The following is a 57,671-nucleotide window of genomic DNA, read 5'->3' as shown; positions in this document are numbered from 1 at the left end:
TGCGGGATGTGCGCGTTGATGGGCAGCTCGACCCGGGTCTCGATCTCCTCGACCGCGTCCGGATCGCCCTTGAGCTCGGCCACGGCCTCGCCCACCATGCGCACGTACAGGTCGAAGCCCACGCCCGCGATGGTGCCGGACTGCTCCGCGCCCAGGATGTTGCCCGCGCCCCGGATCTCCAGGTCCTTCATGGCCACGTACATGCCCGCGCCCATCTCGGTGTGCTGGGCGACCGTGGCCAGGCGCTCGTAGGCGGTCTCGGACAGCGGTTTCTCCGGCGGGTACAGGAAGTACGCGTAGGCGCGCTCGCGCCCGCGGCCCACCCGGCCGCGGAGCTGGTGCAGCTGCGAGAGCCCGTAGGTGTCGGCGCGGTCGATGATGAGGGTGTTGGCGTTGGGCACGTCCAGGCCGGACTCGACGATGGTCGTGGAGACCAGCACGTCGAAGTTCTTCTCCCAGAAGTCGACCATGACCTTCTCGAGCTGCTGCTCGTTCATCTGACCGTGCGCGTAGGCCACCCGGGCCTCCGGCACCAGGCGCTTGATGCTCGCCGCGACCTTGTCGATGGAGGCCACGCGGTTGTGCACGAAGAACACCTGGCCCTCGCGCATCAGCTCGCGGCGGATCGCGGCGGTGATCTGCTTGTCCTCGTAGGGGCCCACGAAGGTGAGCACCGGGTGGCGCTCCTCCGGCGGGGTGAGGATCGTGGTCATCTCGCGGATGCCGGTCAGGCCCATCTCCAGGGTGCGCGGGATCGGCGTCGCCGACATCGCCAGCACGTCGACCTGGGTGCGCAGCCGTTTGAGGGCCTCCTTGTGCTCCACGCCGAAGCGCTGCTCCTCGTCGATGATGACCAGGCCCAGGTCCTTGAAGCGGGTCTCCGACGACAGCAGGCGGTGCGTGCCGATGACGACGTCCACCTCGCCGCTGCGCAGCCCCTCGCGGGTCACCTCGACCTCGCCGTCGGTCTGGAACCGCGACATCGGTTTGACGGTGACCGGGAACGACGCGTACCGCTCGGTGAACGTGGACATGTGCTGCTGCACCAGCAGCGTGGTGGGCACCAGCAGAGCCACCTGCTTGCCGTCCTGGACCGCCTTGAACGCGGCGCGCACCGCGACCTCGGTCTTGCCGTAGCCGACGTCGCCGCAGATCAACCGGTCCATGGGGACGGACCGGGACATGTCCTTCTTGACCTCGTCGATGGCCGCGAGCTGGTCGGGCGTCTCCACGTACGGGAAGGCGTCCTCGAGTTCCCGCTGCCACGGGGTGTCCGGACCGAACGCGTGGCCCGGGGAGGCCTGGCGGGCCGAGTACAGGCGGATGAGGTCGCCGGCGATCTCGCGGACGACCTTGCGGGCGCGGCTCTTGGCCTTGCTCCACTCGGCGCCGCCCATCTTGGACAGGGTGGGGGCCTCGCCGCCCACGTACCGGGTGACCTCGCCGAGCTGCTCGGTGGGGACGAAGAGGCGGTCGCCCGGCTGGCCGCGCTTGGAGGGCGCGTACTCGATGAGCAGGTACTCGCGGGTGGCCCCCTGGATCTGGCGGCTGACCATCTCCAGGTAGCGGCCCACGCCGTGCTGCTCGTGGACGACGTAGTCGCCCGGTTTGAGCTGGAGCGGGTCCACGGTGCCGCGCCGCCTGCTCGGCATCCTGCGCATGTCGCGGGTGGAGGACTTCTGTCCGGCCAGGTCGGTCTCGGTGAGCACCACCGTGTGGACCGTCCGCAGCAGGAACCCGTGGTCGACCAGCCCGGTGGTGACGGTGGCGACGGCGGGCGGGGGAGGGTCGGCCAGGTCGGAGGCGAGGGCGGCGCCCAGGCCGGCGTCGCGCAGCATCGCGACCAGCCGCTCGGCGGGGCCGTGGCCCTGGGTGACCAGGACGACGCTCCAGTTGTCGTGCAGCCAGCCCTTGATGTCGGCCAGGGCGCGCTCGGTGTCCCCGCGGTAGGACTCGGCGGGTGCGGCGCCGACGACGACGGCGTCGTCCTCCTCGGAGGCGCCCCCCTCGTCGCCCGCGCTGAAGGGCGTGAGGCCCCACCAGGGCAGGTCGCGCCCGGCCGCGGCGGCGCGCAGCTCGGCGACGGACATGTAGGCGGACGCGCCCAGGTCGATGGGGGCCTCGCCGCCGGAGGCGGCGTTGATCCACGAGGCGTCGAGGAACTCGGCGCTGGTGGCCTCCAGCTCCACCGCGCGGGTGCGGATGCGCTCGGGGTCGCAGCCCACCACCATCGCGCCCTCGGGCAGGTAGGTGAAGAAGGGCTCCATGCGTTCGGCGAGCACGGGCGCGAACGCCTCCATGCCCTCGACGGAGACGCCGTCGGCGATCTTGTGCAGGATCTCGGCGAGGGAGGGGTGCTCCTCGGCCAGGGCCCGTGCGCGGTCGCGCACGGTGTCGGTGAGCAGGAGTTCGCGGCACGGCGGTGCGAACAGCCCGGAGGCGGCGCCGGCGCGCGAGCCCTCGTCGCCCTCGCGCGGGGCGATGGACCGCTGGTCCGCCACCTGGAAGTAGCGGATGTCCTCGACGGTGTCGCCCCAGAACTCCAGCCGCAGAGGGTGCTCCTCGGTGGGCGGGAACACGTCCAGGATGCCGCCGCGCACGGCCATGTCGCCGCGCTTCTCGACCAGGTCGACCCGGGCGTAGCCGGTGTCGGCCAGGGCCGTGACCACGTCCTCCAGGGACGCCTCGTCGCCGGGGCGGATGCGGACCGGCTCCAGGTCGCCCAGTCCGGCCACGAGCGGTTGCAGGACGCTGCGCACGGGGGCGACGACCACCCGCAGCGGGGTGGTGAGCGGGTCGGCGGGGTCGGGGTGCGCCAGGCGGCGCAGGACGGCGAGACGCTGTCCGACCGTGTCCGAGCGGGGGGAGAGCCGCTCGTGCGGGAGCGTCTCCCAGGCGGGGAAGAGCGCGACGGAGTCGTCGGGCAGCAGCGAGCACAGGGCGTCGGTCAGGTCCGAGGCCTCGCGCTCGGTGGCGGTGACGGCGAGGACGGGCCGACCCGCGCCCACGGGGGCGTCGGCGGCCAGCGCGCCCACCATGAAGGGGCGCAGCGCGGCCGGCGCGACGAGGTCGAGGTGGGGATCGAGGCCGCGTCGGGCGGCCTCGATCGCGCTGTGCAGTGCCGGGTCCCTGGAGACGTCGGCGAGAAGTCCAATAAGGCTCATAGCACCAGAAACTGAAAGTGGAAGTGGGTCCGGATCAGGCGGTGGTCGCGGCCTGCACGATGAGAAGGCGGCTGCGGGAGTGGACGCCCGGCACCCCTCAGACTATCGAGTCCGGAGGTTTCGCGCGGGCGGGGTGTGGACGAAGGCCCCGCAGGCTCGCCCGTGCCGCCCCCGGCGGCAACCGGCGCCGGAGGGGCGGTGCACAGTCGGTGGAACCGCCGGTGGGGTGCTTCTATTCCGGCTCCCCCGCCGTCCGCGCCGCGCTCCGTGCGACGCGGGCGGGGCGGCCGGGGGCGTCGGGCATACGCTAGAGGCGATTCCCGGAACACCGTAGGAGAGGAACCTCGTGGTGAGTGCGATCAGGCGTGGGAGCGCGCCGGAGGGCGGCGGCGGACGGTCGGGCGCCCCGGTCTTCGTCCCGGGTCCGGACGGCCTCGCCCACCTGGAGCTGATCCTCAACGGCGCCTACCCGCTGCCCGGCTTCATGACGCGGGACGAGGCCGCGTCGGTGGAGCGCTCCGGGCGGCTGCCCGACGGCCGCCCCTGGCCGGTTCCGGTCACCCTGGAGGTGCCGGAGGCGCTGGCGGGGGCCGCGGCGCTGACCCTCGCCGACCCCGAGGGCGCGCCGCTGGCCGAGCTGACCGTCACCGAGCACTGGGAGGCGGAGGGCGTCCACCGCCTGGCGGGGGACGTGGCGCTGCTGCGGCCGCCCATGTACGGGGTGCTGCGCAAGCTGCGGTCCTCGCCCGCGGAGGTGCGGGGCCAGCGCGAGCTCGAACCCTCCTCGTGCGGGTCGCTGCTCGCGGTGGTCACCGACCGGCCCCTGCACCACCGGGTCCTGCACCAGATCCGCGCGGAGGCCGACGCCCTCGGGGAGGCGGCGGGCGGCGCCCGCGCCGAGGTGCTGGTGATCGTCGAGACGGGCCTGGAGGACGAGGGCATGGCGACGGCGGTCCTGGCCGCCGAACCGCTGCTGCCGGGGCGCACCGCGTTCGTCGTGTGCACCCTGCCGAGGGGCGCCGCGCGGACCGAGGGCGCGCTCGGCGGCAGCTGGGGCGTGCGCGACGTGGCGCTGGCCGCGCACGTGGCCGCCGCCTACGGCGCCACCCACATGCTGGCGGTGACCGGCGGGAGCGGACCGGACGTCGAGCGGGTGATGGCCCGGCGCCCGCCGCTCACGGTCCTGGAGCCGGAGCCGTGGCGCTACGACTCGTCCGAGGGGCTGTGGCAGCCCCTGACCCGCGTGGACCCCGCGCACGCCGTCCCGGAGCCGACGGACGAGGAGGTCGAGGCCGAGCTGGCGCACGGGCGCGAGCTTCCCGCCTGGTTCACCCCGGCCCGCGTGGGCGCCGAACTGGCGCGGTTGCGCCCGGCGCGGACCAAGCGGGGGGTCGCGATCCTGTTCACCGGCCTGTCGGGTTCGGGCAAGTCCACGATCGCGCGCGGGGTGTGCGACGGCATCCGCAGGTCGGGGCGCACGGTGACCCTGCTGGACGGGGACGTGGTCCGGCGCATGCTCTCCAGCGGGCTGACGTTCTCGCGGGAGGACCGGGAGCTCAACATCCGCCGCATCGGCTATGTCGCCGCGGAGATCACCCGGCACGGCGGGGTGGCCGTGTGCGCGCCGATCGCCCCGTACGCGGCGGGCCGGGCCGAGGTGCGGGCGATGGTGGAGGAGTTCGGGGACTTCTTCCTCGTGCACGTGGCGACGCCCCTGGAGGTGTGCGAGGCCCGTGACCGCAAGGGGCTCTACGCCAAGGCGCGCGCGGGGGAGATCGCTGAGTTCACGGGGATCTCCGACCCCTACGAGGAGCCCGGGGACGCCGACCTGGTGCTGGACACCGGCGGCGACCCGGCGGAGTCCGTGGCCGAGGTGATGGCGGCCCTGCGCGAGGGCGGATGGCTGCCCGGCTAGGGTGCGGGCGCGCAGGACGAGCAGTGGCAGGATCCCGACAGCTAAGGACCGAGATGACCGACCCCCAGCCGACCGGGCACCGAGTACTGCGCCTGGTGGAGGTGATGGACACCCTGCGCAGGGAGTGTCCCTGGGACAGCTCCCAGACCCACGAGTCGCTGGCCAAGTACCTGATCCAGGAGGCCTACGAGACCCTGGAGACCATCGAGGAGGGCGACCTGGCCTCGCTCCGCGAGGAGCTGGGCGACGTGCTGCTCCAGGTGGTGTTCCACGCGGCCGTCGCCGCCGAGCGCCCCGAGGGCGACCCGGCGCGCTTCACGGTGGACGACGTCGCGGACGCGATCATCGACAAGATGACCCGCCGTCACCCGCACGTGTTCGGCGGGGCCGAGGTGGCGGGCGTCGACGAGGTGTGGGCCGACTGGGAGGCCATCAAGGCGGCCGAGCGCGCGGCCAAGGCGGAGGCGGGCGGGAACGGCGCGAAGCCCTCCGTCCTGGACGGGGTGCCGTTCGCGCAGCCCGCCGTGCTGCTGGCCCACGAGCTCCAGAGGAGGGCGGTCCGCAACGGCTTCCCCGCCGAGCTGGTGGGCGACGACGGGGCCGAGGGCGGCGGGCTGTTCGCCGCCGTGGCGGCGGAGGGCGCCCGGGGCCGGGACGCGGAGACGGACCTCAGGGCGGCGTCCCGCAGGTTCGACGCGCGCGTGCGCGCCGCCGAGGAGGCGGCCCGCGCCGACGGCAGGGAGCCCCGCGACCTGTCCGCGGCGGAGTGGCGCTCCTACTGGGACGCGGCCGGCGTCTAGCGCCCCCGCGTCACCCCGGGCGGGCCTCCGGGGGAGGGGGCGGCAGGGCGCGCGTGCGGACGGCCTCCGTGGCGGGGTCGCGCTCCGCGCCGCCCGCCCGGGGCCGGCGCGCCGTCTCGCTGATGGTCAGCCAGAGGCCGACGATCACCCAGTTGGCCATCAGCGCCGACCCCCCGGCCGACAGGAACGGCGCGGTCATACCGGTCAGGGGGATGAGGAGGGTCGCCCCGCCGAGCACGATGAACACGTCGAACGCGGTGAGGAAGGCGTATCCGAGGGCCGTCAGCTTCAGGAACCAGTCCCGGGAGCCCAGAGCGATGCGGAACCCCCGCTCGGCCAGGACCAGGAGCAGGAGGAGGACGGCCATCAGGCCGGTGAGCCCCAGCTTCTCGCCCACCGAGACCAGGACCAGGTCGCTGTCGGCGGCGAAGACCTCCTGGACGGCCCCGCCTCCGAAGCCCGTCCCGGTCAGGCCGCCCTCGGCGAGCGCGAACACGCCCTCGACGATCTGGTAGCTGCCTCCGGGGCGGCTGTACACCTCCTCGTCGAAGGGGTCGAGCCAGATGTCCACGCGGTTGCGCACGTGCCCGAACATCAGGTACGCCGCGTACGCGCCCGCCGAGAAGGCCATCAGACCGATGAGCACCCACGACTTGCGGGCGGTGGCGGCGTAGAGCACCGCCAGGAACGTCCCGAACAGCAGGAGCGACGTCCCCAGGTCCCTGGTGCCCACGAGCAGGAGGATCGCCAGGCCCCAGCCCACGGCCATGGGCGCCAGGTCGCGTGCGCGGGGCACGCTGAACACCTTGAGGCGGCCGACCCTGACGGTGCGGGTGACCAGCGCCATCACCTCGCGGCGCCGGCCCAGGTACGAGGCGAGGAAGAGGACGAGGAGCACCTTGGCGAACTCCGAGGGCTGCATCGTGAACGGGCCCAGGCCGATCCACCGCCGGGCGCCCAGCACCTCGTGGCCCAGAGGGGACAGCGGCAGCAGGAGCAGGAGCAGGGCGGCGCCCGCGATCACGTACGTGTACATGGTGAGCCGCTGCGGGCGTCGCACGGCCACCACCGCGGCGGCGCACAGGGCCATGCCCACGACGGTCCACACCACCTGCCGGTCGGCGTCCCCGTGCTCCCCGGCGGTCGCGGCCCGGGTCGTCTGGATCACCCAGATCATGGTGACGCCCAGTCCGTTCAGGACGGTGGCGACCGGCATGACGACCGGGTCGGCGTAGGGCGCGACCCGGCGCAGCAGGAGGTGGAGGGAGAGGGCCCCGGCGCACAGGACGGCCAGGTAGAGGCCGAGGACGGGTTCGGCGCCGCCGGTGACGGACAGGGACGCCGTCAGGAGGGTCGCCGCGACCGTCACGAGCCCGGCCGCGAGCAGGACGAGCTCGGACCCCCGGCGGGGCACCGGGGGGAGGGCTCCGTCGGCGGACACCGGTCCGGTCTCGGGGTCGCCCACTGTCGTTCCGCCGTCCACCTCGGGGCACGGGCGCCCGGGCCGGGCTCCCCGGCCCGGCCGGGTACTCCGCCCCTGCACTATAGGCGGGGGAGCCGTCCCGGCCCCCGAGGCGTGCCGTCCGGGCGGGACGCGCCCGGACGGCACGGGCGGGTCAGCCCGGCGCGGGCGCGGGTGCGTCCAGCTCCAGGGCCTCGGCCGCCGTCGAGAGCTTGGAGTCGAAGCCCCCGACCCGGGACAGCAGCGGGGCGGCGCGCACCAGCGCGTTGCGCACGGCGATGCCCGTCCGGGTCCGCGGGGCCAGGAACCCCAGGCCCGCGTCGGCGATCGCCTGGTTGGCGGCCACGAAGGGCCGCATCCGGGCCTCGTAGGCGGCCAGCGCCGCGGCGGGGGCGTCGTGCCGGGCCAGTTCGCCGGCGAGCACGTGGGCGCCGACCAGGGCGAGGCTGCTGCCCTGGCCCGACGCGGGGGAGGGGCAGTGGGCGGCGTCGCCGAGCAGGACCACCCGGCCGGCGGACCAGCTGCGGGCCCGGATCTGGGTGACGGAGTCGAAGTAGAAGTCCGGGGCCGCCCCCGTCTCCGACAGGAGGCGACCCGCCTCCCACCCCGCCCCGGCGAACGCCTCGCGCAGGAACCGCCTCTGCTCCCCGGCCGGCCGGCGGTCGATCCCGGTCTCCGAACGCGTGGACACCAGGAACATCGCCTTCGCCCCCTCGGCCCGGGGCGTGTGGTAAAGCGCGATCGCCCGCCCGGGGAGGTTGTGCAGCAGGACCTCCCGGTCCAGGCCGAGGTGGTTGGGCACGGTGCAGATGCTGATGTAGGCGTTCAGGAACCTCCGGAACGGGCCCTCGGGGCCGAAGGCGAGGGCACGGGTGGTGGAGTGGAGGCCGTCGGCCCCCACCACCAGGTCGAACATGCGTGGCGCGGCGTGCGCGAAGGACACGTGCACGCCCTCGGGGGCCTGCTCCAGCGCGGTGACCGTGTCGTCGTACAGGTACTCGGTGTACGCGGTGGTGGGTTCGTGCAGGAGCCGGACCAGGTCGCCGCGCAGGAGTTCGCGGGACCGCCCCTCGGAGGCCGTGCGGGCCTGGGAGGGGGTGAAGTCGGCGATGCGGCGCCCGCGCGCGTCGACGAACGACGCGGACGCCATGCCGGTGCCGTGCTCCGCGATGCCGTCGAGCACGCCCATGCGCTCGGCGACGTCCAGGGCGACGCCGCGCACGTCGACGGCATAGCCGCCGGAACGGGGCGCGGGGGCGCGTTCGACGACGGTCGGCGCGATGCCGTACCGGTGGAGCCAGTGGGCGAGGGCGGGTCCGGCGATGCCGGCGCCGGAGATCAGGACGTTCTGTACGGCTGTCACGGGGGTTCACGCTCCTTCGGATGCCTTGCGGGACACGTTAGGCAGCTACTTACCGTGCGTCAAGTAACTTACCGGTCGGAAGGTACGGGTTAGACTCGGCGGACCAGGCGGCGAGTGAACGGGAGTGAAACGGGTGCCCAGAGCGCAGAGCGACACCAAGGCCGAGATCCAGGCCGCGGCACTGGACCTGTTCGCCCGCAAGGGGTTCGAGAAGACGAGCCTCCGCGAGATCGCGGAGCGCCTCGGCATCACCAAGGCGGCGCTGTACTACCACTTCCCGTCCAAGAACGACCTGCTCAGGTCGCTGGTCGAGCCCCTGGAGCAGGACATGGGCGACCTCTTCGCCGAGTACGGGGACGAGCGGGGGGAGGCCACGGAGGGGATGTCCGACCGCGCCCGCGAGCTCCTCGGCGACTACTTCGACATCTGTGTGCGCCACAGCACCCTGCTGGTCGCCGTCCTCAACGACGTCGGCTCCCTGGCCGACATCGGGCTCATCGACGCCGTCGTGGCCTGGCGGCGCCGGCTCGACCGCCTCCTGGTCGGACCCGGGCACGGGACCCCCGCCAGGATGGGCGCGGTCATCGCCCTCGGGGGGATCCAGGACATCTCCGTCATGCTCTCCGCGGAGGAGGCCCTCGCGTACCGGGAGAGGGCCCTCGACATCGCCCTGGCGGCCCTGGTGGCAGGGATCTCCTCTAAGGACTAGACCAATTCGGCCGGGTGCCCTCACCCGGCGGCGGTCGGTGTCGCTAGTCTCGTGTCGGGTCCTGAACCAGTGGTCCGAGAAACCCCAAGAGACGGAGAGAGACCGTGGCGTCCATCGAGGCAGTACAGGCGCGAGAGATCCTTGACTCGCGGGGCAACCCGACGGTCGAGGTCGAGGTTCTGCTCGACGACGGAACCATCGCGCGCGCGGGAGTCCCCAGCGGCGCGTCCACCGGCCAGTTCGAGGCAGTCGAACTGCGTGACGGCGGAGACCGCTACGGCGGCAAGGGCGTGACCAAGGCCGTGACGGCCGTCAACGACGAGATCGCCGACGAGCTCCTCGGCCACGCGCCCGACGAGCAGCGCATCATCGACCGCGCGCTCATCGACCTGGACGGCACCCCGGACAAGTCCCGGATCGGCGCCAACGCCATCCTGGGCGCCTCCCTGGCGGTGGCCAGGGCAGCCGCCCAGGAGGCCGGGCTGCCGCTGTTCCGCTACATCGGCGGTCCCAACGCGCACGTGCTTCCCGTGCCGATGATGAACATCCTCAACGGCGGCGCGCACGCCGACAGCAACGTCGACATCCAGGAGTTCATGGTCGCCCCGATCGGCGCGCCCACGTTCTCCGAGGCGCTGCGCTGGGGGACCGAGGTCTACCACTCCCTCAAGTCGGTCCTGAAGGCCCACGGCCTGGGCACCGGCGTGGGGGACGAGGGCGGCTTCGCCCCCAACCTGGACAGCAACCGCGCGGCCCTCGACCTGATCGTCGAGGCCATCGAGAAGGCCGGCTACACCCCCGGCACCGACATCGCGCTCGCCCTGGACGTGGCCGCCACCGAGCTGTTCAACGACGGCGTCTACACCTTCGAGGGCAAGGCCCGCACCTCCGCGGACATGGCCGCGTACTACGCGGAGCTGGTCGACGCCTACCCGCTCGTCTCGATCGAGGACCCCCTCGACGAGGAGGACTGGGAGGGCTGGAAGACCCTCACCGCCGAGCTCGGCGACAAGGTCCAGCTGGTCGGCGACGACCTGTTCGTCACCAACCCCGAGCGGCTCCAGCGCGGCATCCTCGCCGACACCGCCAACTCGCTGCTGGTCAAGGTCAACCAGATCGGCACCCTGACCGAGACCCTGGACGCGGTCGCCATGGCCCAGCGCAGCGGCTACACGGCGATGATCAGCCACCGCTCCGGCGAGACCGAGGACACCACGATCGCCGACATCGCGGTGGCCACCAACGCCGGCCAGATCAAGACCGGCGCCCCGGCCCGCAGCGAGCGCGTCGCCAAGTACAACCAGCTCCTGCGCATCGAGGAGGAACTGGACGACGCCGCCGTCTACGCGGGCGTGTCGGCCTTCCCGCGCTTCGCCAAGCGCGGCTAGTCTGCCCCAGTGTCCCGCGAATCCAAGCAGCCGCCCCCAAAGGCCGGGAAGGCGTCCAAAGCCGACAGGCCGGCGGGCAGGGCTGCCCGGAGGAGGACGGGGCGGAAGAGCGCCGTAACCGGCTCCGCCAAGGGCAGGGGGGCCGGGAAGGGCACGGGCCGCACCACCGGCGGGGTGCGGCCCATGCTCACCAGCCGTGCGGCGATCCTGGCCCTCGTGGTGTGCGTGATCGCACTGAGCCTGGCCTACCCGCTGCGCGAGTACGTCGCGCAGCGGGCGCAGATCGCCCAGCTCCAGGAGGACCGCGCGCGCATGGAGGAGAGCGTGCTCGACCTGCGCGAGCGCGAGCGGGAGCTCACCCAGGACGAATACGTCGAACGGGAGGCCCGCGCGCGGCTCCACTACCAGTACCCCGGCGAGACCGCCTACATCGTCATCCCGCCGGACTCCGAGGACGACGACGAGGCCGAGACCGGTCCCAGCGAGCCGTGGTTCACCACGCTGTGGCGCTCGGTCGAGGAGGCGGACAGCCCGCCGCCCGACGACGGGCTCTGACCCGCCCCGGGGCGCGTGGCGGGTCCCGGCCGGGGCCCGCCCCCCGCGGGCGGCAGGGGTGCGGGGGCGGCCCTATGCTGGGTTCGCCATGACTTCCGCTGATCAGCCCGTGCCCGGGCGCGCCGCCGGACCGGCGGGCGCCCCTCCCGAGGGGCACTCCGAGAACCCGGTCGCCGCACGCGACATCGCCGCCATCGAACTCCAGCTGGGCCGCACCCCGCGCGGGGTGCGCGGGGTCGCGCACCGCTGCCCGTGCGGGCTCCCCGACGTGGTGCGCACCGCGCCCCGCCTGGAGGACGGCACCCCCTTCCCGACGCTGTACTACCTGACGTGCCCGCGCGCGGCGTCGGCCATCGGCCGGATGGAGAACTCCGGCCGCATGCGCGAGATGCAGGACCGGCTCGCGACGGACCCGGGGCTCGCCGAGGCCTACACCAGGGCCCACGAGTCCTACATCGAGGAGCGGGCCGAGCAGGCGCGCCTGGACGGGGTCGAGCCGCTCCCCGAGGGGATGCAGAGCACCGGCGGCATGCCCACCCGGGTCAAGTGCCTGCACGCGCTGGTCGGCCATGAGCTCGCCGCGCCGGGAACCAACCCCTTCGGCGCCGAGGCGCTGGAGGAACTCCCGCAGTGGTGGGACAGGGGACCGTGCGTGTGCGTCGACGAGGACGCCCGAGAGGGCAGTGAGGGGAACGGGTCATGAGCGGTGTCGCGGCCATCGACTGCGGAACCAATTCCATCAGGATGCTGATCGCCGACGTGGTCCACATCGACGGCGACGAGGTCCAGGTGGTCGACGTCGACCGGCGCATGGAGATCGTGCGGCTGGGCGAGGGCGTCGACCGGACCGGCGAGTTCTCCCCCGAGGCGCTGGAGCGGACCTTCGAGGCGCTCCGCGGCTACGCCGAGGCCATCGAGGCGCACGGCATCGCCCTGGGGCCGGACGCGGTGCGCATGGTCGCCACCAGCGCGACCCGGGACGCGGCCAACCGCCAGGTGTTCATCGACGGGGTCCGCGAGATCCTCGGGGTGGAGCCCGAGGTGGTCACGGGCCTGGACGAGGCAGAGCTCTCGTTCGTGGGGGCCACGGCCGAGTTCGACGCCGAGGCGGCCGAGGGGGGAACAAGCGAGCCCGCCCCGCCGTTCCTGGTGGTGGACATCGGGGGCGGCTCCACCGAGTTCGTCCTGGGGACGGGCCCGGAGGAGGCCGAGAAGGGCGAGCTGGTCCGCGCGGCGCTGTCGGTGGACATCGGCTGCGTGCGCATGACCGAGCGGCACCTGCGCGACGACCCGCCCACGGCGGAGCAGATCGCGGCGGCCACCGCCGACATCGACGCGGCGCTCGACGAGGTCGAGCGGGTCGTGCCCCTGCGCGAGGCGGGATCGGTGGTGTGCGTCGCGGGAACCGCGACCACGGTCGCCGGTATCGCCCTGGACCTGCCCGCCTACGACCCGGAGCGGATCCACCACTCCCGAGTGGGGGCGGCGGACCTCGACCGCATCACCGGGGAGCTGCTCGCGGCGACCTCGGCGGAGCGTGCGGAGATCGGCGTCATGCACCCCGGCCGGGTGGACGTGATCGGCGCGGGCGCGCTCGTCCTGTCGCGGGTGCTCGCCCGCACGGGGGCGGACGCGTTCACGACGAGTGAGCACGACATCCTGGACGGTGTCGCCTGGAGCCTCGTGGTCCAGGCGTAGGCGTTCCGCAAGGGCCTTTCGGGACCCCCGAACAGGGTCCCCCGGGTGAGACGCATCACTGCGGAAGACCCTTGTGAATGCTTTCACAACCACTCTGACCTGCATAAACGCAAGGCATGCAGGTGGGCAAGTGGTCGGAAGGTGATCAGATGTGAACCTTCTCTGTCGGTAGGTGCTTGTGAAAGAATGCACAAGCACCACCCGAAAAGTACGGGTACCCACCACGACGGGGTGGTGCCCCGCTGGAACGCGAGAGCGGGCGACCGGAGACCGCGAGACCTTCGCGGCCCCGGACGGGCGCGACAGAAACCTTTAGGGCGGATATGCGATGACCGAGAGCAGGAACTACCGGCTGGTACACGGCGGAGGGGACGAAGCGGAGATCCCGCACATCCTCATCGTCGGCGGCGGTTACCTCGGGATGTACACCGCGAGGCGGCTGGAGAAGAAGCTCGGGGCGGGCGAGGCGCGGATCACCGTCATCGACCCCAACTCCTACATGACCTACCAGCCCTTCCTGCCCGAGACCGCGTCCGGCAACATCTCGCCGCGCCACGTCGTCGTCCCGCTGCGCAAGGTCTTCGACCGGGTCCGCGTCCTGGGCGGGCGCGTCGTGCGCATCGACCACGCCGACCGCCAGGTCCGCTACGAGCCCAACGTCGGCGAGCCCGAGACCATCGCCTACGACCACCTCGTGATGGCCGCGGGCGCCGTCTCGCGCACCCTGCCCATCCCCGGCCTGGCCGAGTGGGGCATCGGGATCAAGACCGTGGAGGAGGCCGCCTACCTCCGCAACCACGTCCTCAACCAGCTCACCATCGCCGACTCCACCGACGACGAGGCCACCCGGCGCAAGGCGCTCAACTTCGTCTTCGTCGGCGGCGGGTTCGCCGGCGCCGAGGCCATCGCCGAGCTGGAGGACATGGTCCGCGACGCGGTCCGCCTCCACCAGTCGATCGACCTCGACGACGTGCGGTTCTACCTCATCGAGGCGGCCGACAAGATCCTGCCCGAGGTCGGCCCCGAGGTCGGGAACAAGGCCCTCAACCAGCTGCGCCGCCGCGGCATCGACGTCCGGCTCAAGACCTTCCTGGAGTCGGCGGCCGACCAGCACATCAAGCTCAGCGACGGCACCGAGTTCGACGCGGGCACCCTCGTGTGGACCGCGGGCGTCAAGCCCAGCCCGGTCGTCGCCGCCAGCGACCTGCCCCTCGGGCCCAAGGGCCACGTGGACACGAGCGAGTTCCTCACCGTCAACGGCGTGGAGAACGCCTTCGCCGGCGGCGACAACGCCCAGGTCCCCGACGGGAACGGCGGCTACTACCCGCCCAACGCCCAGAACGCGGTCCGCCAGGCGCCGGTGCTCGCCGACAACGTGATCGCCTCGCTGCGCAACACCGAGCTCAAGGCCTACAAGCACAAGAACCTCGGCGCGGTCGCCGGACTGGGCCTGCACAAGGGCGCCGCCCAGCTGTTCGGCGTGATCAAGCTGAACGGCCGCCTCGCCTGGTACGCCCACCGGGCCTACCACCTGTTCGCGGTCCCGACCTTCAACCGCAAGATGCGCGTGCTGTCGGACTGGACGCTCGCCCTCTTCCTGCGCCGCGACTTCGCCGCGCTCCCGGAGATGGCCGAGCCCCGCCAGGCCTTCGAGGAGGCCAGCCGGCCGCAGATCGAGGACGGCCGACTCCGCCGGGTCAGCTGATCCGGCCCGGTCGCGCGACTCCCGCCCGCGCGGCCCAGCCCGAACACACGAAACGACCGGTTTCCCCAGGGGAGCCGGTCTTTTCGTGACCATAACCGGCCAAGCCAAAGCAAAGTGGGCAATCGACCCGGCCGGTATGATGGGTTCGCCCTCGTAGCCCAATGGAAGAGGCAGGCCCCCTAAAAGGGTCACAAGTGTCGGTTCGAGTCCGACCGGGGGTACCAGTGTTGCTTTTGGGGCTCTTGCTGTTTTGGGGCTCCGCTTCGCTTTGCCCCGTGTTCGGGCGCCTTGAGGCCGGTGTGCTTCGTCCTCGTCTGCGCCTGTCGCTCGTTCCTCGCTCGCGGCTTGACTCGTCCTGCAGCACCCCGGCGGCGCCCTCACGCACAACCCCCAGGGGCGGGGTCGGCTCTCAGGGACAACCCTGCTGTTTTGGGGCTCCGCTTCGCTTTGCCCCGTGTTCGGGCGCCTTGAGGCCGGTGTGCTTCGTCCTCGTCTGCGCCTGTCGCTCGTTCCTCGCTCGCGGCTTGACTCGTCCTGCAGCACCCCGGCGGCGCCCTCACGCACAACCCCCAGGGGCGGGGTCGGCTTGCACCGGCCACCCCCGGGCGGGCGTGGGGCTACGGGGCCTGCTGCTCCATGAGGAGCTGCAGCTGCGTGAACAGCCGTTCTCCCGGGTCGCCCAGGTCGATCCCGCTCACCGAGGCGGCCCTGCGCACCCGGTACCTCAGGGTGTTGGGGTGGATGTGCAGCCGCTCCGCCGCCGCCCGCGCGTCACCGAACGCCTCCAGGTAGGCCAGCAGCGAGTGCACCAGGTCGGCGCCGCCCGCACGGTCGTACTCGATCAACCGGCTCACCCTCGGGTCGCGCAGGGACGGATCCTCCCGCAACCGGGCCAGCGTCTCGCCGATCAGCACCCGCGAGCGCACGTCGGAGATGGTCGCCACCTCCCAGTCCAGGTGCCGCTCCAGGTCGCGGCCCATCGCGTCCAGCACGCGGTCGGCCTCGGCGCGCGAGTCCGGCACGTCCGCCAGCCGCTCCATCAGCGACCCCACCGCCCCCTGCACCCGCGCCCCCAGGGCCGCGCGCGCCGCCGCCACCGTCTTGCGCGTGAGGGCCAGCACCGACTGCTCCACCCCCCGCCAGCCCTCCCTGCCGCGCTCCAGGTCCGGCAGCAGCACGTACACCCGGCCGCCCAGCTCCGTCACCAGGGCGCTGCGGCGGTACGCGGCGGTGTGCACCGACACCAGGTCGATCATCCGGCGCCGGCGCAGCTCGCGGGCGGGCCGGTCGGGACGCTCCTCGCCGGCTCCGTCCGGAGCCTCCAGCAGCGAGAACGCCACCACCAGCGCGCCGCGGTCGGCGTGCACCTCCACCGTGTCGGCCAGGGCCCCCGCGTCGATCCTCCCCTCCAGCAGGCTCGACAGGAGGTCCTCGCGGAGCCGCAGCCCCGCACTGGCCTGGCTGCGCTGCCTGATCATCTGCAGCGCGGTGGTGCGGGCGGCCCCCAGCAGCGCCTCCTCGGCGTTCTCCGCCAGCGGGCTCGCGCCCTCCTGCACCCAGATCGCCCCGAGCGGCTGCCGTCCGGCGTGGATGCCCACCGCCAGGCGGCGGCGGATGCCCAGGTCGGGGTGCTCCTCGATACGCACCACCTCCTCGCCGGCACGCAGCTTGGCGAACACGCCCCACTCGCGCAGCAGCGCCAGGTACGACTCCGGTCCGCGCCTGCCCAGCACCGACAGCCGCCGCAGCTCGTCCACCTCTGCGCCGCTGGAGTAGGCCAGCACCCGGCTGGCCGCGTCCTCGATGCTCACCAGGCCACCGGTCAGCTGGGCGATCGTCTGCGCCATCGAGAACAGGTCGCCGCTGGACTCGCCCAGGTCCTCGACGGCGGTCAGCCGGGCGTCGTCCACGATGCTCTGGCAGACCGCCTGCAACTGGTCCCACCGCACCTCCGCGCGGACCGCCAGCAGGGCGATCCCCGCCTCACGGGCCTCGCTCCGCAGCGCCTGGAGCTCATCGGTCGCGCCCGGCCTGGGCCGCCCCGCCCGGCCGCCCGACGACGGCGCCTCGTCCTGGGGATGCCCGCCGGTCTTGACGGCGACCGCCGTGGCGCCCTGCTCGGCCAGCGTCCGGACGAGCCGGCGCGCGGCCGCTCCGCGCGCGCCGATCAGCAGCACCAGGTCGCCCTCGCGGACCTCCGCGCGGTCCTCCGGATCGAGGATGACGACATTGTCCACCTGGACATCAAGACCCCCCGGCGCGGCCGCGACGTCCGCGACGGGGTCGCCCAGGGCCAGCAGCAGTCTGCGCAGGGGCACCCCGGTGGAACCCTCCCCGTCGTGGGCGGAGTGACCTGCGAAGACGCTCGTCCGCACTTCCGTCCGGCGCGGTTCGCCGTCAGAGGGGTGGAAGGGGCCCGGTGGTGGGGTGTCAGTGCTCATATGAGTCCCATTTTGTCCCAGTGAACAAATAAGGCGGGCAAAGAGTGGCCTGCCCCACAAGGTTCGCACGGTCTTGTTCTGAGAGCGTTGAGTCAGCTCAACCCTGCTCGTTTCAGGGACATTCTTAACTGGGGAGGTGCCCATGGACGCCGTGACCAACGTCCCGCTGCCGCAGAACGAACCCGTTCTGTCCTACGCGCCCGGCAGCGCCGAGCGCGAAGAGCTCGTCGCCAAGCTGGAGGAGCTCGGCAAGGAGAGCATCGACCTTCCGATGCGCATCAACGGCGAGAGCCGCATGGGCGGCGGAGAGCCCATCGACGTCGTGCAGCCGCACCGTCACGCCGCCGTCCTGGGCACCATGCGCAACGCGACCCACGACGACGCCCGCGCCGCCGTCGCCGCGGCCAAGGCCGCCGCCCCGGCGTGGCGCGCGATGTCCTTCGACGACCGCGCCGCCATCCTCCTGCGCGCCGCCGACCTGCTCGCCGGCCCCTGGCGCGCCACCATCAACGCCGCCACCATGCTCGGCCAGTCCAAGACCGCCCAGCAGGCGGAGATCGACGCGGCCTGCGAGCTCATCGACTTCTGGCGCTTCAACGTCTCCTACGCCCGCGAGCTGATCGCCCAGCAGCCCCTGAGCGTCCGCGGCGTGTGGAACCGCATGGAGCAGCGCCCGCTGGAGGGGTTCGTCTACGCGATCACCCCCTTCAACTTCACCGCCATCGCGGGCAACCTCCCCACCGCCCCGGCCCTGATGGGCAACGTGGTCGTGTGGAAGCCCTCCCCGACCCAGCAGTTCGCCGCCGAGCTGACCATGCGCCTCCTGGAGGAGGCCGGGATGCCCCCGGGCGTCATCAACATGGTCACCGGTGACGGCCTCGCCGTCTCCGACGTCGCCCTCAACGACCCCGAGCTCGCCGGTGTGCACTTCACGGGCTCGACCAAGACCTTCCAGCACCTGTGGAAGAGCGTCGGCGAGAACATCTCCTCCTACCGCAGCTACCCGCGCATCGTCGGCGAGACCGGCGGCAAGGACTTCATCGTCGCGCACTCCTCCGCCGACCCCGAGGTCCTGCGCACCGCGATCGTCCGCGGCGCCTTCGAGTACCAGGGCCAGAAGTGCTCGGCCGCCTCGCGCGCCTTCGTCGCCCGCTCCGTGTGGGAGCAGGTGCGCGACGACCTGGTCGCCGAGACCGAGGCCCTGACCATGGGCGACGTGACCGACCTGTCGAACTTCATCGGCGCCGTCATCGACCGCCGCTCCTTCGACAAGCTGGCCAAGGTCCTGAAGGACGCCGAGTCCGACCCGACCCTGGAGATCATCGCCGGCGGGACCGCCGACGACTCCGTCGGCTACTTCGTGCGCCCGACCATCATCGAGGGCACGGACCCGACCAACGACGTGTTCCGCACCGAGTACTTCGGCCCGGTCATCGCCGTCCACGTGTACGAGGACGACGAGTTCGACGACATCCTCAAGATCGTCGACGAGGGCTCCGCCTACGCCCTGACCGGCGCGGTCCTGGCCAAGGACCGCTCCGCGATCGCCAGGGCCACCGAGGCGCTGCGGTTCTCGGCGGGCAACTTCTACGTCAACGACCGGCCGACCGGCTCCATCGTGGGCCAGCAGCCGTTCGGCGGCGGACGCGCCTCCGGCACCAACGACAAGGCCGGTTCCGCGCAGAACCTGTCCCGCTGGTCCAGCCCGCGCGCCATCAAGGAGACGTTCGTCGCGCCGACGGTCTCCTCCTACCCCCACCAGGGGTAGCCACGGTTCCGCACCCCCTCCCGTCCTGAGGGGGTGCGGACCCCTCCAGCCCCCCGAGGAATCCACCGGCACCGCGGGGACACCCCCCGGCCGCTGCCCCGTCCGCGCGGGTCCACAGGCCCGCGCACGTCTTCTTCGAGGTCACCATGCTTCGTAAGCCCCTTCTGCTCGCCGCCAGGTCCGCGAAGGTCCGCACCGTCGTCGAGCGCACCCCCATGACCCGGGCCATGGTCCACAGGTTCGTGGCGGGCTCCACCATGGAGGAGGCCCTCCCCGCGATCGAGGACCTGACCAGGGACCGCTACGTCACCCTGGACTTCCTGGGGGAGGACACCGCCGACGCCGCGCAGGCCGCGGCGACGGTGACCGCCTACCGGGACCTGCTCGCCGCGCTCGGCGAGGCCGGTCTCGGGGACCGGGCCGAGGTGTCGGTCAAGCTCTCGGCCGTGGGCCAGTTCCTCGACAGGGACGGCGAGAAGATCGCCCTGGAGAACGCCCGCGAGATCGCCGAGGCGGCCAAGGCGATCGGCACCACGGTCACCTTCGACATGGAGGACCACACCACGGTCGACTCCACCCTGGGGATCCTGCGGGAGCTGCGCGAGGACTTCCCGTCCACTGGCGCGGTGCTCCAGGCCTACCTGCGCCGCACCGTCGCGGACTGCCGCGACCTGAGCGGCGCCGGTTCGCGCGTGCGCCTGTGCAAGGGCGCCTACGACGAGCCCGCCTCGGTCGCGTACCGCGACAAGGCCGAGGTCGACAAGGCGTACGTGCGCGCGCTGCGCGTCCTCATGGAGGGCGACGGCTACCCCATGGTCGCCTCGCACGACCCGCGCATGGTCGCCATCGCCGGCTCCCTGGCCGAGGCCAACGGCCGTTCGGCGGACGACTACGAGTACCAGATGCTCTACGGGATCCGCGACGCCGAGCAGGTTCGCCTCGCCGCCGAGGGCAAGAGGATGCGCGTCTACATGCCGTACGGCACCGAGTGGTACGGCTACTACATGCGGCGCCTGGCGGAGCGCCCGGCCAACGTGCTCTTCCTGGCACGCTCGCTGGTGACCCGCAACTAGCCCGGCGTTCGACCCCGGGCCCGTGGCCGGACGGCATCCCGGCCACGGGCCCGGGTGCTGTCCGGGCGACCCGGGCCCCGGGGCGACCACGTGCGCTGCCGGGGCTCCGACGATCGAACGCGGGGCCTGCGGACGGGTGTGCCGCACGGCCGCGCCCGGGGCCGCGGTCCCGCAGCGGCCGGTCCGCGAGGGGCCTCTTCCGCGCGATGCGGCACCGCCGTCGGCGGCCCGCCCCGTTTCCCAACGGTGACCTGTCCTGTGGAACCCCGTGTCGGCCCCGTACGTTACCTTGTGGGCAGCAATCCACGCGTGAAAGGCCATTACTAGACATGCGGATGCGGAGTTCCAACCCCGTCCTCAAGCGGGCACTTCAGCAGGCCCCGGCCGGGGCCCCCCACCAGGGGTACGGTCAGCAGGGCTACGGTCAGCCGGGGTACGGACAACCGTACCCGCAGCAGGGCTACGGCCAGCAGTACCCCCAGCAGGGCTACCCCCAGCAGGGGTACCCGGGCGGTCCCGTCCAGGGCGCCGGCGGCCAGCGGATGACCATCGACGACGTCGTCGTGCGCACCGGGATGACCCTCGGTGTCGTCGCGCTCTTCGCCGTCGTCAACTACTTCCTCTTCGACCCCTTCGCCCCGGGCCTCACCATGGGCCTGATGATCGTCGGCGCCCTCGGCGGCCTGGTGCTCGGGCTGGTCATCGCCTTCAAGCAGATCACCAACCCCGTCGCGATCCTCGCCTACGCGGCCCTGGAGGGTCTGCTCGTCGGCGGGCTCTCCGCGCTCCTGGCCTCGTCCCTGGAGGCGACGACCGGTGACGCGGGCGCGGGCGGCGCCCTCGTGACCCAGGCGGTCCTGGGCACGGTCGTCGTGTTCGCCGTGATGCTGGCGCTGTACAAGTTCCGCATCATCAAGGTGACCGACGGCTTCATGAAGGTCGTCATGTACGCCACCCTGGGCGCGGCCGCGCTCATGCTGGTGAACTTCGTGGCCAGCTTCTTCATCTCCGGCGGCATCGGCATCCGCGAGCCCAGCCCGCTGGGCCTGGTCGTCGGCCTCGTGTTCGTCGTCATCGCGGCCTGCACCCTCGCCCTGGAGTTCCGGGGCATCGAGGAGGGCCTGAACGCCGGGATCCCCGACAAGTTCGCCTGGCAGTTCGCCTTCGGCCTGACCGTCTCCCTGGTCTGGCTCTACATCGAGATCCTGCGCCTGCTCTGGATGATCAAGACGATCTTCGCCGAGTAGCGACCGTCGGCCGGCGGCCGACAGGTTTTCGTCGCGTGGCGAGGGGCCGCCACCCGGGTGTTCCGGGTGGCGGCCCCTTCGTCGTGTCGCGTGCGGTGTTCGGACGCGGGACCCGTGGTCAGGCGTTCTCGCCGCGCGGTGCGGGGATCGAACGGTTCCTGCGGCGGCGGTCGTGCTCCAGCACGATGGCCTGCGCGTACCACTGGGGGAGCTCGTACTCGTCCGCGAGCCAGTTGGACCTGTCCTGGCAGCGGAGCAGTCCCGGTCCCTTGTCGAGGGCGGCGAACCACTCGTGGAGTCCCCGGCCGGTGACGACCGGGATGCGTTCGATGAGCTTGGCGTGGACCTCCGGCGAGTGGGTTACCGACATAGGCACCTCCGGCAGCGCTGTGGTGTGTGGCACTTACCTGCGACCCTGCATCAGGAACACGTTCCGGACAAGCCCCGGTCGCCAGCTTTTACCTTGCCGGTGCGGGAACGTTTGCCCGGAGCCCAATGACAGACGATCGCGGATGTGCAGGTGCGTAATCGCCCGTGGTCCGGCGGAGGGGAAGTTCTTCGACGTCCATGGGTGAAGTGTCGCAAATGCCCACATATGCACGAAGGCCCCCTTTCTCCCCCGATGTGAGGAGGGGACGGGGGACCTCGGCGGGGCCGGCGCGGCCGGCCCCCGGGAAGGCCTAGCTGAGGCGCTCGAAGATCGCCGCCATGCCCTGGCCGCCGCCGACGCACATGGTCTCCAGGCCGAACGTCCTGTCGTGGAACTGGAGGCCGTTGATCAGCGTGCCGGTGATGCGGGCGCCGGTGCTGCCGAACGGGTGGCCGACCGCGATGCCGCCGCCGTTGACGTTGAGGGTGCCGTCGATGTCGATGCCCAGCTGGTCGGCGGAGGGCAGCACCTGCGCGGCGAAGGCCTCGTTGATCTCGACCAGGTCGATGTCGCCGATGGCCATGTTGGCACGGGCGAGGGCCTGCCGGGAGGCCTCGACCGGACCCAGGCCCATGATCTCCGGGCTCAGGCCGGTCACGCCGGTGGACACGATACGGGCCAGCGGGGTGATGCCCAGCTGCGCCGCCCTGGTGTCGCTCATGACGACCACGGCGGAGGCGCCGTCGTTGAGGGGGCAGGCGTTGCCCGCGGTGACGGTGCCGTCGGGGCGGAACACCGGCTTGAGGCCGGCGACCTTCTCGTAGGTGGTGCCGCGGCGGATGCCGTCGTCGGTGCTGACCACGCTGCCGTCGGGCAGGGTCACCGGGGTGATCTCGCGCTCCCAGAAGCCGTTGTCGAGGGACTTCTCGGCGAGGTTCTGCGAGCGCACCGCGAACTCGTCCTGGCGCTGCCGGGAGACGCCGGTGATCTGGGCGACGTTCTCGGCGGTCTGGCCCATCTCGATGTAGGCGTCGGGCAGCGCGCCCTCCTCGCGCGGGTCGGTCCAGGCCGCGGCGCCGCCCTCCTTGCGCTTCTCGGTGCGCGCCTTGGCGTCGGCGAAGAGCGGGTTCTCGTTCTGCGGGTTGTCGCTGCTGCCGTGGGCGAAGCGGCTGACGGTCTCGACGCCGGCGGAGACGAACACGTCGCCCTCGCCCGCCTTGATGGCGTGGTAGGCCATCCGGGTCGTCTGGAGCGAGGAGGAGCAGTAGCGCGTCACGGTGGTGCCGGGGACGGTGTCCAGGCCGAGCTGGACGGCCACGATGCGGGCCATGTTGAAGCCCTGCTCGCCGCCGGGCAGGCCGCAGCCGAGCATCAGGTCGTCGATGCCCGAGGGGTCGAGCTGGGGCACCTTGGCCAGGGCGGCGCCGATGATCTGGGCGGTCAGGTCGTCCGGGCGGATGTCCTTGAGCGAGCCCTTGAAGGCGCGGCCGATCGGGGAACGGGCTGTGGCGACGATGACTGCTTCGGGCATGGGCTTCGTCCCTATCGTTGAGGTGCTGCGTGCGGGCTGTGGGTCCGGACTCGGCGGTCGGCGCGCCGGGACAGGTCACAGCATGTCTTGTTACCGACCAGTAAACCCGTCCGGGGCCTCCGCCCGCCACCCGGGGTCGGCGTTCAGGAGGGCTCGCCCGAAGGCCGTCCGGCGTCCCCCGCCCCCAACTCCGCGGGGCGCTCCTCGCGGTCGCCGTTCGCCCGCAGCCGGAAGGGGCTCCGGATGAGCGCGGCCCAGCGCCCGCGCGTCCCCGGCGCCTGTCCGTCGACGTGGGACGCCGCGCGCGAGACCTCCGTGCCCGGGGTCTCGGCGGCGACCACGGCCGCCCGGTCCACCGGCAGGATGCCGCGTGTGCGACGGGCCTCCTCCAGTTCCGGGAGCAGCCCGAGGGCGGCGCAGGCGGAGGGGAGGACGGCGCATGCGGCCTGCGCGTACCCGCGAGCTGACGGATGAAATCGGTCGGGCCCGAACATCGATGAAGGGTCCGTCCGGAAGTCGTCGGAGAGGATGTCGCTCAGGGACACGGTGCGGCCGCCGACCTCGGTCACGGCGATCGTCTGCGCCGCGGCGAGCTGTCGCGAGGCGCGTCGGGCGATCGAGCGCAGCGGCCAGCCGATGGGGCGGACCGTGCCCAGGTCCGGGCAGGTCGCCACGACCACGGCGGTCCCTCGGCCGACCAGGGCCTGCACGGTCTCGCGCAGCCGGGCGACGGCGTCGTTGGGCCGGATGCGGCGGATGACGTCGTTGGCGCCGATGAAGACCACCGCTACGTCGTAGCGCGAACCCGGTTCCAGGGCCCGTGCGCGTTCGACCTGGGCGGACAGGTTCGCGGAGGTGGCGCCGGGGGAGGCCGTGCAGCGCAGGCGGACCGGGCGCTCCGACGCCGCCGCGATCCCGGAGGCGAGCAGGACGCCGGGGGTCTGGTCGGCCCTGGCGACCGCGAACCCGGCGGCGGTGGAGTCGCCCATCATCAGCATCCGGAGCGGCGTGCCCCCGCCCCCGCCGTAGACGCCGTTGACGACCGGCCGGTCCCACCGCGTCGTGCCGACCGCGCGGCGGGCCAGCCTCGCCTGGAGGTAGAGGAGGGCGACCGTGCCGCCCCCCACGAGTGTGAGCCCGCCGCCACCGAACGCGGTGGCAGCGGCGATCCGCCGTGCGCGTGCGGCTCGCAGCACAGGACGACCTCCGAGTCCTCGGACCCGCCTGCCCTGGGGCGAGCCGGTTACCTGCGAGGTTACCGGCGGGGAACCCCCGGGTCACGTACCCGGGCGGCACACCGTCCGAACCCCGGGGTGAGGGGGAACGGGCGTCCGGGCGACCCCGTCCGCGCACCGTGCGCACCGGCAGCCCCTCCGCGGCCTCGGCGGAGGGCCGCCCCCGGACGTGCGCGGGCACCGGGTCCGCGCCGTATTCCGCCCGCCGAACCCCCTGGTGGGAAACGTTAGAGTCGGGGTGAGACGGGCCGGACCGGCCCACGGCCCCGGACTCGCCGCCGGGGCGAGGACCAGGCGGGCCGAAGACCCGGTCGCCACGATGCCGAGGGAGCACAAGTGCGGGTACACGACTCACTGATCGACCTGGTGGGGGACACCCCTCTCGTCCGGTTGCGGAAGGTCACGGAGGGGCTCGCGCCGACGATCCTGGCCAAGGTCGAGTACTTCAACCCGGGGGGCTCGGTCAAGGACCGCATCGCGCTCCGCATGGTCGAGGCGGCGGAGAAGAGCGGGGACCTCCGGCCCGGCGGGACCATCGTCGAGCCCACCTCCGGCAACACCGGCATCGGCCTGGCGATCGTCGCGCAGGAGAAGGGCTACCGCTGCGTCTTCGTGTGCCCGGACAAGGTCGGGCCGGACAAGCTGTCCGTGCTCCGCGCCTACGGGGCCGAGGTCGTGGTGTGCCCCACCACGGTCGCCCCCGAGCACCCCGAGTCCTACTACTCGGTCTCGGACCGGCTGGCCGCCGAGATCCCCGGCGCCTGGAAGCCCAACCAGTACGAGAACCGGAACAACCCCGAGTCGCACTACCACGCGACCGGCCCCGAGATCTGGGACCAGACCGAGGGCCGGATCACCCACTTCGTCGCGGGCATCGGCACCGGCGGGACCATCAGCGGCACCGGCAAGTACCTCAAGGAGGTCTCCGGGGGCTCCGTGAAGATCGTCGGCGCCGACCCCGAGGGCTCGGTGTACTCCGGGGGCACGGGCCGCCCGTACCTGGTCGAGGGCGTGGGCGAGGACATCTGGCCCGGCACCTACGACACCTCCGTGTGCGACGAGATCGTGGCCGTCAGCGACAAGGACTCCTTCCTGATGACCCGCCGCCTCGCCCGTGAGGAGGCCCTCCTGGTGGGCGGCTCCTGCGGGCTGGCCGTCGAGGCCGCGCTGCGCGTGGCCAAGGACGCGGGCCCCGACGACGTCATCGTCGTGCTGCTCCCCGACGGCGGGCGCGGGTACCTCGGCAAGATCTTCAACGACGAGTGGATGTCCGACTACGGCTTCCTGACCGCCGAGACGGAGGAGGCCACGGCCGGCAACGTGCTCGGGGAGAAGGGCGGAGAGCTGCCCGACTTCGTGCACAGCCACCCGGACGAGACGGTGGGCACCGCGGTCGCGATCATGCGGGAGTACGGCGTCTCCCAGCTCCCCGTCATGAAGGAGGAGCCCCCGGTCATGGCCGCCGAGGTGGTCGGCTCCATCGCCGAGCGCGACCTCCTGGACGCGCTGTTCGACGGCCGGGCGCAGCTGGACGACGCGGTCGAGACGCACATGGGCAAGCCGCTCGCCACGGTCGGCACCGGTACGCCCGTCAGCGACTGCGTGCGCCTGCTGCGCGGCTCCGGCGCCCTGGTGGTGCTGCGCGACGGCAAGCCGGTGGGCATTCTCACCCGCCAGGACCTGCTCGCCCACCTGGCCGGCTAGCGGGCGGCGCCCGCCGCGCCCGCTCCGGCGGGCGGCCGAACGACCGCAGGGCCTCCGGGGCCCCCGGACGCGTCTTCCGCGACGCGTCCGGGGGCCCCGGTGCGTGAGTCCCGGGCATATCGACGCATACTCGGACACTGCTAATGTTCGCGGCAGTATTACTGGCAGGTAATAAATGGGAGCACGCGTGTCTCGGCTGTTGTCCTGGATCATCCGCTCCGTCTGGTCCTACGCCCGGAGCAGAGCCGAAATCCGCGCCGGCTCCGCGGCCGCCCGGAAGTTCGCGCGCTTCGGGACGGGCTCCGCGATCGCCTTCCCCACGGCCACCCTCTACGGCGAGCCCTGGATCGAGATCGGCGTGCACACCGTCCTGGGCGGCGACATGACCCTCGCCGCGGGGATGGGCCCGGACTACGACCTGGGCGAGGGCTCCGTCGTGCGGATCGGGTCGGGCTGCGCCATCGGCCGCGGCTCCCACATCGTCGCCCACAAGTCCGTGGACATCGGCGACCACGTGTACACGGGCCCCTACGTCTACATCACCGACCAGAACCACGCCTACGCCAACACCGAGATCCCCGTCGGCCTCCAGTGGCCCGTGGACGACCCCGTCAGCATCGGCGACGGCACCTGGATCGGCGCGAACGCGGTCATCCTCCCCGGGGTCCACCTGGGCCGCAACTCCGTCGTGGCGGCGGGCACGGTGGTCCGACCCGGCGCCTACCCCGACCACGCCGTCATCGCCGGCGTCCCCGGCAAGGTCGTGCGCACCTACGACGCCGAACTCGGGTGGGAGCCCCCGCTGCGCGAGACCGGGACCCCCACCCGGGTGCCCACCCCCGTCACCGGCCTGCCCCCGGAGATCCCGGTGGAGCCGCCGGCGCCGGGGTCCGCCACCCGCTTCCCGCCGGTCTGACCCCGGCCGGGCGGAACGCCCCGGCGAAGGGCCCCGTCCGGAGCGCTCCGGCCCAGCTGAACACGGGTTCCGGGGAGGCCGCGGGCACTATTGTGGCCCCATGAAGTTCGACGGGTTTGAAACACTGGCCATCCACGCGGGGCAGGAACCGGACGCCGGGACCGGCGCCGTGGTGGTGCCGATCTACCAGACCAGCACCTACGCCCAGGACGGCGTGGGCGGGCTGCGCCAGGGGTACGAGTACTCCCGCACCGGCAACCCCACGCGCGCCGCGCTGGAGGAGTGCCTGGCGGCGCTGGAGGCCGGTACGCGCGGCCTCGCGTTCGCCTCCGGGATGGCGGCGGAGGACACCCTGCTGCGCACGGTCCTGTCGCCGGGCGACCACATCGTCATCCCGGGCGACGCCTACGGCGGCACGTTCCGCCTCGTCTCCAAGGTGGTCGAGCGCTGGGGCGTGCGGTGGGACGCGGTCGACCAGTCCGACCCCGAGGCGGTGCGCGCGGCCGTCCGGCCCGAGACCAGGGTCGTCTGGACCGAGACGCCCACCAACCCCCTGCTGAACATCACCGACATCGAGGCGGTCGCGCAGATCGCCCACGACGCGGGCGCGCTGCACGTCGTCGACAACACCTTCGCCTCGCCCTACCTCCAGCAGCCGCTGACCCTGGGCGCGGACGTGGTCGTGCACTCCACCACCAAGTACCTGGGCGGGCACTCCGACGTGGTCGGGGGCGCCCTGGTCGTCTCCGACGCAGAGCTGGGCGAGCGGCTGGCCTTCCACCAGAACACCATGGGCGCCGTGCCGGGGCCCTTCGACTCCTGGCTGACCCTGCGCGGGGTCAAGACCCTGGGTGTGCGGATGGACAGGCACAGCGCCAACGCGGAGCAGGTCGTGGCGGTGCTGGAGGGCCACCCGGCGGTCCGCAGGGTCTACTACCCCGGGCTGGACGCCCACCCCGGGCACAAGGTGGCCGAGCGGCAGATGCGGGCCTTCGGCGGGATGGTCTCCTTCGCCCTGCGCGACGGGGAGAAGGCCGCGCTGGAGCTGTGCGAGCGGACCGAGGTCTTCACGCTGGGCGAGTCCCTGGGCGGGGTGGAGTCCCTGATCGAGCACCCCGGGCGGATGACGCACGCGTCCACCGCCGGCTCCCCGCTGGAGGTCCCGGCCGACCTGGTGCGGATCTCCGTGGGCATCGAGTCCGGCGCCGACCTGGTGGCGGACCTGCTCCAGGCCCTGGGGGACTAGACCGCCTTCTGCCGTGCTGGCCCTCCGGCGTCGCCGCCGGGCCCGTCACGGCGCCTCTCCGGGGCCGCGTCCCCGGTGCCGTGGCTTCTCTGCGGCGGGCTCTCCTGCGGGCCCGCCGCCGCGGCGCCCCGAGGGGCTGTCGACCGGTGTGCTCCCGCGCCGTGCGGCGGGTGCACCGTGCGGCCGGTCCCGGCCTCCCGGTTCAGACCGGGGTGGAGGCGCGGTCCTGGGGAGGGGCGGTCCCGGCGGGCTTCTCGTTGGTGAAGCGGAGCCCGACGACGAGGCGGCCGGTACGGGAGAGGGCGATGGGGTCGTCGCCCCGCAGGGAGCGGTAGGCGCCCCGGCTGTCCCGGCGGCGGATGCCGATGGAGACGGCGAGCAGGAAGCCCACGGCCAGGCCCAGAAGGACGACTCCGACGAGTGTGACGGCGATCGGGATCATGCTGGTCTCCTCAGGGGAAGTCTCTAGTGCTTCGTACGCCCCCGTACGGGGTGAGGGGGCGCGGGGTGGTGTCTCACGAGTGCTGTATCCGTTGTCGGTGGTGCTCGGGTGTGCGGCCCGGCGGGTTGCGGTCCGCCGTGCGCTGCTCTTTCGGGTGTCTCATCGGCGGCGACACCGTGTACTGGGGGTGGCCTTCACCTACGATAGGTTCAGCAGAACCGGATGGACCTGTTCGGTTGGTGTACCGATCACCTTGTTGGTACAAGCTAGGTTGTTGGTCTAGTACCCCAGCGAGGGCTGACTTATGCGGGCAGAAAGCAGATATCGACAGATCGCGCGGACTCTGAGGCGCGAGATCCAGGAGAGAAGCCTGCCGCTCGGCGGGCAGCTGCCCTCGGAGAAGCAGCTCGAGGAGCGCTTCGACGCCTCCCGCAACACGATCAGGCTGGCCCTGGGCATGCTGCGCAACCAGGGCCTGATCGTCAGCCGGCCCGGCAGGGGGCACTTCGTCCAGGACGTCGTCCCCGAGACCTTCTACGCCAACCGCACCAGGGACGGCTCCGCCGGACTCAACGAATCCGGCATGACGGGCCAGATGCTGGAGGAGCTCCAGCTCCTCAGCGCCACCCCCGACATCGCGAGCCGCCTGCGCGTGCCCGAGGGCGACATGACGGTCGTCCGCCGGATGTACCGGTTCTCCGGTGAGATCTCGGGCTCCGTCAGTTCCGCCCACTACCCCATGGACCTCGTCAACGGCACCCCGCTCATGCTGCCCGAGGACGTGGAGAGCGCCCTCGCCGTGCTCGCCGACCACGGCCACCGCCAGGTCGGCTTCGTGGACGAGCTCACGACCCGCATGCCCAGCCCCCACGAGGCCGGGCAGCTCGAACTCCCGCCCGGGGTACCGGTGCTGGAGGTCCACAGGACCGACCTCTCGGAGGAGAGGCCGATCCGCGTGGTGGAGACGGTCTACGCGGGGCACAGCATCCGCTACCAGTACGAACACGGCAACATGAACGCCTACCGCCGGGACTGAGCACACGCATGAGCACGTCGAGGAAGACCGAGGTCGCGGACCACCTGCGGGAGGCGCTGACCAGGGGCGACTACAAACCGGGAGAACGGCTGCCGGGGGAGGAGGAGCTCGCCGAGCAGCTCGACGTCTCCCGCGCCACCGCACGCCTGGGCATGCGCATCCTCCAGGACGAGGGCCGCATCGCCATCCAGGCGGGCCGCGGGGCCTTCGTCGCCGACCACCGGCCCATCGTCCACCTCGCCACCCCCATCACGGGCGGCAGCGACTCCGAACGCTTCGACGCCGGCTACCAGCCGCACCTGCGCGAGGCCGGATACGACCAGATCGACGAGAAGATCAAGGTCAGCCTCGACACCATGCGGCCCAAGGTGGCCAGGCGGCTCCGCCGCGGCGACGCGGGGGACGGCCCCCACGGGGGGCTGGTCGTCATCCGGGCCTCCGACCGGTTCGTCGAGGGCAGCCTGTGGCAGTCCCAGGTGACCCACTTCCCCTTCAGCATCGCGAACAACACCCCCCTCATGTCCCCCGACCGGCTGGAGCAGGGGGTGGCGGCGGTGCTCCAGGAGCTCGGCTACCGGGAGGACTGGAACTGGGACATCGTCGGCGCCCGGATGCCCTCCCAGGACGAGGCCGAGTCCTTCGGCCTGGGACCGGGGATCCCCCTGCTCGTCCAGGAACGCGTCGCCTACGACGGGGAGACCCCTCTGAGGTTCACCGAGACGGTCATGCCCGCCAACCGCCACCAGCTCCTCTACTCCGGGGGCCGGGCGCCCGAGGAACTCCTGCTGATGGCCTCGGACGTCAACATCTTCGAGCGCTGACCCGCGCGGCCGCGGCCCGGGCACGGCGGGACCGCGCGGCGCGGACCCCGCGAACGGGGCCCGCCGCCCGCGGGACGGCGCGGGTGGCACGACCTGCCCTCCGCACGGCCTGCCCTCCGCGCCCCGGACCGGCCGGGGCGCCGCACCCCTGCCCGGCGCCGCCGGTCCGTGCGCCCCCGGGCGCAGGATCAGCCCCGGCGCCCCAGGTAGCGGTCGACCACGAGGGGGCCCAGCCCCCCGGCGTCGGCGCGCACCACCCGGACGCCCCGGCGCCGCTCCACGCGCTCCAGGAACGCGCGCAGCCGCGGATCGTCCGCCAGGACGAAGAACGCCACCTCCGCCCCCTCCCGCAGCGCGGCGTCCAGCTCGGCCAGCGTCAGCTCCCCGGTGCGGGGATCCGGCGGCCAGGAGAACCGCGCGCCGCCGTCCTCGCCCAGGTGGGCGGTCGGCTCCCCGTCGGTCACCACCATCACCTGCGGGCGCAGGTCGCGGTGGCGCCGCAGGTGGCCGCGCGCCAGCCGCAGCGCGTGGTGCAGGTTCGTGCCCGGGACGCGGCTCCAGTCGTGGGCCGCCAGCTCCGCCGGGGTCATCTCCCGGGCCCTGTCCCCGAACCCGACCAGCCGCAGCCTGTCCCGGGGACGGCGGACCCGGACCAGCGCGTCCAGGGCCAGGGCCGTCCCGGTGGCGGCCCCGTGCAGCCCGCGGGTCGTCATCGAGTGCGACAGGTCCACCAGCAGGGCCACGGCGGCGGCCTCCGCCGGTTCGGTCTCCACCACCCGCACGTCCTGCGGGCGCAGGACCGCGGAGCGCTCCCCGGGCCGCGCCCGGCGCAGGACCGCCTCGCGCGCCGTGGCGACCGCGTCCAGCGCCAGGTCCCCGGCCTCGTCGCGGGGCAGGTGGCCGCCGGTCGCCTCGCCGCCCGGTCCGGCGCCGCCCCGGAGGCCGCCGCCGCGGACGCCGCGCCGGCGCCCCGCCGCCTCGATGTCGCGCAGGGCGAGTTCGCCCAGCCGACGGATCTCGCGCGGTCCCCAGTCCGGTGGCTCCGGCCGGGACCGGTCCCTCCCGGCGCCGTCCCCCGGCGCGGCCGGGTCCCCGGGCACCTGCGGGCGGGAGGAGCCGTCCCCCCACCCGCCGGCGGCGACGGCGGCCGGTCCGTCCGGGGCCGCGGGCCCGTCCTCCCCGTAGCTGATCCGCACCCCCTCCAGGGCCGGGGACTCCAGCGGCTCCGGCCCGGCGGCGGGGTCCGCGCCGCCGACCGGCCGCTCATGCGGGGCGGCGGTCCCCTCCGTCGGCCGGGGCTCCTCCTCCGGCCCGTCCAGGGGATCGGGTCCGCCGTCGTACTCCCGGTACCGGAACCTCACCCGTGCCGCCCCCCGATCCTCCCGGCCCACCGACCGGGCGCGTCGGCCACGACCCTACGCCCGGTGCGCGCTCCGGCGGCGCCGATCCCGGTGGACCCGCGGTCGCGCCGGGCCGCCCGGGGCGTGGTCCGCGGGTGCTCCCGGCCGGCCCGGGGCCTGCTGTCCGGGCGCGGTCGGCGCGGCGGGAGGCAGCCCGGCGGACGCGGGCCCGGAACGACCCGCGGGGCACGGCCTAGAACCGGTAGACCCCGCCGCCGGGCAGCACGTCCTTGGACAGGCGGCGCTCCAGGTACAGGCCCTCCAGCGCGAACTCCACCACCGCGGCGGCCAGGCCGGGCGTGGGCGGGCCGTCCTCCGACTCCGGGGCGGCGCCGGCGATCATCGCCGCGAGCCCCGGCACGGCGCCGACCCGGCGCAGCAGCTCGGCGGCGCCCACCAGGTCGCCGGACTCCACGGTGGCGCCGCCGGTGAACCGCTCGACGAGCGCGGACAGGTTCGTCCCGCCCAGCCGCTCCCGGAACGCCTCCGCCGTCGCCCGTCCCAGCAGCGCGTGCAGGACCTCCGGCTCCCGGCCCTCGGTCCCCAGCTCGAACTCGACCTTGCCCAGCAGCGGCTCCACCGCCGCCGCCAGGTCGCACACGCGCGCCACCGGGGCCTCCCCGCCCGTCAGGGCGGACCGGCGCAGCGCCGACGCCGCCGCCGTCTCGGCCGCCGCGACGGCGAAGCGCACGGACACCCCCGACCTGGCGTCCACCCGCTTGGAGGCGCGCACCAGCCGGGTGAACCGCGCCGCGGTCTCCCACACGTGGGCGGGCACCGCCGTGCCCTCCGGCAGCACCGCCTCCTGGCGCACCAGCGCCAGCTCGTCCTCCAGCGTGAGCGGGTAGTGGGTCCGCACCTGCGCGCCGAAGCGGTCCTTGAGCGGGGTGACGATCCGGCCCCGGCTCGTGTAGTCCTCGGGGTTGGCACTCGCGACCACCAGGAGGTCCAGGGGGAGCCGCAGGCTGTAGCCCCGCACCTGGAGGTCGCGCTCCTCCAGCACGTTGAACAGGGCCACCTGCGCGCGGGCGGGCAGGTCGGGGAGCTCGTTCACGCAGAACACGCCGCGGTTCGCGCGCGGCACGAGGCCGTAGTGGACGGTCTCCGGGTCGCCCAGGGAGCGCCCCTCGGCCAGCCGGGCCGGGTCCACGTCGCCCACGAGCTCGCCCACGCCCGTGTCGGGGGTGCCGAGCTTCTCCCCGTACCGCTCCCGCCGGTGCCGCCACACCACGGGCAGGCGGTCCCCCTCCTCCGCCGAGCGCCGCACGCACACCGGGCACACCGGCGCGTAGGGGTGGTCGTTCACCTGGCACCCGGCGACCGCCGGGGACCACTCGTCCAGCAGGCCCACCAGGGAGCGGATCAGCCGGGTCTTGCCCTGCCCCCGCTCGCCGAGCAGCACGAGGTCGTGCCCGGCCAGCAGGGCGCGCTCCACCTGCGGGAGCACCGTCGAGTCGAAGCCGAGCACCCCGGGGAAGCGAGGTCCGCCGGAGCCCATCAGGCGGAGCAGGTTCTCCCGCACCTCGGCGGAGACGGAACGGTGGACGTGGCCGTACTCGCGCAGCGCCGCGCGGGTCCGGGGGAGTTCGGGGGGTGCGCTCACCCACCGAACCTATCCGCAACCGGGGCGGGGTGACGGGAGTATCCCCCGCCCGGGGTTTCCGCGGCCCGGCTGGGGAAAGGGACCCCGATCAGAGCGTCCCCGTCCGGCGGCCCCGCCACCGGGGCCGGTGCCCGGCCCTGTTCACCGGAAGATCCCCCGGTGGCCGCCGGGATGGAAGAATGGGACGTGACGGTGGAGTCCTGCGAACGGCCCGGGCGGCCGGTGAAACCGGAGGTGGCGGCTGGTGGCACGGTTCGGCAATGCACTGACGACGGGGGCCGACCTCGTGAACGCGGCCGAGCGCGCCGTCCTCGGCGCTCTGGAGCAGGTCGACGGGGCGGCCGACCTGGTGTGCTTCTTCGTCTGCGGCGCCGACCCCGAGGAGGTCACCCTCGCGGGCAAGCGCGTCATGGCGCTGGCGGGGGGCGCGACCACCCTCGGGTGCAGTTCCACCGGGGTCATCGGCGGCGGACGCGGCGTCGAGGGGCAGGGCTCGGTGAGCGTGTGGTGCGCCGGTCTGCCCGGGGTGGAGATCACCCCGTTCCGCCTGGACACCGTGATCGAGGGCGACCACCTCGCGGTCGTCGGCATGCGCGAGCCCGGCCCCGACGACCGGGCCGCCATCCTGCTGACCAACCCCTACGAGTTCCCCACCCAGGCGTTCGTGCGCGAGTCCACGGTCGCGCTCAACGGGCTTCCCCTCGTCGGGGGCATGGCCGACGGCATGCGGGGGGAGGAGTCCGTCCGCCTGTTCTGCGAGGGCGACGTCGCGGAGCACGGGGCCATCGGCCTCCTGCTCGGCGGCGCCAACGTCCTCGGCACCGTCGTCAGCCAGGGCTGCCGCCCCGTCGGCCCGGCGATGACCGTCACCAAGTCCGAGGGCAACCTCATCCTCGAACTCGCGGGGGTCAACGCCTACGACAAGCTCGAGGAGCTCGTCGAGGAGCTCTCGGACGAGGACCGCGAACTCGCCGGACACGGTCTGCACCTCGGCATCGCCATGGACGAGTACGCCGACCACCACGGGCAGGGCGACTTCCTGATCCGCAGCGTGGTCGGGGCCGATCCCGAGCTCGGCGGGCTCACCGTCGGCGACATGGTGGACGTCGGCCAGACCGTCCGCTTCCAGGTCCGCGACGCGGGCACCGCGGACGAGGACCTCGCCCGGCGGCTCGCCGACTTCGGGGCGGAGCACGCCGTCGGCGCCGGACTGCTCTTCTCCTGCAACGGCCGCGGGGCCGCGCTCTTCCCCCACGCCGACCACGACGTCCTCGCCGTGCACCGCGTGCTGGGCGTCGAGGCCGTCGCCGGCTTCTTCGCGGCGGGGGAGATCGGGCCGGTCGGCGGCGTCAACCACGTGCACGGGTTCACCGCCTGCCTGCTCGCCTTCGCCTAGCGCGTCGGCCGCAGGGGTCCGCGGCCCCGTTCCTCCGCCGTGACCCCGTGTCCGTGGCGGGCCGGGGCGCCGGGACCGGCGGGGGCGGCCCTTCGCGCCGCACCGGCAGCGCCCTGGTCGGCCCACGGCCGTCCCCGGGCTGCGAGCCGGACTTTTACTGCCGTAACACCAACACCCGCCACAAGCTCCTTGAGTGTGCGCACACCAGGGCGCTTACTGAGAGTTACTGATTTGATCACTCTCGGTGTTTGGTGAGGGAAGGTACAGATGTCGGACAGACGGTGCGAGCGCACCACCGCCCGGACCCTGGCGGCCCTGGGCGCCGCGGCGCTCCTCGTGCCCCTCGCGGCGCCGGCACCCGCCTTCGCGGAGGGCGGCTGGCTGCGACAGGACCTGGACTCCGCGGACCGGGTCGGCCTGGTGCTGGAGTCGGGCGCCCTGCGGACGGACGTCGGTGAGGCGGACGGCGGCGGGGCCTCGCTGCGCAGGGAGGGGCAGCGCGGCCGCACGGGCCTGGCGACCTTCCCGGAGCAGGCCCTGGACGGGCCCACCGACTCCGTCGACGTGCGGGTGCGGGCGGACGGCGACGTCGAGCACCTCCTGGCCGAGGTGCGGGGGGTCCGCCCGGACGGGATGTGGACCGAGTGGTACCCCGCACCGGGGAGCGGCGGCCGGGTGACCCTGCCCGAGGACGTCACCCAGGTGCAGCTGCGGGTGGAGGTCGAGGGCGGTGACACGGCCCTCACCGGTCTGCGGGTGCGCCCGCTCGCGAGCGGCGCGGGCCGACCGGGCGGTGGGGAGCGGGACGGCGGCGCCCACGGAGCCCGGCCTGCCGAACCGTTCTCGGCGCGGCTCTTCGCGACGCGCATCGGCCTGGTGGGCGGGACCACCGCCAACGGCCACACGGTCCGGAAGGACGACCACTTCGTGGCCCTGCCCTCCCGTCGAGGCCTGGCCACGCGGGGCGGCGGCGAGTACACGGTGCGGGTGTGCACCACGGGAGCGCTGGGTCCCGAGGGCAAGAACGAGACCCCCGAGCACGAGCCGCGCTGCGCCTACCTCCCCGTCTGGGACGTGGGCCCCTGGAACACCGGGGACGACCACTGGAACGAGGACCGCGAGTCCTGGAACGACCTGGAGCGGGGGCGGCCCCAGGCGGAGGCGGCGTACACGGACGGGTACAACGGGGGGCTGGACGGGTTCGGGCGCAAGGTCCGCAACCCCGCCGGGATCGACCTGGCCGACGGCGCCTTCCGGGAGGGGCTCCAGCTCCCCACCAACGCCTGGGTGGAGGTCGACTACCTGTGGACCGCCGACTACCGGCAGCGCGCGGAGATCACCACGGTGACCCAGAGCGACCCGGTGGTCGTGCGCGGCGGCCCCGGCCTGGAACACGACCCCGTGGGGCTCGCGGCGCACAAGGCCAACGTCGACGTCGCCTGCCAGACGGTCGGGGACGAGGCGACGGGCCCGTTCGGGACCAGCAGCGCCTGGTACCGGATCGGCCCCGGCAACTACGTCCCCGCGGCGTTCGCCGACGGCGGCGCCGACGCCCCCGACTGCGCCCGCCGGTAGCCCCCGGCACGGAGGCCCCGGCGCCCCGGGGCCTCCGCCGGGAGCCGCGGACCGCGCCGGGGCGGACCCGGGCCGTCCCCGGCTCAGACGCGGACGACGACCGTCCCGGCGGCCCTGTCGTGCAGGGCGCGGGACCGGGGGTCGAAGTGGATGGGCAGCGCCTCCGCCAGGGAGAACAGGTTCCCCACCAGCGGCAGGGTCTGGGGCAGGCCGAAGAACGCCGCACGGCCCAGGGCCTGGCCCTGGGTGAGCCTCCCCCCGTCCGCGGCGCTCACCACCCTGATGCCGACCGCCATCTTGCCGATCGTCCGCCCCCAGGCGACCAGGTACAGCCAGTCGTAGAAGAACAGGAGCAGGCCCCAGCCGAAGAAGAACAGCAGGGCCCACAGCTCCCCCTGGGCGTCGGTGGTGTCGGCGCCCAGGGTGAGCACCGCCGTCACCAGGGCCATGAAGAGGAAGAACGCCCAGGCGGCGACCACCACCAGCGCGTAGTCGATGGCGCGGGCGGCCAGGCGGCGCCCCAGGCCGACCGTCCCCGGTCCTCCCCGGTCGGCGCCCGGGGGCGCGGACGCCGGTCCCCAGCCGCTGGTCGGGACGTACGAACCGGGCCGGGGTTCCTGGGGGTTCCAGTGGGGGGTGGGCATCGCGGGGTCGGTTCCTCTGTTCGTCGGTCGGGGAAGGGCGCAGGAGGCCGCGGGCCGGACCCGCCGGGCCTCCCGGTACTCAGAGACTACGACGCGCCGGGAGCCCGGACGGATGCGTCGCGGCGCCCCAGAACCTCCGACCGCACCGGTCCGCGCGGCCGGCGCGGGACTCCCCGAACGCGGCGGGGGGCGGCCCTCGGCCGCCCCCCAACCTGTTCCGCCTGTGCCTCACATGCCGCTGTAGGGGACGGCGTCGATGATCTCGACCCCCAGGCTCTTGCCGTTCGGGAGCGTGTAGCTCACGCTCTCACCGATGCGCTTGCCGTTGATGGCGGACCCGAGAGGGGACTTCGGGGAGTACACGTCGATCGGAGATCCGCTCTCCTCGCGGGAGGCGAGCAGGAAGGTGACCTCCTCCTCGTCCCCGTCGAACTTGACGGTGACGGTCATGCCGGGGCCGACCACGCCCTCGGTGCGCGGGGCCTCGCCGACGCGTGCGGTGCGCAGGATCCCGGTGAGCTGGAGGATGCGGGCCTCCATCTTGCCCTGCTCCTCCTTGGCGGCGTGGTAGCCGCCGTTCTCCTTGAGGTCGCCCTCCTCGCGGGCGGCCTCGATCTTCTCCGCGATCTCGATCCGCCCACGGCCCGACAGGGTGTCCAGCTCAGACTTGAGCCGGTCATACGCCTCCTGGGTGAGCCAGGTGACGTTGTCATCGCGGGTCTGGGTCACTGGAACTCCTTGTGTACTAGTAGCAAGGGCCACCAGGCGGCCGAAGCTGAACTTACGAGAATATCACCGTGTGTGGTGGCACAAGGGATCTCGCAGGCGTGGCGGCGGCACCGGGGACCAGTGCGGGGAGGGATCGGTCGATCAGTCCTGCGAACCTTGTTCCCTGCACGAGGCCACTTGTACCGCGGAAGCCTGACGAACCGTCTCAACGGTCGCGGTGACCATCCGGTTCCCCGCCTCCGCCTCGGAGCGCTTCTGCCCCACCTCGACGTGCTGCTCGTCCAGTGCCACGATCAGGCACTCGGCCCCGTCCCGGCTGTTCACCTCGTAGTTGACCGTGACCTCGTCCGGGGACTCCAGGGAGTAGGAGACCACCTGGTGGTACACGCCGCCCCCGAGCCCCCTGTAGCTCATCACGGAGTAGCCCCAGCCGACCGCGCACAGGACCGCGAACACGGTCGCGATGACGAAGAAGACGGGGCCGTTGCCGTGGTGCCTGCGTAGCGCGGGCGCGACGGGTTCGGCCGTGTCGGCCGGGGTGTCGGCACTGTTCACGGCGTCTTCTTCCGGGGTGGGCTGCATCGGGAATCTCCGAACAAGGGGACGGTGTTGTCTAAGATATCCCCGACCTGCCAGCCCCCCTACGCGGCCCGTGCGTGAGTCGTCGAAGCCGTGCCCCGGGGAGGCCGGACAGCCACGCCCCGTGCCCGTGTTCACCGAGTCAAGGAGAACCCTTCGTTGTCCGAGCGCCTGCGGCTTATGGCCGTCCATGCCCACCCCGATGACGAGTCCAGCAAGGGCGCGGCCACGATGGCGCGCTACGTGGACGAGGGCGTCGACGTGCTCGTCGTCACCATGACCGGTGGCGAACGAGGCGACATCCTCAACCCCGCCATGGAGCGTCCCGAGATCCGCGAGAACATCGCGGCGGTCCGCCGCGAGGAGATGAACCGGGCCCGCGAGATCCTCGGCATCCAGCAGGAGTTCGCCGGGTTCGTCGACTCCGGCCTGCCCGAGGGCGACCCGCTGCCGCCGCTGCCGGAGGGGTGCTTCGCGACCCTGCCGGTGGAGGAGGCCTCCGCGCCCCTGGTGGAGTCCATCCGCCGGTTCCGCCCGCACGTGATCCTCACCTACGACGAGAACGGCGGCTACCCGCACCCCGACCACATCATGACCCACAAGGTGTCGATGCACGCCTTCGACGCCGCGGGCGACCCCGACGCCTACCCGGAGGCGGGGGACCCCTGGCAGCCGCTGAAGCTGTACTACTTCGTCTCGTTCCCGCCGGAGCGGTTCGAGGCACTGGCGACCGTCCTGGCCGAGCGCGGCATCGAGAACCCCTTCGAGGACTGGATGAAGCGGATCAACGAGCGCGAGTACCCCAGGTGGGAGATCACCACCCGGGTGCACTGCAGCGAGCAGTTCGACGTCGCGAACGAGGCGCTCAAGGCGCACGAGACCCAGGTGGACCCGAACGGCTTCTGGTTCGCCGTCCCCAACGAGGTCCTGGCCGAGGCCTGGCCGACCGAGGACTACCACCTGGTGCGCTCGCTGGTGGACACCGAGGTCCCTGAGAAGGACCTCTTCGCGGGTGTCCGAGAAGCAGTGAGAGTATGAGCGGCATGAATACCCTTCTCACCTCCGCGGCGGTGGCGGCCAACGACTTCTCGCTGGACAAGAACACCGTGACACCCGGGGTCATGGGCTTCCTCGTCATCTTCGCGATCGGCGTCGTGCTGTACTTCCTCATGAGGAGCCTGACGGGCAAGCTCCGCGCCCTGCCCAAGGAGGGCGACGGGTCGCCGGAGGCCGGCGGCACCGCCCGGGCCTCCGACGACGGGGCGGCCGGGGTGGCCGCCTCCGCCGCCCCCGACGGCGCCGGGGAGCCCAGGGCCTGACGCCCCGGGAGCCCGGCGGCCGGTCCCGCGGGGCCCCGGGGCGGCGGGAGCGCTCCCCGGGGACCGTTCCCCGCCATGACCCGGCGGGGCGGTTTCCGGGAGGGGGGGCTCCCGCTCCGGGGCGAACCGGGCGGACCCGGGCCGCGGGTGGCACAGTGGGGGCATGCCCAACCGCTTGAGCGAAGCGACCAGCCCGTACCTGTTGCAGCACGCCGAGAACCCCGTGGAGTGGTGGCCCTGGGGTGAGGAGGCCTTCGCGGAGGCGCGCCGGCGCGACGTTCCCGTCCTCGTCTCCGTCGGCTACGCGGCCTGCCACTGGTGCCACGTGATGGCCCACGAGTCCTTCGAGGACGAGGCGACCGCCGCGCGCATGAACGCCCACTTCGTCAACGTCAAGGTGGACCGCGAGGAGCGCCCGGACGTCGACGCCGTCTACATGGAGGCCACCCAGGCCATGACCGGCCAGGGCGGGTGGCCCATGACCGTGTTCGCCACACCCGAGGGCGCCCCGTTCTACTGCGGGACCTACTTCCCGCGCGACCACTTCCAGCGGCTGCTGGAGGGCGTGGCGACCGCCTGGCGCGACAAGCGCCCCGAACTCCTCGACCAGGGCAAGCGGGTCGTGGACGCGCTCGGCGCCCCGCGCACCCTGCCCTCCGCGCCGCCGCCCTCCGCCGACCAGCTGGACCTGGCCGTCCACGCCCTGGTGCGCGACTACGACAGCGCGGAGGGCGGCTTCGGCGACGCGCCCAAGTTCCCGCCGTCGATGCTGCTGTCCTTCCTCACGGCGCAGGACGAGCGCACCCGGCCCTTCCCCGCGGAGGGGGCCTCCGGCGGAGGCGCCGGGGCCCCGGGCGAGGCCACCCCCGCGCGGCTGATGGCCACCGGCACCGCCCTGGCCATGGCCCGGGGCGGCCTGTACGACCAGCTCGGAGGCGGGTTCGCCCGCTACTCCGTGGACCGCGCGTGGGTGGTGCCCCACTTCGAGAAGATGCTGTACGACAACGCGCTGCTGCTGCGCGCCTACCTCCGCATGGGTCGGCGCCCCGTCCGCCGGGGCGCCGGGACCTCGGAGCCCGCCACCCGCGCCCTGCTGCTGCGGGTGGCGGAGGAGACCGCCGACTGGATGCTGCGCGACCTGCGCACCCCCGAGGGCGGGTTCGCCTCGGCGCTGGACGCCGACAGCGAGGGCGAGGAGGGCACCTACTACGTGTGGTCCCCCGCCCAGCTGCGCGAGGTCCTGGACGCGGACGACGCCGCCTTCGCGGCCGGGGTGTTCGAGGTGACGGAGGAGGGCACCTTCGAGCGGGGCGCCTCCGTGCTCCGGCTGCCGGTCCCTCCCGCCGACACGTGGCGCTTCCAGCGGGTCCGCGAGGCCCTGCTGGCCGCCCGGGCGGAGCGGGTCGCTCCCGCCCGCGACGACAAGGTGGTGGCCGCCTGGAACGGGCTGGCGATCGCCGGACTGGCGGAGGCGGGGGCGCTGCTGGAGCGCCCCGACCTGGTGGAGGCCGCCCGCGACGCGGCGGAGCTGCTGCTCACCGTCCACCTGCGGGACGGCCGCCTGGTGCGCACGTCCCGGGACGGAAGGGCGGGCGGCAGCGCCGGGGTCCTGGAGGACTACGCCGACGTGGCGGAGGGTCTGCTGGCCCTGCACGGGGTGACCGGCGATCCGCGCTACGCGCACGGGGCCGGACAGCTCCTGGACGCCGTCCTGGAGCACTTCGGCGACGGCGCGGGCGGGTTCTTCGACACCGCGGACGACGCGGAGAAGCTCTTCAGCCGCCCGCAGGACCCCACCGACAACGCGACCCCCTCGGGGCGCTCCGCCGCCGCGTCCGCGCTCGTGACCCACGCCGCGCTGACCGGTTCGCAACGACACAGGACGGCGGCCGAGGGCGCCCTGGCGCCGGTGGCACTGCTGGCCGAGAAGGCGGCGCGGTTCGCCGGGTGGGGCCTGGCCGCGGGCGAGGCCGCCCTGTCGGGGCCGCGCGCCGTCGCGGTGGTCGGCGACCCCGGCGACCCCCGGACGGAGGAGCTGGTGCGCACCGCCCTGACCTGGGCGCCCCTCGGTACGGCGCTGTCCCGGGGCGACGGCCTCGACGACGGCGGCGTGCCGCTGCTGCGCGACCGGGTGCGGGTCGGAGGAGCTCCCACCGCCTACGTGTGCGAGGGGTTCGTCTGCAAGCTCCCGGTCACCTCGCCCGAGGAGCTCCGGGCCCAGCTGCTCTCCCGGACGCCCTGACCGCCGGGGGGCGCGGACACGCGCCCCCCGGTCAGACCAGCCGGGTACCGCCGATGATGTCGTTCACCACGTCCGGGCGGTAGGCGGGCTGCCGGATCTCCATGTACACGGTCGTGGGCACGCCCGGCTGGTGCACGGCGGCGCTGGTGAACGCGCCGCCGCCGTTGCACTCGGGCCAGTCCCACACGGTGCCCTCCCAGGTGGGGGTGTGCAGCTCGCGCTCCTCCGGGGAGCCCCCGCACGGGTCGGCCCCGGAGACGCCGCTGAGCCTGCGGGAGCCGGGCATCACCGTCGCGTACACCCCGTAGGAGGGCACCTCGGTGGAGTGCCAGTCGTCCGCGTCGGTCGCCACCAGCAGCCCCGGTCCCGCGCCGGCCCCGGCCGCGGCCGGACCGGCGGCGAGGTCGGTGTGGAACTCGCGCGCCCACACCGAGGGCACGTTCACGAGGATGTTCTGGCTGGCGTCCCTCACCGTGGTCAGCGCCATGCCCGGGGCGCCGGTGGACGCGGTCGCGCCCGCCGCCACCAGCAGCAGGGAGGCCGCCAGGGTGACCGTGCGCCGCCAGGGCATCTGGTAGCGCTGCCACCACGGGTCCGCCTTGGGCAGGTCGGGCTCCGTACGGATCGCCCTGACGCGGTCGGTGAAGGTCTTGGCGTCCGCCGGCCTGCTCTCCCGGTCCACCGAGAGCGCGGAGAGGATGAGCTCGTCGAGGGCGCGGGGCAGGCCTGGCCGGATCCGGCCAGGCGGGACCTTGACGGGCGGGCGGGACGGCGGGCGCCCGGTGATCAGCTCGTAGGCGACCGCGCCCAGCGAGTACACGTCGGACCGGACGTCCAGGTCGCCGCCGGGGATGCTCTGCTCGGGCGACATGTAGCCGGGGGTGCCCGCCGCCGCCGTGAACCCCGAGGCCTCGTCGATGGCCTTCGCGAACCCCAGGTCCGCGACCAGGACCCGCTGCCCCACGGGGGAGGACTGGAGCAGGACGTTGGAGGGCTTGATGTCGCGGTGGATCGTGCCGTGGTTGTGCAGCACGGTGATGCCCTGGCCGATCTCCGTCAGCAGCCGCAGGGCCTCGTCCAGGGGCAGCTGGCCCCGGCGGATGAGGTCGGTCACGCTTCCCTGGTCGGCGTAGGTCATCACCATGTAGGGGCGCCCGTCGGGCAGCACGTCGACGTCGTGCACCGCCACCAGCCACGTGGAGTCGGTCTGGCGCAGGATGCGCGCCTCCTCCAGGAACCGGTGCTGGATGTCCATCTGGTGCGCCCAGTTCTCGGCGAGTACCTTGATGGCCACCGGGTAGTTGAGCAGATCGTCCTGCGCCAGCCAGACCGTGGCGAAGGAGCCGGAACCCAGGCGCCGGATGACGCGGTACCGTCCGAAGGCCTCCGGTTGGCTCATTTCCGCCTCGGTGTCTAGGGGGGTGGATACGCGTTCGTTGCCCACTAATACACCATCTACGCCTTCATGTTGTCTCCCGCGGATATGATCCCCTCTCCGGGTAGCGCCGAGACCCCCGTGGCGTGGAAACTGGGGGGAGCCCCCGACGGGTTCTGTGCGCCATGCGAATGGTCGCGGCGAGATGCGAAGCTTCGCGAGGACGGAGCCGAAGGGGATCCGTGGACGTCCCGTTGACGTGTGACCCTCGTAACCGATGGGCGCACACGCGTCCGAACAGGACGGCCGGACGTCCGCCGTCAGTCAGGGAGAGACCAGCCATGCGCAGTAGTGACCACACGGAGAACGAGGAGACCCCGGCGCCCCGGCGGCGGGTGGCGAGCAACGTCGACGAGGAGCTGGAGGACCTCGCGCGACGGGCCAAGCACGGCGACGCCGCGGCCCTGGACGACCTCCTCCGGCGCATCCAGCCCGAGGTGCTCCGCCGGTGCGCGCGCTTCCTCCCCTACCGCCAGGACGCGGAGGAGGCCTGCCAGGACGCGCTGCTCCGCGTGGCCCGCAAGATCGACAGCTTCAAGGGCGACTCACTCTTCACCACCTGGCTGTACACGGTGGTCTCCAACTCCGCCCGCCAGACCTACCGGTCGATGAAGCGCAGGTCCGCCGAGTTCCCCACCGAGGCCGAGCGCATGCCCCACCAGCGCGACCCCCGGACCACCAGCGTCATCGCCGGCTCCCGCATCGACCTCCTCGAGGCACTGGACCAGCTGGAGAAGGACCGCCCCAACCTGGTCGCCCCCCTGGTCCTGCGCGACCTGTGCCAGATGGACTACAACGAGATCGCCTCCGAGCTCAACCTCGCCCTGGGCACCGTCAAGTCCCGGATCCACCAGGGCCGCAAGCACGTGCGCAAGTCCCTGGCTGTGACGTAGCGCCCCGGGGCGAACTACTCTGGAGGAATCCCCGTCGGCACATCCTTCACAGGAGTGTGCTGTCTTTGATCCAGCTCTGAGAGGTTTCGCCAATGGGGCTCCGAGACCCCCTGTACTGGCTCTACGAGCGGCGGCTCGAACGCCAGCTGACCAGCCAGGAGATTCCCCGCCACGTCGGTGTCGCCATGGACGGCAACCGCCGATGGGCGAAGAGCAGCGGCCTCCGTGCGGCCGAGGAGGGCCACCAGGCCGGCGCGAACAAGATCTTCGAGGTGCTGCGCTGGTGCGACGAGGTCGGTGTGCAGGTGGTCACCCTGTGGATGCTGTCCACCGACAACCTCACCCGCGACGAGTCCGAACTGGGCCCGCTGGTGCGCATCATCGAGCAGACCATCGCCCGGCTCCGCGAGGAGGGGTGGAACACGCGCCCCGTCGGCGCGCTCGACGTGCTGCCCGACTCCACCGCCCGCGCCCTGAAGGAGGCGGAAGAGGCGACATCCGGCAACCCCGGCCTGGTTGTCAACGTCGCCGTCGGGTATGGAGGTAGACGTGAGATCGCTGATGCGGTTCGGTCCCTCCTCCACGAGGAGGCGGCCAAGGGCACCGGTATCCAGGAGCTTGCCGAGCGCCTGGACATCGAGGACATCGCACGGCATCTCTACACGCGCGGCCAGCCCGATCCCGACCTGCTCATCCGCACCTCGGGGGAGCAGCGCCTCTCGGGCTTCATGCTGTGGCAGAGCGTGCACTCGGAGTTCTACTTCTGCGAGGTCTACTGGCCCGCGTTCCGCAGGGTGGACTTCCTCCGTGCACTGCGCTCCTACGGCGCGCGCAACCGGCGCTTCGGCTCCTGACCCCCGGTCCCCCCGGTCGGCCTGCCCATTAACGCGGTGTTCACCGCGCGGCGGGGCGGGACCCTTGGAAACGGGGTCGCGGGCGCGTAGCGTCGGAACAAGCGGGTGGTGTGCATCCACCCGTTCGGGAGGCCCCGGCTCATTGATCTCCTCCGCCCTCGCGGAACGTCGACGAGGAGGGCCGGACCCGGCCCTCTGGGGCCAGGTCCCGGTCCTCCATGATCCCGTGACAGTAGGGCGCCCCCGCGGTGCCCAAGGGGAGAACGAGTGGCTAGTTCCTCGACCGATCGCCGTGACACCCAGTCCCCCGCCGACCCCCACACGGAGGTAGGCCGGGGAAGGCGCGTCCATGTGCTCGACACCAGTGTCCTGCTCGCCGACCCGATGGCCATGGCCAGGTTCGCCGAGCACGAGGTGGTCATCCCCGTGGTGGTGATCACCGAGCTGGAGAGCAAGCGACACCACCCGGAACTCGGGTACTTCGCTCGCAACGCGCTGCGCCGCCTCGACGACCTGCGGGTCGCCAACGGCCGACTGGACGTCCCGGTACCGGTGAACGACCAGGGCGGAACGCTCCGTGTGGAGCTCAACCACAGTGATCCGAAGATCCTGCCGGCGGGCTTCCGGCTCGGCGACAGCGACACCCGGATCCTGACGGTGGCCCGCAACCTCCAGGAGGAGGGCGGGAACGTCGTGCTGGTGAGCAAGGATCTGCCGATGCGGATCAAGGCCGCCTCGATCGGCCTCCCGGCCGACGAGTACCGCGCCGAGCTCGCCATCGAGCACGGCTGGACGGGCATGGCCGAACTGGACGTGCCCGCCCACCAGATCGGTGAGCTGTTCGAGAGCGGTACCAGTGAGATCGAGGAGGCCAGGGAGCTCCCCTGTCACACAGGGCTGGTGCTCGTGTCCGAGCGGGGCAAGGCGCTCGGCCGGGTGCGGCCCGACAAGTCGGTCAAGGTGGTGCGCGGGGACCGGGACGTGTTCGGTCTGCACGGGCGCAGCGCCGAGCAGCGGATCGCCCTCGACCTGCTCACCGACCCCGAGGTCGGCATCGTGTCGCTGGGCGGGCGCGCGGGCACCGGCAAGTCGGCGCTGGCGCTGTGCGCCGGGCTGGAGTCCGTCCTGGAGCGCCGCCAGCACCGCAAGGTGATGGTGTTCCGGCCCCTGTACGCGGTCGGGGGCCAGGAACTCGGCTACCTGCCCGGCACCGAGAACGACAAGATGACACCGTGGGGCCAGGCGGTGCACGACACCCTGTCCGCCGTGACCAGCGAGGACGTCATCGAGGAGGTCGTGGACCGGGGGATGCTGGAGGTCCTCCCGCTCACGCACATCCGGGGCCGCTCGCTGCACGACGCGTTCGTGATCGTGGACGAGGCCCAGTCACTGGAGCGCGGCGTGCTCCTCACCGTCCTGTCCCGGCTCGGGGAGAACTCGCGGGTGGTGCTCACCCACGACATCGCCCAGCGCGACAACCTGAGGGTGGGGCGCCACGACGGCGTGGTCGCGGTGATCGAGAAGCTCAAGGGCCACCCGCTGTTCGCGCACATCACCCTGACCCGGTCGGAGCGGTCACCGATCGCCGCCCTGGTCACCGAGCTGCTGGAGAACTGACGCGAGGGCGGTCCGGGCCCGGCCGGGGAGGCCGGGCCCGGACCGCCGTCCGCGCGTGCCGGTTCCGGCCCCTCAGCGCATGCCCGACACCAGCCGGCCCAGGCTCCGCAGCCTCGCCAGGCTCGCCTCGTAGCGGGCGCCGACGGCGAGGAGGAGCAGGCCCACGACCGCGAACGGCACCCAGTTCGGCGCGAGCCGGGCCAGGTCCCACAGGGGCGGCCCGAACGCCCGCGCCGACGTGGCCACCAGCACCAGCCCTCCCAGGGCCAGGGGCGCCCGGAGCCGGCCCGCCAGCCCCCACACGGTGACGGCCACCCCGAGCACCAGCACGGCCGGCACCCGCCACGCCATGCCGTCCCCGGTGAGCACCAGGACCACCGTCGGCAGGAACAACAGCGCCAGACCGCCGCCGTAGGCGGCCCAGCTCGACGGCGGGGCGGGCGCCCTGCGGCTCCACTCCCAGCCGATGACCAGGGCGGCGAACGCCGGCGGCGCCGTGTACGCCTCGGGCACCGTCACGTCCCACGCCGCGAGCGCGGTCCACAGGGCGGCGAACATCAGCAGGCCGCCGACCACCGCGAACCCCGACCGGCCGGGCCGCACGGCGGTGGCCGACGCGATCACGCCGACCAGGGCCAGCGCGAGCGCCACCAGTTCCGGCCGCGCCCCCGCGCCGAGGGAGACGGCCAGCGCCAGCACCGCCCACAGGCACGCGGGGACCTCCGCGGCGGGCACCAGCGCCCCGCGCAGCCTCGGCACGACCGCGGCCACGGCGGCGACCAGGGCGATGGGCGCCAGCGCCGCGTACTCCGCCGGCGCGTCCAGGGCCAGGGGCAGGGCGAGGGCGAACGCGCCGGTGAGGGCCGTGGCGGCCGCGGTGCCGCCCAGGGCCGGGACGGGCGTCCGCGCCAGTGCGGCGGCCACCGACGCGACCACCGCGGCGGCCATCAGCGCGGCCGCGACCGTGTGCTCCTCGGCGAGCGCCCAGCCCAGCCCCAGCGCCAGGGTGAGGAGGCCGGTCAGCCCCGGCAGCGGGCTCGTGCGCCCGTCCCGCAGCAGCGCGGACCACACCACGAGAGCGGATCCCACAGCCAGCACCCACAGCAGGGCGAGGAGGAACGGCGCGCCGGCGACCACGGGCAGCGGGGCCAGCGCGGGCGGCGCGACCAGGGCGACGGCGTGCGGCGTCCACCTGCGGGCCAGCACGGCGACCGCGCCGACGGAGAGCAGCCCGGACACCAGGACCCCGGCGACCGCCGCCGCGGCGACCGGTCCCGGCAGCGGGGCGAGGCCGAGGACGGCGTACGCGGGGTCCGTCAGGGCCGGGAGCGGGGCCGTCCCCGGGGGGTACGCCCGGGAGGCCGCGGCGAGCGCGGGCAGCGACCGGGGACCGGCCACGAGCGGGACGGCCCCCAGCAGCAGGAGCCCGAGCAGGGTGAGGGGCGCCGCCCGGAGCGCGGGCCGCGGCACGGGGCCGAGGGCCGGCCGGGGCGCCCCGGGGCGGTGCGGCCGGGCCGAGGCCACCGAGGCGGCGCCGACGCACAGCAGGGCCGCGGCCGACAACCACCACGCCACGGGTTCGGGCGGCCCCGGCCGCGTGAAGGAGGCCGCCAGGGAGGCCCCGCCGGCGAGGAGGGCGAGGGCCCCCGGGACGAGGGGCGCGGTGCGGGCCGCGGCTCCGGGGGAGTCCACGCGGCGCAGGAGCAGCGCCGACACCAGGGAGGCCGCCGCGACCAGCACGATCGCCGACAGCGTCGTGCGGTACTCGGGGAGCGACCAGAGCAGGCCCAGCACGAGGGTCGCCGAACCGGTCGCCGTCGGCACCCAGCCGAGTCCGGAGCGGCCGGAGAGCGTGACGCCCAGCAGCAACGCGGCTCCCACGAACACCGTCCACACCACCGCCGCCGCGTACGGCAGGCCCAGGAGCACCGGCAGCGGCACCAGGGAGGTGGGCGCGGCGAGCGAGGCCGCGGTCACCGTCCACCTCCGGTCGACCACGAGGACCAGGGCCACCACCAGCGCGCCGGCGACGAGCACGCCGAGCGCGGCGCCCAGCGCGGCGGCCGTCCCGGAGGGGGCCGAGAGCCCCAGCACCCGGTGGGCGGGGTCGAGCATCGCCGACGCCGGGGCGGTCCAGGGGGCGTACGGGCCGGGGAGCGCCGCCAGCCCGGGGTCACGGCCCCCTCCGGCGAGCAGCGGGGCGGAGGGCAGGAGCAGGAGGCCGAACAGGGTGAAGGCCGTCCGGGGGTCGGCGGTGTCCGGGGCGGGGGTCCGGGCCGCCGCACGACCGCCTCCGGGCGCCGTTCCGGCCGCGGGGGAGGCGAACGGCCGGCGGACCCTGCCGAACAGCAGGGCGGTCGCGCCCGCCAGCAGGGTGGAGGCGGCGAGGAGCCACCAGGCGGGACGCGCCGCGTCCCCGCCGAGGGTCAGCGCCGCCAGGAAGACCGTCCCGGCCGCCAGGGCCAGCGCCCACAGCAGCAGGCACGCCCCGTACAGGGAGGCGGGGGCGTCGCCCGCGCGGTCGGCGCGGCGGAACAGCAGGAGGCCGACCAGCGGGACCGCGCCCGCCAGGAGGAGCGCGGCCAGGGACGTGTACTGGTCCGGCAGGGACCACAGGACCCCCGTGGCGACGGTGAGGCTCCCCGAGGCCGCGGACACCCGGCCCGCGCCCCGCCGGGGGAGGAGGGCGGTGCCGAGGACCAGCGCGGCGCCCACGAGCAGGGCCCACACGACCGCGACCGCCAGGGGCAGGGGCAGCAGCAGGGGGACGGCCAGCAGGGTCGGCGGGGCCAGCAGGGCCGAGGTGTGCGCCAGGAGGTCGCGGCGCAGCAGGGCCGCGGCCGCCAGGGCGAGGACGGCGGCGGCCGCGACGGCCGCCAGCCAGGCGGCTCCGGACAGCGGGGGCGCGCCGGGACCGGTGAGCCCCAGGACCCCGGCGGCCGCGGCGGTCGCGGTGCCGGGGGCCTCGGACCAGAACGTGCCCGGGACGCGCGGGAGGACGGGGAGGTGGGCGGGCCCGGCCGCCAGGGGCGCCGCCCCCAGGGCGAGGAGCGCGACGACGGCGTGCACCGCCGACGGCCCGGCGCCGGCCGGGGGGAGGGAGGGCAGCGGGCGCCGGGTGAACAGCAGCCCCGTCACGCCGGACACCAGCAGGGCCGCCGCCAGGGCCCACCAGGAGCCGGCGTCGCCGGCCGCGGGGACCGCGAGCACGAGAACCGCGGAGAGGGCGAGGGAGAACCCCCACAGGACCGTCGCGGTCACGTGGAGGGTGCGGACGGGGACGCCCCCGCGCGGGCCGCCGAGCAGGCGGACCAGCAGCAGGTCGGCGAGGGCGGTGGCGGCGAGCGCGGGCAGGGTCCAGGGCAGGAGCCCGTCCCCGGGCGCCGCCGCCACCAGCAGCACCGGGACCGGCTGGGCCACGAGCGCGGCGACGACGCGCGGGGACCGCAGCGGCACGAGGAGCGGGTAGAGCGCCGTCAGCGCGCCGACGGCCGCCAGCGCGGCGGCCGAGTAGCCGGGCCCGTTGGAGATCCGGTCGGAGAGGAGCAGGCCCAGGGCGAGGGCGTCGACGCACAGCAGGGCGGCGGCGACGGCTCCGAAGGTCTCGGCGGTCGCCCTGAGGCCGCGCCGGTGCAGCGGGAGGGCCAGGAGGGCGAAGGCCAGGGTCGTGGCGCCGAGGACGCCCGCGCGGGCGCCGGTGCCCAGGTCGCTCCAGGACCAGACGGCGAACACCAGGGCGGCGATGCCGACGAGGAGGCCGCCCAGCCCGAGGACGACGTTCTGGGCGGAGCGCCGGGTGACCTCGCCGACGGGCTCGGAGCCGTGTCCGGCGGACGCGGGGGCCGGGCCCCCCGGGGCGGCGGAGCCGAGCGGCGGCCGCGGGCCGTCCTCGGCCCGGACGGCTCCGGGGCGGCCGTCGGCGGGCGCGCGCCCGGGAAGGGGCGTGCCCGGCCGCCCCGGGAGCGACTCGCCGCGCAGCAGGCGCATCGTGACGGCGCGCTCGCCGAGCAGGCGGTGCCTGCGGCCGTCGATCTCCGCGATCTCGGAGTCGATCAGCCAGAGGCGCCGGGCGGTGTCGCCGACGAGTGCCAGCCCGCACCGCGGGCACGCGCGCACGCCGACCGGGAGCGGGGCGCGGCAGTCCGGGCAGTGGAGCCGTGGACCCGCGGGGGACGGTGGGGATCCTGGGGCGTTCATACCGCCATCCTGTCCCCGGCCCCGCCCGCGCGCATCGGTACACGTACTCAGACCGGGCGGTGACGAGAGCCGCGTCCCCCGGTGCGGAGACGTGGAGCACACGTGGAACCGCTTGACCGGAACTTGACTCTTCGTGGCGATGTGCAGGTGAGAGGGCCGCAATGCAGGCACATTCCGTGATGTGACCCAAGGCATAGTAAAACTGGCGTTACTTGGCCGTGACGATGATGCAGGCTGAGTCCGCTGCACAGAACACTCCCTCCCACGTGGAAGTCCCCCGCCGCGGTCGGTCGAACGGAAGAAGACCCGTCCCCTCCGCGCACAGTCCGGACCACGTGGTCAGCGGCGGCGAAGCACCGCACACGAACAGCCCCACGAAGGCACGTGTGCGTCTACGCGAAAGGGCCACTCCTTGCTGATCGACCGAACCTCACTGCGCCGTGCGAGCGCCGTCGGAGCCGCGGCCGTGGTCGCGGGAAGCGCCTTCACGGTGGCGGCGTTCGCGCAGACCGGGGCGGTGGAGCCCGAACGGCTCACGTCCGCCGCGGTGGTCCCCGACCAGGAGTCCGGGGACGGCGCCGACGACTTCTTCGCCGAGCCCTCCGCGGTCGGCGGGGAGGAGCGCGAGGAGAGCCGCCGGCAGGCCGCGGCGGCCGCGGAGGAGGGCCTCCGGTCCGCCAGCGGGACGGGGAGCGACATCCCCGAGCCCGAACCGGAGCCCGAACCCGGCGCCACCGCCTCCGGCGGCGGCGCGGACCCCGCGGACCCCTCCGGCGGCGGCGCGGCCGCCGTCCCGGCGGGCTCGGCCAAGGAGATCGCCCTGGAGATGGTCCTCGCGGAGGGGTGGGGCGAGGACCAGTTCTCCGGCTGCCTCGAACCCCTGTGGGAGAAGGAGAGCAACTGGGACCACACCGCGGAGAACCCGGGTTCGGGCGCCTACGGCATTCCGCAGTCCCTGCCCGGCAGCAAGATGGCCTCCCACGGCGACGACTGGCGGACCAACCCCGCCACCCAGATCGCGTGGGGCATCGACTACATCAAGGACCGGTACGGGAACCCCTGCGGCGCCTGGTCCCACTCCCAGGCGAACAACTGGTATTAATGGGGCTTTCCCTGCCAATAACCCCCTCTTGGGAAAGGCAATCGTGCTACTCAACCGAATGTCGCTGCGCAGTACAGCGGTGATCGGTGCGGCGACCCTCGTCGCGGGTGCGACGTTCGCCGTCTCCGCGTTCGCGGACGACGGGGTCGACCCGGAAATGGCGGCCAGCGCCGCCGTTCCGGACAGCGAGGAATCCGCAGCCGACACCGAAACCGGGGAGGACGAGTTCTTCGCCTCCGCCGAGCTGACGCAGGAAGAACTCCAGGAGCTGCGACAGCAGGCCCGGGGAGAGAGCGAGGCCGCCCTCGGCGCCGGGGTCAGAACGGCCCAGGGCGACGGGAGCGACATCGAGGAGGAAGAGGAAGAGGAGGAAGAGGAGGAGGTTCCCGAGTTCACCGGGGACCCCAAGTCGATCGCCCTCGACATGGTCCTCGCGGAGGGCTGGGGCGAGGACCAGTTCTCCGGCTGCCTCGAACCCCTGTGGGAGAAGGAGAGCAACTGGAACCACACCGCCTCGAACCCGAGTTCGGGCGCGTACGGCATCCCCCAGTCGCTGCCCGGCAGCAAGATGGCCTCCCACGGCGACGACTGGCAGACGAACCCCGCCACCCAGATCGCGTGGGGCATCGACTACATCAAGGGGCGCTACGGCACCCCGTGTGAGGCGTGGGCCCACTCCCAGTCCATCGGCTGGTACTGATCCCGAGCACACACGGCCCCCGCGGGACACCGCGGGGGCCGTCGTGTGCCCGGGGCCCGGTCAGAGGTGCGGGGTGAAGGTCTCCACGACCTCCTCGTGGAGGTCGTCGTAGAAGTCCCCGTCCTCGCGCGGGACGTTGACGCTCACCATGTAGAAGACCCTGCTGCCCTCGTGGTCCACGCTGATCGCGTAGGACCAGAAGCGGCGCTCCGGTGTCGCCCACGACTCGTTGGTGAAGTCGGACTCCACCATCGCGACGTCCCAGCCCTCCCCGTAGTCGTCCTCGTCGAACTCCTCCAGCTCCAGCTCGGAGTAGTCCGTCGTGATGTCCTGGTCCGCGTCGGTGCCGCCGTTGGTCTGCCGGAGGTACTCGGCGCTCGTCCCCGTGAACTCCTCCTCCGTCCACCCGGTCACCCACACCTGGTGGTCCCTGCCGGGGGCGACGAACACCGCGAGGCTGTTGTCGATCTCGCTGTCGTCGACCTCCCAGCCCGCCGGGTGGGCCACGTCGAACCACTGCGAGCTGAACGTGTCCAGCTCGTCGTAGGAGGGCGGCTCCCCGCCGTCGTCCCCCTCGGCCGCGGCGGCCTGCTCGCCGCTGCCGCCGCCGGGCTCCGCGGACGGGGACGGCTCCTCCGGAGGCGCGCCGCCCTGCGTCGGCGCCTCCTGGGGGGCGGCCTCCCCCGCGGCGCCGCCCGACCTCAGGACCACGGCCACCGCGACCACGGAGACGAGGAGGAGGGCCAGCAGGCCGGCGCCGACGCCGAACAGCACCCTGGCCGTCGAGGCGGCCCCGGAACCGGACCGCCCGGAGCCGCCGTGGCCCCCCGAGTGGAGGGGGGCCGTGGCCCCTCCGCGGCCGCCCGTGCCACCCCCGCCGGAGTGCCCGTACGGGGCGGCCGGGCGTCGGCCGGGCGGGAAGGGGGTCTGCGGCGTCACCGGACCCGCGGGACGGGGCCGGCCCTGGGGGAGGGGCGTCCCCGGGCCGTGGCCGGCCGTCCCGGGGCCCGTGGAGCGGCCGCCGGCCCGCGGCCCGGCAGCGGGGTACCCGCCGCTCCGGAAACCGTGGGCGTACGGGGAGCCGCCGGCGCCCGGGGCGGTGCCGGGGCCTGTGCCCGCCGCGCCCGCCGCGACCCCCGCGGCTCCGGCGGCTCCGGCGGCGCCCGCCGGGCCGACGCCCCCGCCGGAGGTCCCGCGTCCGCGCAGGAGCGCCAGCGCGCCCTCCACCGTCAGCCGCCGGTCCGGGTCGCGCTCCAGGAGGCCGGTGATGACCGGCTCCAGCCGTCCGGCACGCGTCATCGGCGGAAGGGGCGCCGAGATGACGGCGGCGATGGCCGCGGTGAGGCTGTCCCGGCGGAACGGCGACGTGCCCTCCACCGCCGCGAACAGGGTCACGCCGATGCTCCACAGGTCGCCCCGGTGCTCCGCGGGCCCGCCCTCCAGGCGCTCCGGCGGCATGTACTCCGGGGAGCCGATCAGCGCACCCGTCCGGGTGATGCTGGGACCGCCCTCCATGGTGGCGATGCCGAAGTCGGTGAGGATCACCCGGCCGTCCAGGGACATCATGATGTTGCCCGGCTTGATGTCCCGGTGCAGGACTCCGGCCGCGTTCGCCGCCTGCACCGCCTTGAGCAGGGACTCCGCGATCTCCGCGACGGTGTCGGGCGGGAGGGCGCCCTGTTCGTTGAGCCGGTCCTGGAGGGACCCGCCCTCCACGAGCTCCATGACCACCCACGGGTCGCCGTCGTACTCGAAGACGTCGTGGACGGTGATCACCGTGGGATGGCTGATGCGCGCCGCCGAACGCGCCTCGCGGCGGACCCGCCCGTGCGCGTCGGCGCGCTCGGATTCGGTGAAGTGGTCGGGGAGGAGCACCTGCTTGATCGCGACGACGCGGTCCAGGGACGGGTCGAAGGCTTCCCAGACCACGCCCATACCGCCGCGTCCGAGTTCACGGCGCAGGATGTAGCGGTCCGCGACGATCTGTTCGCTGTCGCTGTCGCTGTTGCTCGACATGTACTGCCCTCTCGAAGGCGGGCCTTTCGGGTGCTCTGACAAGGATGTCGGACGCCTCCCGCGTGTGGAAGGTTCCCGGGGGGCAGGTGAGTGGAACCGGAGCGCCGCACGGCCGTCGCCCCCGCGGACCGGCCGCCGCCCGGCGGCGGGGCGCCCCGCCCGCGCGGAGCGCCCCGTGGACACCGCGGACCGCCGCCCGCGGGGACGGCCCCCGCCTACCGGGAGTTGGTCATCTTCAGCACGTCGAGGGCGTCGTCCAGCTGCTCCTCGGTGAGCTTGCCCGCCTCGACGTAGCCGCGCTCCAGGACCACCTCGCGGATGGTCTTCTTCTCCTTGAGCGACTGCTTGGCGACCTTGGCGGCCTCCTCGTAGCCGATGTAGCGGTTGAGCGGGGTGACGATCGACGGCGAGGACTCGGCGTAGACGCGGCACTGCTCGGCGTTGGCCTCGATGCCCGCGACGCAGCGGTCGGCGAACACCCGCGAGACGTTGGACAGCAGCCGGATCGACTCCAGCAGGTTGCGGGCGATCATCGGCAGCTGCACGTTCAGCTCGAAGTTGCCGCTCGCACCGCCGAAGGCCACCGCCGCGTCGTTGCCCACGACCTGCGAGGACACCTGGAGGACGGCCTCGCACAGGACCGGGTTGACCTTGCCGGGCATGATCGAGGAACCGGGCTGGAGGTCGGGCAGGAAGATCTCGCCCAGGCCCGTGGTCGGGCCGGAACCCATCCAGCGGATGTCGTTGGCGATCTTCGCGAAGCCGACCGCGACGGTCCGCAGCTGGCCGGACAGCTCGACCAGGCCGTCGCGTGCGCCCTGCGCCTCGAAGTGGTCGCGGGCCTCGGTGAGGGGCAGGCCGGTGTGGGACGCGATCTCGGCGATGACACGGGCCGAGAAGCCCTCGGGGGTGTTGATGCCGGTGCCGACGGCGGTGCCGCCGAGCGGGAGCTCGGCCACGCGCGGGAGGGAGGCCTCCAGGCGCTCCACACCGTAGCGCACCTGGGCGGCGTACCCGGCGAACTCCTGGCCGAGGGTCACCGGGGTGGCGTCCATCAGGTGGGTGCGGCCGCTCTTGACGACGGACGCGAACTCCTCCGCCTTGCGGGACAGCTCGCCCTCCAGGTGCCGCAGCGCCGGTACCAGGTCGTTCTGCACGGCGGCCGTGGCGGCGATGTGGATGGAGGAGGGGAACACGTCGTTGGACGACTGGGAGGCGTTGACGTGGTCGTTGGGGTGGACGTCGAGGCCGGTGCGCTCCTTGGCGACGGTCGCCACGACCTCGTTGGTGTTCATGTTGCTGGAGGTGCCGGAACCGGTCTGGAAGACGTCGATCGGGAACTCGTCGTTCCACTTGCCGTCCGCCACCTCCAGGGCGGCCTCGCGGATCGCCTTGCCGAGGTCCTCGCCGATGACGCCGAGCTCGGCGTTCACCTTGGCCGCGGCGGCCTTGATCTGGCCGAGGGCGGCGATGTGGGCGCCTTCGAGGCCCTGGCCCGAGATCGGGAAGTTCTCGACGGCGCGCTGCGTCTGAGCCCGCCACTTGGCCTCGGCCGGGACCTTGACCTCACCCATCGAGTCGTGCTCGATACGGAACTCACTCATTGCAACCCATCTCTCCTGGGAAAACCTGTGACACAAAGCCTGCCAGACGCATCCGGGCACACCGTCACCTCACCCGGGCTTGGCGGTGTTGCACGCGTCATGTTGACATCGCCGCAGGTGGAAACGGACGTGTTCAGGAGCCGATGCCGCGGCGGGGCGCCCGGCGGAGCCGGCCGAGGAAGCGGCGGCGCCTCGGCGCGCGCACGCGGACCACCCCGAAGAGCGAGAAACCGTCGATCTCCAGCACCGGGGGGTCGGACATGCCGGAGCGGCGGGCGGTGGTGGTGCGCCGCCCCAGGAACGACCAGCCGGTCAGGCGCACCTCGACGCCCTCGGGGACGTCGATCTCCACACGGCCCAGGACGGCGGTCACGGTCATCCGGTGGTGGTTGTGCATGAGGAGGGCCTCGCGCATGTCCACCTCCACCCGTCCGACGACGGCGACCGCGTACTCGCCCGGGTAGGCGACCCAGCGCCCCCGGCGCGCGGTGTTGCCGAACAGCCCGACCAGGGGCTGCGGGTCCAGGCGGATGGGCTGGCGCTCGACGGGGAGGAGGTCGGCGGTGATCCCGGGGAGCTCGCCCAGGGTGAGGGCCCCGTGCACGAGTGAGGAGCGCTCCTCGAACTCCTCCAGGTCGATGCGGCCGTCGGCGGCGGCGTCGCGCAGGGCCTTCAGTACGCGCTCGCGGTCCGTGTCGGAGGCGCGGAGCCGCTCGGGGGACACTTCCTCACTCACACCGCCACCCTAGTGCGTGCCCGGCGGACCGGGACGCGGTCGCGGCCCCGCGGGGCGGCGGCTCCCGCAGTTGTGCGCGCCGGGTTCCCTTGGGGGTCTCGCGCGGTTCACCGGACGCGCATAGCTTCCTACCGACAGCACACGGTGAGGGCGTGGAGGGCGGGAACGGGATGCGCGGAACCGGTACTTGGAGGAGAGGGGCCCGGGCGGCGGGCGCGCTCGGGGCGGCGCTCGCGGTGGCGGCGGTGCTGGCGCCCGCCACGGCGGCGGCCGACTCCCGGGAGCGGGAGCCCGGGGGAGGGCCGCCCCTGTCCGTGGACGGCGGCGCGTGGCCGTCCGGGCACGTCCAGGGCGCCGCGCTCGACGAGGAGAAGGGGCACATGTACTTCTCCTTCACCGACACCGTCGTCAAGACCGACCTGGACGGCCGGGTGATCGGCA

General features: G+C 73.5%; 45 protein-coding genes and 1 tRNA gene (2 of these 46 running past the window's edge). 28 read left to right on the top strand and 18 right to left on the bottom strand.

What is annotated here, in order from left to right:
- Positions 1-3,164, bottom strand: partial view of a transcription-repair coupling factor gene (gene mfd / locus OUQ99_RS26995; protein ID WP_267946587.1) — the 5' portion only. It extends 445 nt beyond the left edge of the window; the window shows 3,164 of its 3,609 coding nt (coding positions 1-3,164); the start codon lies at positions 3,162-3,164; its stop codon lies off the left edge, out of view.
- 346 nt (positions 3,165-3,510) lie between these two features.
- Here mfd and cysC point away from each other — a divergent pair, with 346 nt between their 5' ends.
- Both cysC and OUQ99_RS26985 read left to right on the top strand, forming a co-directional pair.
- Entirely contained in the window at positions 3,511-5,079 is a 1,569-nt protein-coding gene (gene cysC, locus OUQ99_RS26990) for an adenylyl-sulfate kinase (RefSeq protein ID WP_267946586.1), read from the top strand.
- A gap of 53 nt (positions 5,080-5,132) precedes the next feature.
- Complete coding sequence (locus tag OUQ99_RS26985) at positions 5,133-5,879, top strand: MazG family protein (RefSeq protein ID WP_267946585.1); 747 nt, start codon at positions 5,133-5,135, stop codon at positions 5,877-5,879.
- 10 nt (positions 5,880-5,889) lie between these two features.
- On the opposite strand, the gene OUQ99_RS26980 is transcribed toward OUQ99_RS26985, so the two are convergent.
- Both OUQ99_RS26980 and OUQ99_RS26975 read right to left on the bottom strand, forming a co-directional pair.
- Positions 5,890-7,344: an FtsW/RodA/SpoVE family cell cycle protein gene (locus tag OUQ99_RS26980; protein WP_267946584.1), complete on the bottom strand. Its 1,455-nt coding sequence runs from the start codon at positions 7,342-7,344 to the stop codon at positions 5,890-5,892.
- Positions 7,345-7,495: 151 nt separating this feature from the next.
- Positions 7,496-8,704, bottom strand: coding sequence for an FAD-dependent monooxygenase (locus OUQ99_RS26975; protein ID WP_267946583.1), 1,209 nt, complete (start codon positions 8,702-8,704; stop codon positions 7,496-7,498).
- Between the two features lie 133 nt (positions 8,705-8,837).
- Here OUQ99_RS26975 and OUQ99_RS26970 point away from each other — a divergent pair, with 133 nt between their 5' ends.
- The 7 genes from OUQ99_RS26970 (at position 8,838) to OUQ99_RS26940 (ending at position 14,983) form a co-directional block, all read left to right on the top strand.
- The gene (locus OUQ99_RS26970; protein ID WP_267946582.1) at positions 8,838-9,413 is read left to right on the top strand and encodes a TetR/AcrR family transcriptional regulator; all 576 of its coding nucleotides are present in this window, start codon (positions 8,838-8,840) and stop codon (positions 9,411-9,413) included.
- Between the two features lie 104 nt (positions 9,414-9,517).
- Complete coding sequence (gene eno / locus OUQ99_RS26965; protein ID WP_267946581.1) at positions 9,518-10,801, top strand: phosphopyruvate hydratase; 1,284 nt, start codon at positions 9,518-9,520, stop codon at positions 10,799-10,801.
- A 183-nt stretch (positions 10,802-10,984) separates the two neighbouring features.
- On the top strand, positions 10,985-11,356 hold the full coding sequence (locus tag OUQ99_RS26960) for an FtsB family cell division protein (protein WP_267946580.1): 372 nt from the start codon (positions 10,985-10,987) through the stop codon (positions 11,354-11,356).
- 88 nt (positions 11,357-11,444) lie between these two features.
- Positions 11,445-12,059 (top strand): DUF501 domain-containing protein, encoded by a 615-nt coding sequence (locus OUQ99_RS26955; protein ID WP_267946579.1) that lies wholly within the window; start codon positions 11,445-11,447, stop codon positions 12,057-12,059.
- Positions 12,056-13,054, top strand: a complete 999-nt coding sequence (locus OUQ99_RS26950; RefSeq protein WP_267946578.1) for a Ppx/GppA phosphatase family protein — start codon at positions 12,056-12,058, stop codon at positions 13,052-13,054. Before OUQ99_RS26955 ends, OUQ99_RS26950 begins: the two co-directional genes overlap by 4 nt.
- A gap of 328 nt (positions 13,055-13,382) precedes the next feature.
- A complete protein-coding gene (locus OUQ99_RS26945) occupies positions 13,383-14,759 on the top strand; it encodes an NAD(P)/FAD-dependent oxidoreductase (protein ID WP_267946577.1) in 1,377 nt (458 codons plus the stop codon).
- A 147-nt stretch (positions 14,760-14,906) separates the two neighbouring features.
- A tRNA-Leu gene (locus OUQ99_RS26940) sits at positions 14,907-14,983 on the top strand.
- A gap of 393 nt (positions 14,984-15,376) precedes the next feature.
- On the opposite strand, the gene OUQ99_RS26935 is transcribed toward OUQ99_RS26940, so the two are convergent.
- Positions 15,377-17,200, bottom strand: a complete 1,824-nt coding sequence (locus OUQ99_RS26935; protein WP_267946576.1) for a helix-turn-helix domain-containing protein — start codon at positions 17,198-17,200, stop codon at positions 15,377-15,379.
- Positions 17,201-17,342: 142 nt separating this feature from the next.
- Between OUQ99_RS26935 and pruA the strand changes: the two genes are divergently transcribed.
- The 3 genes from pruA (at position 17,343) to OUQ99_RS26920 (ending at position 21,288) form a co-directional block, all read left to right on the top strand.
- Positions 17,343-18,968, top strand: a complete 1,626-nt coding sequence (gene pruA, locus OUQ99_RS26930; protein WP_267946575.1) for an L-glutamate gamma-semialdehyde dehydrogenase — start codon at positions 17,343-17,345, stop codon at positions 18,966-18,968.
- 146 nt (positions 18,969-19,114) lie between these two features.
- Positions 19,115-20,041 (top strand): proline dehydrogenase family protein, encoded by a 927-nt coding sequence (locus OUQ99_RS26925; RefSeq protein WP_267946574.1) that lies wholly within the window; start codon positions 19,115-19,117, stop codon positions 20,039-20,041.
- Between the two features lie 329 nt (positions 20,042-20,370).
- Positions 20,371-21,288, top strand: a complete 918-nt coding sequence (locus OUQ99_RS26920) for a Bax inhibitor-1/YccA family protein (protein WP_267946573.1) — start codon at positions 20,371-20,373, stop codon at positions 21,286-21,288.
- Between the two features lie 118 nt (positions 21,289-21,406).
- Here the strand turns inward: OUQ99_RS26920 and OUQ99_RS26915 are convergent, their stop codons facing one another.
- The 3 genes from OUQ99_RS26915 to OUQ99_RS26905 all read right to left on the bottom strand — a co-directional run bounded on the left by OUQ99_RS26915 (position 21,407) and on the right by OUQ99_RS26905 (position 24,385).
- Positions 21,407-21,658 carry a DUF4287 domain-containing protein gene (locus OUQ99_RS26915; protein ID WP_267946572.1) on the bottom strand — a complete coding sequence of 84 codons (252 nt, stop codon included), beginning with the start codon at positions 21,656-21,658 and terminating at the stop codon, positions 21,407-21,409.
- 310 nt (positions 21,659-21,968) lie between these two features.
- Positions 21,969-23,189, bottom strand: coding sequence for an acetyl-CoA C-acetyltransferase (locus OUQ99_RS26910; protein WP_267946571.1), 1,221 nt, complete (start codon positions 23,187-23,189; stop codon positions 21,969-21,971).
- Positions 23,190-23,332: 143 nt separating this feature from the next.
- A complete protein-coding gene (locus tag OUQ99_RS26905; RefSeq protein WP_267946570.1) occupies positions 23,333-24,385 on the bottom strand; it encodes an SGNH/GDSL hydrolase family protein in 1,053 nt (350 codons plus the stop codon).
- Positions 24,386-24,760: 375 nt separating this feature from the next.
- On the opposite strand from OUQ99_RS26905, the gene OUQ99_RS26900 reads away from it, so the two are divergent.
- The 3 genes from OUQ99_RS26900 (at position 24,761) to OUQ99_RS26890 (ending at position 28,290) form a co-directional block, all read left to right on the top strand.
- On the top strand, positions 24,761-26,128 hold the full coding sequence (locus tag OUQ99_RS26900; protein WP_267946569.1) for a cystathionine beta-synthase: 1,368 nt from the start codon (positions 24,761-24,763) through the stop codon (positions 26,126-26,128).
- 175 nt (positions 26,129-26,303) lie between these two features.
- A complete protein-coding gene (locus OUQ99_RS26895; RefSeq protein WP_267946568.1) occupies positions 26,304-27,044 on the top strand; it encodes an acyltransferase in 741 nt (246 codons plus the stop codon).
- A gap of 100 nt (positions 27,045-27,144) precedes the next feature.
- Positions 27,145-28,290, top strand: a complete 1,146-nt coding sequence (locus OUQ99_RS26890; protein WP_267946567.1) for a cystathionine gamma-synthase — start codon at positions 27,145-27,147, stop codon at positions 28,288-28,290.
- Positions 28,291-28,492: 202 nt separating this feature from the next.
- Here the strand turns inward: OUQ99_RS26890 and OUQ99_RS26885 are convergent, their stop codons facing one another.
- Complete coding sequence (locus OUQ99_RS26885) at positions 28,493-28,732, bottom strand: hypothetical protein (protein WP_267946566.1); 240 nt, start codon at positions 28,730-28,732, stop codon at positions 28,493-28,495.
- Positions 28,733-29,036: 304 nt separating this feature from the next.
- On the opposite strand from OUQ99_RS26885, the gene OUQ99_RS26880 reads away from it, so the two are divergent.
- Positions 29,037-29,768: a GntR family transcriptional regulator gene (locus OUQ99_RS26880; protein WP_267946565.1), complete on the top strand. Its 732-nt coding sequence runs from the start codon at positions 29,037-29,039 to the stop codon at positions 29,766-29,768.
- 8 nt (positions 29,769-29,776) lie between these two features.
- Complete coding sequence (locus OUQ99_RS26875) at positions 29,777-30,589, top strand: GntR family transcriptional regulator (protein ID WP_267946564.1); 813 nt, start codon at positions 29,777-29,779, stop codon at positions 30,587-30,589.
- A 188-nt stretch (positions 30,590-30,777) separates the two neighbouring features.
- Here OUQ99_RS26875 and OUQ99_RS26870 read toward each other — a convergent pair whose 3' ends face one another.
- Both OUQ99_RS26870 and OUQ99_RS26865 read right to left on the bottom strand, forming a co-directional pair.
- Entirely contained in the window at positions 30,778-31,950 is a 1,173-nt protein-coding gene (locus OUQ99_RS26870) for a VWA domain-containing protein (protein WP_267946563.1), read from the bottom strand.
- Between the two features lie 232 nt (positions 31,951-32,182).
- Entirely contained in the window at positions 32,183-33,592 is a 1,410-nt protein-coding gene (locus OUQ99_RS26865) for a sigma 54-interacting transcriptional regulator (protein WP_267946562.1), read from the bottom strand.
- Between the two features lie 244 nt (positions 33,593-33,836).
- On the opposite strand from OUQ99_RS26865, the gene OUQ99_RS26860 reads away from it, so the two are divergent.
- Positions 33,837-34,988 carry an FIST signal transduction protein gene (locus tag OUQ99_RS26860; RefSeq protein ID WP_267946561.1) on the top strand — a complete coding sequence of 384 codons (1,152 nt, stop codon included), beginning with the start codon at positions 33,837-33,839 and terminating at the stop codon, positions 34,986-34,988.
- Positions 34,989-35,255: 267 nt separating this feature from the next.
- Positions 35,256-36,563, top strand: a complete 1,308-nt coding sequence (locus OUQ99_RS26855) for a hypothetical protein (protein ID WP_267946560.1) — start codon at positions 35,256-35,258, stop codon at positions 36,561-36,563.
- 83 nt (positions 36,564-36,646) lie between these two features.
- Here the strand turns inward: OUQ99_RS26855 and OUQ99_RS26850 are convergent, their stop codons facing one another.
- The 3 genes from OUQ99_RS26850 to OUQ99_RS26840 all read right to left on the bottom strand — a co-directional run bounded on the left by OUQ99_RS26850 (position 36,647) and on the right by OUQ99_RS26840 (position 38,518).
- A complete protein-coding gene (locus OUQ99_RS26850) occupies positions 36,647-37,207 on the bottom strand; it encodes an RDD family protein (RefSeq protein ID WP_267946559.1) in 561 nt (186 codons plus the stop codon).
- 228 nt (positions 37,208-37,435) lie between these two features.
- Positions 37,436-37,936, bottom strand: coding sequence for a transcription elongation factor GreA (gene greA / locus OUQ99_RS26845; protein ID WP_267946558.1), 501 nt, complete (start codon positions 37,934-37,936; stop codon positions 37,436-37,438).
- 141 nt (positions 37,937-38,077) lie between these two features.
- Complete coding sequence (locus tag OUQ99_RS26840) at positions 38,078-38,518, bottom strand: DUF4307 domain-containing protein (protein ID WP_267946557.1); 441 nt, start codon at positions 38,516-38,518, stop codon at positions 38,078-38,080.
- 156 nt (positions 38,519-38,674) lie between these two features.
- Between OUQ99_RS26840 and mca the strand changes: the two genes are divergently transcribed.
- The 3 genes from mca (at position 38,675) to OUQ99_RS26825 (ending at position 42,076) form a co-directional block, all read left to right on the top strand.
- The gene (gene mca, locus OUQ99_RS26835) at positions 38,675-39,553 is read left to right on the top strand and encodes a mycothiol conjugate amidase Mca (RefSeq protein WP_267946556.1); all 879 of its coding nucleotides are present in this window, start codon (positions 38,675-38,677) and stop codon (positions 39,551-39,553) included.
- A gap of 5 nt (positions 39,554-39,558) precedes the next feature.
- Positions 39,559-39,834: a hypothetical protein gene (locus OUQ99_RS26830; protein WP_267946555.1), complete on the top strand. Its 276-nt coding sequence runs from the start codon at positions 39,559-39,561 to the stop codon at positions 39,832-39,834.
- 163 nt (positions 39,835-39,997) lie between these two features.
- Positions 39,998-42,076, top strand: a complete 2,079-nt coding sequence (locus tag OUQ99_RS26825; protein ID WP_267946554.1) for a thioredoxin domain-containing protein — start codon at positions 39,998-40,000, stop codon at positions 42,074-42,076.
- Between the two features lie 31 nt (positions 42,077-42,107).
- Here OUQ99_RS26825 and OUQ99_RS26820 read toward each other — a convergent pair whose 3' ends face one another.
- Positions 42,108-43,475: a serine/threonine-protein kinase gene (locus OUQ99_RS26820; RefSeq protein WP_267946553.1), complete on the bottom strand. Its 1,368-nt coding sequence runs from the start codon at positions 43,473-43,475 to the stop codon at positions 42,108-42,110.
- Between the two features lie 317 nt (positions 43,476-43,792).
- Between OUQ99_RS26820 and OUQ99_RS26815 the strand changes: the two genes are divergently transcribed.
- The 3 genes from OUQ99_RS26815 to OUQ99_RS26805 all read left to right on the top strand — a co-directional run bounded on the left by OUQ99_RS26815 (position 43,793) and on the right by OUQ99_RS26805 (position 46,875).
- Positions 43,793-44,404, top strand: a complete 612-nt coding sequence (locus OUQ99_RS26815) for an RNA polymerase sigma factor (RefSeq protein WP_267946552.1) — start codon at positions 43,793-43,795, stop codon at positions 44,402-44,404.
- A 92-nt stretch (positions 44,405-44,496) separates the two neighbouring features.
- Positions 44,497-45,258 carry an isoprenyl transferase gene (locus OUQ99_RS26810; protein ID WP_267946551.1) on the top strand — a complete coding sequence of 254 codons (762 nt, stop codon included), beginning with the start codon at positions 44,497-44,499 and terminating at the stop codon, positions 45,256-45,258.
- 351 nt (positions 45,259-45,609) lie between these two features.
- Positions 45,610-46,875: a PhoH family protein gene (locus tag OUQ99_RS26805; RefSeq protein ID WP_267946550.1), complete on the top strand. Its 1,266-nt coding sequence runs from the start codon at positions 45,610-45,612 to the stop codon at positions 46,873-46,875.
- Between the two features lie 72 nt (positions 46,876-46,947).
- Here OUQ99_RS26805 and OUQ99_RS26800 read toward each other — a convergent pair whose 3' ends face one another.
- Positions 46,948-51,072, bottom strand: coding sequence for an SCO7613 C-terminal domain-containing membrane protein (locus OUQ99_RS26800; protein ID WP_267946549.1), 4,125 nt, complete (start codon positions 51,070-51,072; stop codon positions 46,948-46,950).
- Between the two features lie 412 nt (positions 51,073-51,484).
- Here OUQ99_RS26800 and OUQ99_RS26795 point away from each other — a divergent pair, with 412 nt between their 5' ends.
- Positions 51,485-52,174: a lytic transglycosylase domain-containing protein gene (locus OUQ99_RS26795; RefSeq protein ID WP_267946548.1), complete on the top strand. Its 690-nt coding sequence runs from the start codon at positions 51,485-51,487 to the stop codon at positions 52,172-52,174.
- Between the two features lie 43 nt (positions 52,175-52,217).
- Positions 52,218-52,874 (top strand): lytic transglycosylase domain-containing protein, encoded by a 657-nt coding sequence (locus OUQ99_RS26790; protein WP_412759571.1) that lies wholly within the window; start codon positions 52,218-52,220, stop codon positions 52,872-52,874.
- A gap of 60 nt (positions 52,875-52,934) precedes the next feature.
- On the opposite strand, the gene OUQ99_RS26785 is transcribed toward OUQ99_RS26790, so the two are convergent.
- From OUQ99_RS26785 to OUQ99_RS26775, 3 genes are all read right to left on the bottom strand, one after another.
- On the bottom strand, positions 52,935-54,890 hold the full coding sequence (locus tag OUQ99_RS26785; protein ID WP_267946547.1) for a serine/threonine-protein kinase: 1,956 nt from the start codon (positions 54,888-54,890) through the stop codon (positions 52,935-52,937).
- A 215-nt stretch (positions 54,891-55,105) separates the two neighbouring features.
- Positions 55,106-56,494 carry a class II fumarate hydratase gene (locus OUQ99_RS26780; RefSeq protein WP_267946546.1) on the bottom strand — a complete coding sequence of 463 codons (1,389 nt, stop codon included), beginning with the start codon at positions 56,492-56,494 and terminating at the stop codon, positions 55,106-55,108.
- A 133-nt stretch (positions 56,495-56,627) separates the two neighbouring features.
- A complete protein-coding gene (locus OUQ99_RS26775; protein ID WP_267950515.1) occupies positions 56,628-57,218 on the bottom strand; it encodes a DUF1707 SHOCT-like domain-containing protein in 591 nt (196 codons plus the stop codon).
- A gap of 164 nt (positions 57,219-57,382) precedes the next feature.
- On the opposite strand from OUQ99_RS26775, the gene OUQ99_RS26770 reads away from it, so the two are divergent.
- Positions 57,383-57,671: the 5' end (the start) of a hypothetical protein gene (locus tag OUQ99_RS26770; protein ID WP_267946545.1), read on the top strand. It continues 908 nt past the right edge of the window; 289 of the gene's 1,197 nt are visible here — the first part of the coding sequence; the start codon lies at positions 57,383-57,385; the stop codon falls past the right edge of the window.

This window comes from Streptomonospora nanhaiensis, from assembly GCF_026642255.1.
Classification (GTDB): Bacteria; Actinomycetota; Actinomycetes; order Streptosporangiales; family Streptosporangiaceae; genus Nocardiopsis; species Nocardiopsis tropica.
Note: the sequence above shows the minus strand (reverse complement) of the source record. Positions and strands in the feature narration are given on the sequence as shown.

Coding starts and splice junctions, on each gene's coding strand:
- OUQ99_RS26985 (WP_267946585.1), top strand. CDS start 5,133: ATGACCGACCCCCAGCCGACCGGGCACCGAGTACTGCGCCTGGTGGAG.
- OUQ99_RS26960 (WP_267946580.1), top strand. CDS start 10,985: ATGCTCACCAGCCGTGCGGCGATCCTGGCCCTCGTGGTGTGCGTGATC.
- OUQ99_RS26955 (WP_267946579.1), top strand. CDS start 11,445: ATGACTTCCGCTGATCAGCCCGTGCCCGGGCGCGCCGCCGGACCGGCG.
- OUQ99_RS26950 (WP_267946578.1), top strand. CDS start 12,056: ATGAGCGGTGTCGCGGCCATCGACTGCGGAACCAATTCCATCAGGATG.
- OUQ99_RS26945 (WP_267946577.1), top strand. CDS start 13,383: ATGACCGAGAGCAGGAACTACCGGCTGGTACACGGCGGAGGGGACGAA.
- OUQ99_RS26935 (WP_267946576.1), bottom strand. CDS start 17,200: ATGAGCACTGACACCCCACCACCGGGCCCCTTCCACCCCTCTGACGGC.
- pruA (WP_267946575.1), top strand. CDS start 17,343: ATGGACGCCGTGACCAACGTCCCGCTGCCGCAGAACGAACCCGTTCTG.
- OUQ99_RS26925 (WP_267946574.1), top strand. CDS start 19,115: ATGCTTCGTAAGCCCCTTCTGCTCGCCGCCAGGTCCGCGAAGGTCCGC.
- OUQ99_RS26920 (WP_267946573.1), top strand. CDS start 20,371: ATGCGGATGCGGAGTTCCAACCCCGTCCTCAAGCGGGCACTTCAGCAG.
- OUQ99_RS26915 (WP_267946572.1), bottom strand. CDS start 21,658: ATGTCGGTAACCCACTCGCCGGAGGTCCACGCCAAGCTCATCGAACGC.
- OUQ99_RS26910 (WP_267946571.1), bottom strand. CDS start 23,189: ATGCCCGAAGCAGTCATCGTCGCCACAGCCCGTTCCCCGATCGGCCGC.
- OUQ99_RS26895 (WP_267946568.1), top strand. CDS start 26,304: ATGGGAGCACGCGTGTCTCGGCTGTTGTCCTGGATCATCCGCTCCGTC.
- OUQ99_RS26890 (WP_267946567.1), top strand. CDS start 27,145: ATGAAGTTCGACGGGTTTGAAACACTGGCCATCCACGCGGGGCAGGAA.
- OUQ99_RS26885 (WP_267946566.1), bottom strand. CDS start 28,732: ATGATCCCGATCGCCGTCACACTCGTCGGAGTCGTCCTTCTGGGCCTG.
- OUQ99_RS26880 (WP_267946565.1), top strand. CDS start 29,037: ATGCGGGCAGAAAGCAGATATCGACAGATCGCGCGGACTCTGAGGCGC.
- OUQ99_RS26875 (WP_267946564.1), top strand. CDS start 29,777: ATGAGCACGTCGAGGAAGACCGAGGTCGCGGACCACCTGCGGGAGGCG.
- OUQ99_RS26855 (WP_267946560.1), top strand. CDS start 35,256: ATGTCGGACAGACGGTGCGAGCGCACCACCGCCCGGACCCTGGCGGCC.
- OUQ99_RS26850 (WP_267946559.1), bottom strand. CDS start 37,207: ATGCCCACCCCCCACTGGAACCCCCAGGAACCCCGGCCCGGTTCGTAC.
- OUQ99_RS26840 (WP_267946557.1), bottom strand. CDS start 38,518: ATGCAGCCCACCCCGGAAGAAGACGCCGTGAACAGTGCCGACACCCCG.
- OUQ99_RS26830 (WP_267946555.1), top strand. CDS start 39,559: ATGAATACCCTTCTCACCTCCGCGGCGGTGGCGGCCAACGACTTCTCG.
- OUQ99_RS26825 (WP_267946554.1), top strand. CDS start 39,998: ATGCCCAACCGCTTGAGCGAAGCGACCAGCCCGTACCTGTTGCAGCAC.
- OUQ99_RS26820 (WP_267946553.1), bottom strand. CDS start 43,475: ATGAGCCAACCGGAGGCCTTCGGACGGTACCGCGTCATCCGGCGCCTG.
- OUQ99_RS26815 (WP_267946552.1), top strand. CDS start 43,793: ATGCGCAGTAGTGACCACACGGAGAACGAGGAGACCCCGGCGCCCCGG.
- OUQ99_RS26810 (WP_267946551.1), top strand. CDS start 44,497: ATGGGGCTCCGAGACCCCCTGTACTGGCTCTACGAGCGGCGGCTCGAA.
- OUQ99_RS26800 (WP_267946549.1), bottom strand. CDS start 51,072: ATGAACGCCCCAGGATCCCCACCGTCCCCCGCGGGTCCACGGCTCCAC.
- OUQ99_RS26785 (WP_267946547.1), bottom strand. CDS start 54,890: ATGTCGAGCAACAGCGACAGCGACAGCGAACAGATCGTCGCGGACCGC.
- OUQ99_RS26780 (WP_267946546.1), bottom strand. CDS start 56,494: ATGAGTGAGTTCCGTATCGAGCACGACTCGATGGGTGAGGTCAAGGTC.